The 47,539-nt window shown below is 65.4% G+C and carries 37 protein-coding genes and 1 riboswitch (1 of these 38 cut by a window edge); of the genes, 19 read left to right on the top strand and 18 right to left on the bottom strand.

The genetic code is table 11. The features are described from left to right. The coding region (locus DD559_RS20055) for an ATP-grasp domain-containing protein (RefSeq protein WP_240610114.1) at window positions 1-588 on the bottom strand (588 nt) is incomplete at its 3' end. Window positions 589-960: 372 nt separating this feature from the next. On the opposite strand from DD559_RS20055, the gene DD559_RS04040 reads away from it, so the two are divergent. The 5 genes from DD559_RS04040 to DD559_RS04020 all read left to right on the top strand — a co-directional run bounded on the left by DD559_RS04040 (window position 961) and on the right by DD559_RS04020 (window position 4,698). Next, on the top strand, window positions 961-1,470 hold the full coding sequence (locus tag DD559_RS04040) for a flavin reductase family protein (protein WP_116468053.1): 510 nt from the start codon (window positions 961-963) through the stop codon (window positions 1,468-1,470). Window positions 1,471-1,694: 224 nt separating this feature from the next. Further along, window positions 1,695-2,681 (top strand): thiamine pyrophosphate-dependent dehydrogenase E1 component subunit alpha, encoded by a 987-nt coding sequence (locus tag DD559_RS04035; RefSeq protein ID WP_116470704.1) that lies wholly within the window; start codon window positions 1,695-1,697, stop codon window positions 2,679-2,681. Then, window positions 2,678-3,679, top strand: a complete 1,002-nt coding sequence (locus DD559_RS04030; protein ID WP_116468052.1) for an alpha-ketoacid dehydrogenase subunit beta — start codon at window positions 2,678-2,680, stop codon at window positions 3,677-3,679. The genes DD559_RS04035 and DD559_RS04030 overlap by 4 nt, the downstream gene beginning before the upstream one ends. A 12-nt stretch (window positions 3,680-3,691) precedes the next feature. Then, on the top strand, window positions 3,692-3,922 hold the full coding sequence (locus DD559_RS04025; protein WP_116468051.1) for a biotin/lipoyl-containing protein: 231 nt from the start codon (window positions 3,692-3,694) through the stop codon (window positions 3,920-3,922). A gap of 86 nt (window positions 3,923-4,008) precedes the next feature. Further along, window positions 4,009-4,698 (top strand): SDR family NAD(P)-dependent oxidoreductase, encoded by a 690-nt coding sequence (locus tag DD559_RS04020; RefSeq protein ID WP_116468050.1) that lies wholly within the window; start codon window positions 4,009-4,011, stop codon window positions 4,696-4,698. 180 nt (window positions 4,699-4,878) lie between these two features. On the opposite strand, the gene DD559_RS04015 is transcribed toward DD559_RS04020, so the two are convergent. From DD559_RS04015 to DD559_RS03980, 8 genes are all read right to left on the bottom strand, one after another. Beyond that, entirely contained in the window at window positions 4,879-5,298 is a 420-nt protein-coding gene (locus DD559_RS04015) for a carboxymuconolactone decarboxylase family protein (RefSeq protein WP_116468049.1), read from the bottom strand. Window positions 5,299-5,478: 180 nt separating this feature from the next. Continuing rightward, window positions 5,479-7,779, bottom strand: coding sequence for a TonB-dependent receptor (locus tag DD559_RS04010; RefSeq protein WP_206364440.1), 2,301 nt, complete (start codon window positions 7,777-7,779; stop codon window positions 5,479-5,481). 329 nt (window positions 7,780-8,108) lie between these two features. Continuing rightward, entirely contained in the window at window positions 8,109-8,957 is an 849-nt protein-coding gene (locus tag DD559_RS04005; protein ID WP_116468047.1) for an IclR family transcriptional regulator, read from the bottom strand. 326 nt (window positions 8,958-9,283) lie between these two features. Further along, on the bottom strand, window positions 9,284-10,219 hold the full coding sequence (locus DD559_RS04000; protein WP_116468046.1) for an alpha/beta hydrolase: 936 nt from the start codon (window positions 10,217-10,219) through the stop codon (window positions 9,284-9,286). 58 nt (window positions 10,220-10,277) lie between these two features. Beyond that, a complete protein-coding gene (locus tag DD559_RS03995) occupies window positions 10,278-10,829 on the bottom strand; it encodes a VOC family protein (protein WP_116468045.1) in 552 nt (183 codons plus the stop codon). A gap of 86 nt (window positions 10,830-10,915) precedes the next feature. After that, on the bottom strand, window positions 10,916-11,686 hold the full coding sequence (locus DD559_RS03990; RefSeq protein WP_116468044.1) for an SDR family NAD(P)-dependent oxidoreductase: 771 nt from the start codon (window positions 11,684-11,686) through the stop codon (window positions 10,916-10,918). A 44-nt stretch (window positions 11,687-11,730) separates the two neighbouring features. Then, the gene (locus DD559_RS03985; RefSeq protein ID WP_116468043.1) at window positions 11,731-12,606 is read right to left on the bottom strand and encodes a fumarylacetoacetate hydrolase family protein; all 876 of its coding nucleotides are present in this window, start codon (window positions 12,604-12,606) and stop codon (window positions 11,731-11,733) included. A gap of 40 nt (window positions 12,607-12,646) precedes the next feature. Then, on the bottom strand, window positions 12,647-13,897 hold the full coding sequence (locus DD559_RS03980) for a thiolase family protein (RefSeq protein WP_240610113.1): 1,251 nt from the start codon (window positions 13,895-13,897) through the stop codon (window positions 12,647-12,649). Between the two features lie 436 nt (window positions 13,898-14,333). Between DD559_RS03980 and DD559_RS03975 the strand changes: the two genes are divergently transcribed. The 4 genes from DD559_RS03975 to DD559_RS03960 all read left to right on the top strand — a co-directional run bounded on the left by DD559_RS03975 (window position 14,334) and on the right by DD559_RS03960 (window position 20,419). Beyond that, on the top strand, window positions 14,334-15,599 hold the full coding sequence (locus tag DD559_RS03975; protein WP_116468042.1) for a cytochrome P450: 1,266 nt from the start codon (window positions 14,334-14,336) through the stop codon (window positions 15,597-15,599). 46 nt (window positions 15,600-15,645) lie between these two features. After that, complete coding sequence (locus DD559_RS03970) at window positions 15,646-15,981, top strand: 2Fe-2S iron-sulfur cluster-binding protein (RefSeq protein WP_116468041.1); 336 nt, start codon at window positions 15,646-15,648, stop codon at window positions 15,979-15,981. A gap of 394 nt (window positions 15,982-16,375) precedes the next feature. Further along, on the top strand, window positions 16,376-16,855 hold the full coding sequence (locus DD559_RS03965) for an IS5 family transposase (protein ID WP_116468040.1): 480 nt from the start codon (window positions 16,376-16,378) through the stop codon (window positions 16,853-16,855). An 885-nt stretch (window positions 16,856-17,740) separates the two neighbouring features. Then, window positions 17,741-20,419, top strand: a complete 2,679-nt coding sequence (locus DD559_RS03960; protein ID WP_165830966.1) for a glycoside hydrolase family 2 TIM barrel-domain containing protein — start codon at window positions 17,741-17,743, stop codon at window positions 20,417-20,419. 23 nt (window positions 20,420-20,442) lie between these two features. On the opposite strand, the gene DD559_RS03955 is transcribed toward DD559_RS03960, so the two are convergent. The 7 genes from DD559_RS03955 to DD559_RS03925 form a co-directional block, all read right to left on the bottom strand. Further along, complete coding sequence (locus DD559_RS03955; protein ID WP_116468038.1) at window positions 20,443-21,405, bottom strand: fumarylacetoacetate hydrolase family protein; 963 nt, start codon at window positions 21,403-21,405, stop codon at window positions 20,443-20,445. Window positions 21,406-21,430: 25 nt separating this feature from the next. Further along, the gene (locus DD559_RS03950; protein WP_116468037.1) at window positions 21,431-22,321 is read right to left on the bottom strand and encodes an NAD-dependent epimerase/dehydratase family protein; all 891 of its coding nucleotides are present in this window, start codon (window positions 22,319-22,321) and stop codon (window positions 21,431-21,433) included. A gap of 2 nt (window positions 22,322-22,323) precedes the next feature. After that, complete coding sequence (locus tag DD559_RS03945; RefSeq protein WP_116468036.1) at window positions 22,324-22,887, bottom strand: cupin domain-containing protein; 564 nt, start codon at window positions 22,885-22,887, stop codon at window positions 22,324-22,326. A 184-nt stretch (window positions 22,888-23,071) separates the two neighbouring features. Continuing rightward, entirely contained in the window at window positions 23,072-24,229 is a 1,158-nt protein-coding gene (locus DD559_RS03940; RefSeq protein ID WP_116468035.1) for an alpha/beta hydrolase family protein, read from the bottom strand. A 4-nt stretch (window positions 24,230-24,233) separates the two neighbouring features. Then, window positions 24,234-25,136 (bottom strand): VOC family protein, encoded by a 903-nt coding sequence (locus DD559_RS03935; protein ID WP_116468034.1) that lies wholly within the window; start codon window positions 25,134-25,136, stop codon window positions 24,234-24,236. Between the two features lie 18 nt (window positions 25,137-25,154). After that, the gene (locus DD559_RS03930) at window positions 25,155-26,270 is read right to left on the bottom strand and encodes an FAD-dependent oxidoreductase (RefSeq protein WP_116468033.1); all 1,116 of its coding nucleotides are present in this window, start codon (window positions 26,268-26,270) and stop codon (window positions 25,155-25,157) included. A gap of 10 nt (window positions 26,271-26,280) precedes the next feature. Continuing rightward, window positions 26,281-28,662 carry a TonB-dependent receptor gene (locus DD559_RS03925; protein ID WP_240610112.1) on the bottom strand — a complete coding sequence of 794 codons (2,382 nt, stop codon included), beginning with the start codon at window positions 28,660-28,662 and terminating at the stop codon, window positions 26,281-26,283. Window positions 28,663-28,817: 155 nt separating this feature from the next. Here DD559_RS03925 and DD559_RS03920 point away from each other — a divergent pair, with 155 nt between their 5' ends. The 5 genes from DD559_RS03920 to DD559_RS03900 all read left to right on the top strand — a co-directional run bounded on the left by DD559_RS03920 (window position 28,818) and on the right by DD559_RS03900 (window position 35,572). Then, complete coding sequence (locus DD559_RS03920) at window positions 28,818-29,726, top strand: LysR family transcriptional regulator (RefSeq protein ID WP_116468032.1); 909 nt, start codon at window positions 28,818-28,820, stop codon at window positions 29,724-29,726. A 64-nt stretch (window positions 29,727-29,790) separates the two neighbouring features. After that, window positions 29,791-30,198 (top strand): DUF2946 family protein, encoded by a 408-nt coding sequence (locus DD559_RS03915; RefSeq protein ID WP_116468031.1) that lies wholly within the window; start codon window positions 29,791-29,793, stop codon window positions 30,196-30,198. 65 nt (window positions 30,199-30,263) lie between these two features. After that, window positions 30,264-32,621, top strand: a complete 2,358-nt coding sequence (locus DD559_RS03910; protein WP_116470701.1) for a TonB-dependent receptor family protein — start codon at window positions 30,264-30,266, stop codon at window positions 32,619-32,621. A gap of 13 nt (window positions 32,622-32,634) precedes the next feature. After that, on the top strand, window positions 32,635-34,026 hold the full coding sequence (locus DD559_RS03905; protein ID WP_116468030.1) for a PepSY-associated TM helix domain-containing protein: 1,392 nt from the start codon (window positions 32,635-32,637) through the stop codon (window positions 34,024-34,026). Window positions 34,027-34,086: 60 nt separating this feature from the next. Then, window positions 34,087-34,163: riboswitch (Fluoride riboswitch) on the top strand. Window positions 34,164-34,186: 23 nt separating this feature from the next. Then, window positions 34,187-35,572, top strand: coding sequence for a voltage-gated chloride channel family protein (locus DD559_RS03900; protein WP_116468029.1), 1,386 nt, complete (start codon window positions 34,187-34,189; stop codon window positions 35,570-35,572). Window positions 35,573-35,917: 345 nt separating this feature from the next. Here the strand turns inward: DD559_RS03900 and DD559_RS03895 are convergent, their stop codons facing one another. Continuing rightward, on the bottom strand, window positions 35,918-37,954 hold the full coding sequence (locus DD559_RS03895) for a S46 family peptidase (protein ID WP_116468028.1): 2,037 nt from the start codon (window positions 37,952-37,954) through the stop codon (window positions 35,918-35,920). A 166-nt stretch (window positions 37,955-38,120) separates the two neighbouring features. Between DD559_RS03895 and DD559_RS19560 the strand changes: the two genes are divergently transcribed. From DD559_RS19560 to DD559_RS03885, 3 genes are read left to right on the top strand one after another with little or no spacing between them, the layout of a single operon-like run. Continuing rightward, complete coding sequence (locus tag DD559_RS19560) at window positions 38,121-38,321, top strand: hypothetical protein (protein WP_133243770.1); 201 nt, start codon at window positions 38,121-38,123, stop codon at window positions 38,319-38,321. Continuing rightward, a complete protein-coding gene (locus DD559_RS03890; protein ID WP_240610111.1) occupies window positions 38,318-38,950 on the top strand; it encodes a DUF1826 domain-containing protein in 633 nt (210 codons plus the stop codon). Before DD559_RS19560 ends, DD559_RS03890 begins: the two co-directional genes overlap by 4 nt. Beyond that, the gene (locus tag DD559_RS03885; RefSeq protein ID WP_116468027.1) at window positions 38,938-40,086 is read left to right on the top strand and encodes a CobW family GTP-binding protein; all 1,149 of its coding nucleotides are present in this window, start codon (window positions 38,938-38,940) and stop codon (window positions 40,084-40,086) included. Before DD559_RS03890 ends, DD559_RS03885 begins: the two co-directional genes overlap by 13 nt. A gap of 39 nt (window positions 40,087-40,125) precedes the next feature. Here the strand turns inward: DD559_RS03885 and DD559_RS03880 are convergent, their stop codons facing one another. After that, window positions 40,126-41,139, bottom strand: a complete 1,014-nt coding sequence (locus DD559_RS03880; RefSeq protein WP_368389678.1) for a polysaccharide biosynthesis/export family protein — start codon at window positions 41,137-41,139, stop codon at window positions 40,126-40,128. A 288-nt stretch (window positions 41,140-41,427) separates the two neighbouring features. Between DD559_RS03880 and DD559_RS03875 the strand changes: the two genes are divergently transcribed. Further along, complete coding sequence (locus DD559_RS03875) at window positions 41,428-43,050, top strand: glycosyltransferase family 2 protein (protein ID WP_240610110.1); 1,623 nt, start codon at window positions 41,428-41,430, stop codon at window positions 43,048-43,050. Between the two features lie 92 nt (window positions 43,051-43,142). Beyond that, window positions 43,143-47,539, top strand: partial view of an autotransporter outer membrane beta-barrel domain-containing protein gene (locus tag DD559_RS03870; RefSeq protein WP_133243769.1) — the 5' portion only. Its footprint extends 1,348 nt past the window's final position; the window shows 4,397 of its 5,745 coding nt (coding positions 1-4,397); it begins with the start codon at window positions 43,143-43,145; its stop codon lies off the right edge, out of view.

Here is a 47,539-nt window from a genome sequence, read left to right as displayed (position 1 = left end):
ATCATACACCTTGCCGGCGAGGCTCTGCGCCTGCTTGGCGAGATCGCCCTCCAGGCCCAGCGCATTGGCGACAGCGCGGCCATGGTGCGGCATGAAGCCGGTCGCGGGATCGACGTCGAAGGTGTGGATCTTCTCAGGCGTGTCGTGCGCGACGGTTTCGATGTCCATGCCGCCTTCGGTCGAGACGACGAACGCAACCCGACCGGTGGCGCGATCGACCAGCAGTGCGAGGTAGAATTCCTTGGCGATGTCGACGCCGTCGGTGACGTACAGGCGGTTGACCTGCTTGCCGGCAGCGCCGGTCTGGATCGTCACCAGCGTGTTGCCGAGCATCTCGGTCGCGGCGTGGCGGACCTCGTCCTCGGTCTTGGCGAGGCGGACGCCGCCCTTGGCTTCGGCCGGCAGTTCCTTGAACTTGCCCTTGCCGCGGCCGCCGGCATGAATCTGCGCCTTCACGACATAGAGCGGTCCAGGCAGCTTCTTCGAGGCTTCGACGGCCTCCTCGACGCTAAGAGCAGCAAAGCCGGCCGGCACGGGCACGCCGAACTTCGCGAGCAGTTCCTTGGCCTGATATTCGTGGATGTTCATCGGCGATCTCGCTGTCGTCCTGCGGGACTGTTGGGGTTGGACGAGCGCCCGCGCCGGGCGCTCCGTGGGGCGCGTCGTCGCTGCGTCGAGGGAATGGCTCTCTCTATCGGGGCGGTGCCGGCGCAGCCAAGAGCATCGCCCGCGAAATCACGTACCTGACGAAATCCTGCACTGCAGCATTCGTCCCCAGCCATATCAGGGACATGATTGCAGCGGAGCCCGCGTCGCCCAGCCGATTGTCGCCCGCGTCGCGATCAATACAAAGAAGCGAACGATTCAAAGCAGGGAAGGCGACGGCAGGTTCATGCCGGGGGCGCCGATGCGCTCCTGGTGCGCAAGAACGGCCCTGCTTCGCAAGAGGCGCAAGCAGGCATGGAAACCCCCTTCATCACCGACGAACCCTTGCTCGACGAAGCGTTCAAGCAGGCGATGCGTCGCCTGGCCACCACCGTGACGATCATCACCACCCGCGGCGCGGACTCGCTTCCGCTCGGCATGACCGCGACGGCGGTCACGTCGCTTTCCGCCGCGCCGCCGTCGCTGCTGGCCTGCGTCAACCGCAGCACGAGCATCCACGCGCATCTCGCGACGGGCACCGACTTCTGCGTCAACCTCCTGTCCGAGCAGCACCACGAACTTTCCTCCGCGTTCGGCGGCAAGGTGGCACCGGCCGAGCGCTTCGGACTGGGGGGCTGGGACTTGCAGCATCTCCCCTATCTGAAGGACGCGCAGGTCAATTTCGCCTGCACCGTGGACGGCTTGTTCGAATATGGCACCCACACGATCGTGATCGGACGCATTCACGGCATCCGCATGCCTGGCCGGTTCGCGCCTCTGCTATATGGCGACGGCCGCTTCCTTTCCACGGGATCGCAAGGCTGACGCTTCCGCGGTACCGGAACGGCCCTCGCGACGCGCCTGTTCACGAGGGCGCCCGCTTCCGAAGCGACGGCCGAGGGGCGGCCCGATATCAGCTATCGGATGCCTGCCGCCCGAAGGGCAATAAGCCGGTGTCTGTGCTTGCGGCCCGCCCCACGATCTTGCGATGGGATCATCCATACCCCCGAGCGGTGAACGGTCGGCAATTTCTTACGGAGTCGATGCAGATGGAGAGCAACTACGCACCGGACGGCCCAACGCAGTTGGCCATATACGAGCGGGTTGCGCTGCTGAAGGCCAACGACGAACGCAGCCGCAAGGTGATCATGAGCGGCCGGCTGGTGATGCCCTATTACAGCTATCGCGGCCAGGAAGTGATCCCGGCCGCCATGGCCGCCGCGCTCACCGACGACGATTATTGGGTCACCATCTATCGCGGCATTCACGACATGCTGGCCAAGGGCATGCCGCTGAACGACCTGTGGGCGGAGATCGCCGGCCGGGTGGATGGCACGTGCAAGGGCAAGGGCGGCCCGATGCACCTGACCTATCCGGCCAAGGGCATCATGGTCACTACCGGCATCGTCGGTTCGTCGATGCCGATCGCCAACGGCATCGCCTGGGGATCGCAGCTTTCGGGCAACGACCGGGTCACGGTGGCGACCTTCGGCGACGGCGCATCGAACATCGGTGCGTTCCACGAGAGCCTCAACCTCGCCTCGGTGTGGAAGCTGCCGGTCATCTTCCTGTGCCAGAACAATCTGTACGGCGAGCATACCACCTATGAAAAGGCGACGGCGGCCAAGCGCATCGTCGATCGCGCCGCCGCCTATGACATGCCCGGCGTGCGGGTGAACGGGAACGACCCGATCGAAATGTTCGCCGCGGCACGCGAGGCCGTCGCCCGCGCCCGCGCCGGCGAAGGACCGACCCTGATCGAAGCGATGACCTTCCGCTTCCACGGCCATGTCTTCGGCGATGCCGATGCCTATATGGACAAGGCGCAGAAGCAGGCGGCGATGGATGCCGATCCGGTGCCGATCTTTCGCGCGCGCCTGATCGCGGAAGGAATCGCGACCGAAGCGCAGCTCGCCGAAATCGAAGCGGCGATCGAGGCGCGGATCGACGCGGCGGTGGAATTCGCCCTCGCCTCGCCGTTCCCCGAACTGAGCGAACTCACCAAAGACGTATTCGCCGAAGGAGTGGTGGCATGACCGGAACCGCAACCAAGGCAAAGCCCGTGACGATCCTGCAGGCGATCAACAGCGCCATCGCCGATGCCATGGCGGCCGACGACAAGGTGGTGGTGCTGGGCGAAGACGTTGCCGATCCCGAGGATGGCGGCGTCGTCGGCGTGACCAAGGGGCTTTCGAGCCGCTTCGGCGAGCATCGGGTGCGTTCGACGCCGATCGCCGAACAGGCGATCATCGGCGCGGCGATCGGTGCCAGCCTGGTCGGCTACAAGCCGGTGGCCGAGATCATGCTGATGAACTTCACCACCGTCGCCATGGACATGATCGTCAATCACGCGGCCAAGCTGCGCTTCATGTCCGGCGGGCAGACGCATGTGCCCATCGTGATCCGCACGATGACCGGCACCGGCTTCGGCTCGGGTGGCCAGCATTGCGACTATCTGGAAGCGTGGTTCGCGCATACCGCGGGCATCAAGGTCGTCGCGCCGTCGAACCCGGCCGATGCCTATGGGCTGATGCGGGCCGCGATCGACGATCCGGATCCGGTGCTCTATATCGAAAACCTTCCCGCCTATTGGGCGCAGGGCGAAGCGCCGGCACCCGGGCATGTCGTGCCGCTCGGCAAGGCGAAGGTGGTGAAGCAGGGAACGGACGTCACCATCGTCAGCTATTCGCGCGTCCTCACCGAGGCACTGGCCGCCGTGGAGCAGATGGAAGCCGCCGGCGTCTCGGCGGAGATCATCGACCTGCGCACCATCTCCCCCTGGGACAAGGAAGCGGTGTTCGCCTCCGTCGCCAAGACCGGCCGCTGCCTGATTACTCATGAGGCGGTGACCGAATTCGGCGTGGGCGCTGAAATCGCCGCCAGCCTGCAATCGGCATTCTTCGGCAAGCTCAAGGCACCCGTCGCGCGGCTCGGCGCCCCCTATGCGCCGGTGCCGTTCTCCAAGCCGCTGGAAAGCGCCTATGCGCCGACCGCCGGCCGCATCGCCGAAGCGGCGATTTCTCTAGCGAAGTAGGAAGCATCTTCGATGGCAACTGAAGTCCTTCTGCCCAAACTCGGCTTTTCGATGAACGAAGGTACCCTGGCCGAATGGATGGTCGCCGATGGCGGCCAGGTCGTCGAGGGCCAGCCGCTGTTCGCGCTGGAGAGCGACAAATCGACCAACGAGGTCGAAAGCCCGGCGAGCGGGACGCTCAAGATCATCGCCGCGGCCGGCGAAGTGTACGAAGTGGGCACCGTGCTCGGCATCATCGAGTAAGGCCGGAGGATCGCGTGCCGCCGGGCCGTATCGGCCGGGCGAGCCCCGTCGCCGCGCTCCAGAGGTTATTTGCAGGGAGCAGAGACATGCCAGGCCGAAGCATCATCGTCACCGGAGGGTTCGGCGCGCTGGGGCGCTGCGTGGCGCGCAGTTTCGCCGAGGCGGGTAACAAGGTCGCGCGGATCGATTTCACCGCTGCAGCGCCGGAACCGCTTGCCCGGGCACTGGACCTCGGGGGCGTGGACCTCACCGATACCGACGCCTGCGCCCGTGCCGTCGCTTCCGTCGTCCAAGCCCATGGCGGGATCGACGTCCTGGTCAACATCGCCGGCGGCTTCACCTGGGAAAGGTTGCAGGATGGCAGCGTCGACAGCTGGGAACGCATGTTCGCGATGAACCTCCGGACGACGGCGACGATGATCAAGGCCGCATTGCCGTGGCTATCGGCCAGCAACGCCGGCCGCATCCTCAACATCGGCGCGGGCGCTGCGCTCCACGCCGCCGCCGGCATGGGCGCCTATGCCGCGTCCAAGGCGGGCGTCCATCGTCTGACCGAAAGCCTGGCGGCAGAACTGAACGGCGGCAACGTCACCGTGAATGCAGTCCTGCCCAGCATCATCGATACGCCGGCAAACCGGGCGGACATGCCGGACGCGGATACCAGCCAATGGGTCCACCCACAGGCCATTGCCGACGCGATCCTGTTCCTGGCATCCGACGCGGCCCGGGCGATCAGCGGCGGGCTGATCCCGGTAACCCGCGGGACGCCGGCCTGATCCGAAGGCCGCGGGCGCCAGCGATCCGTGCTGTGGCCGCACGAAGATCGCCGTGCCGTGGTCGTGCGCCACGAACACGCGCGTGCTGATCTGCGCCAGTTCGGGAAGTTGCTCCAGCGGCACCGCCAGGTACTCCGCGCGACGCGCTGGCGCCGGATGGCCCGCGCAGGGACGCCAGGCCTATAGCAGGCCGCGCTCCTCAGCGGTGCGGACCTGCCCATCGAGACCGCGTTCGCGCAGCACCTCGACCACGGCCGACGTCGCACTCGCCACCGCCGGAAACCCGACATAGGGAATGGCCTGAATCAGCGCTTCCTCGATCTCGCGCGCCGAAAGCCCGTTGGTGAGGCCGATCCGGATGTGATTCTTCAGTTCGAGCGTCTGCCGTTGCGCGATCAGCACCCCGATGACGACCAAGCTGCGCTGCTTGCGTTCCATTCCCTCGCGGGCCCAGACGCTGCCGAACGCAAAGTCGGTGGCGAGTTTCGCAATGCTTGCGCCGAAGCCGGTGCCCTGCAGGCCCTGACGAAGCTCTGCAGCCTTGTCCTCTCCCATGATCTCGGCGAAGACGCGCAGTCCACGTTCGGTAACATCCTGCATCCGACACTCCGTCCTTTGGCTAGGCCCTGTATCACCCACTCGGGAATGCTTGCGCCTGATGGATGACGACCCGCTAGATGGCCCGGCCGACGCCACGCGGCGGGCAGGTGCGGCGTGGCAGGGGAGCAGATCGCCGCGAGCGGCGCCATGCCCTTGTCCGTGCCACGCCACCGCCTTCGATCAGAATTCGACCGTCGCGGACGCGCCGAAGGTTCGCGGCGCACCGAAAATAGCGCTCGAGAAACCGAATGCCTGCAACTGCGCATTGCGGAAGCTGATATACTCCTTGTCGAAAATATTTCGGACCCACAATTGGCCGCTGACCCGCGAGCCCAGAACGTGCTTCCAGTTGAGCGATGCGTTGGCCAGGAAGTAGCCGTCGATGATATTGTACTTCTTGCCGAATGCGGCGTCATACGGCGAGAAGACGTTGGTCTGGCTGATCGAACTCGTATAATAGCCGGAAACCGTGGTCGAGATGACGCCCGACGCCGGATCGATCGGCCATTCGTAGGTCGCCGCAGCATTGACCTGATGCTTGGGCGTCTGCGCGGGCGTGGCGCCGCTCAGGTCCACTGCGGGCACCAGCGTGGCCCCCGTCAGCCCGTCGCCATTTCCGCCGACAGCGGGGAAGCGGAAATCCTTGAACTTCGCATGGATGTAATTGTAGCTGCCATCCAGCGTGAGATGCGGGATCGGCGAGTATCGCACCTCCAGGTCCAAGCCATAAACCTCAAGCTTCGCCGCATTGAAGACGCCGTACGCGGAAGAGCCGTCATCGTAATTTGCGTTGTACTTGATCTGCTTGTCCTTCGTACGGCCATAATAGACCGCGACATTGGTGCGGATGGGGCGGTCGCCGAGCCGCCAATCGGCCTTCAGGCCACCCTCGAACATCGTCGTGGTTTCGGGCTGGTAGAAGGGCACCTCCCGGATCGTGAAGTTCGTTCCTCCGGCAAGATATCCGTGGCTCGCCTTGACGTAGGCCAGGACATCGCGGCTGAACTTGTTGGTGAGGACGATGTTCCAGCTGGGTGCCTTGAAATCTCTTGCCCGCTTGGCGAAGCAATTGCCAAGATCCTTGTCCGCATATCCAGCCAGCGCCAGAGGCGCGCACGGAATCGAGGCCGTACGGAGGAAAATGGGGCCTACCTGGGGCAGGATACCGTTCGCCTGCGCTGCGGAAACGCGCGACGACACATGGTCCCAATTGTATCGGATGCCGCCGGAGATGCCGAGCTTGCTGGTGATGTCGAACTCACCATTGGCATAAGCCGCCTTTGACGTGAACTTGTGCCGTTCAAAATTCAAGACGCTGGTATCCAGCGGCGCCTTGAAAAACGCCAGGTACAAGCTCTGCGCGACGATGGCGTTGATGCCCTGCGTCCTGTCCTGCTGCGAGACGTATCCCCCCACGCTCAGGCGCAAGCGCTTGTCCAAACCGGTGTAGCGCAAGGTGAAGTCATTGTTCCATTGGTCGGTCTTCGTGTTGTTGTAGACGTTCACCAGATAGAGCGACGTTCCGCTGTCCTCTTCCGCCGTGGTATTATTGTCGTGCCGGAAACCGAGCACGTTCCGAAGGGTGAGGTTGTCCGAAAGGTCGATGCTCACCTTGTGCTGGATGCCGTAGAGATCGGACTTCCCGAACGAGGGCGCCTGGATGCCCGACGGATTCGGTCCCATATAGACCGTCTTACGATCGCCGGTCTTTTCGCCCAGCAGGCCCGGATTGATCCCAAGCGCGTTGGGGCCGAAGGCGATGGGGATGAAGGCGGGCTGGGTTTCGTCGCGGTTGTAATAGTCGAGGATCAGCACATTCTCGACCGGGCCGCTGCTCATCAGCATCGTCCCACGAAGCGAGTAGTGGTTCTCGTTGGAGAGACGATCCGGAACCGCGCCGCCCCCAGCAGGATTGTTCACATAACCGTCACGCTTCACATAATTTCCGGCGAAGCGGAACGACAACACGTCGTTCACGGGAATGTTCACCATTCCCTCTACTTCGCGGCGGTTATAGTTACCATATCCCGCCTTCAGATACCCTTCGAAGTTCTTCGTCGGCAGATTCGTGCGGACCGTGATCGTACCGCCGGTGGTGTTGGTCCCGAACTGCGTGCCTTGCGGCCCCTTGAGCACTTCGACGGTGGAGACGTCGTAGAAGGCGTTCACCATGCCGACCGTCGAGATCAGCGGTACATCGTTGAAATACAGGGCGACGCCGCCATCGATCCCGGTCTCGGTCGACGTACCGCGAATCGCGAAGATGGGAGAGCCGCCGGTGGCGTTTGCGGAAATCGTGAGGCCCGGGGTTACCGTCTGAAGATCCTGGACATTCAGGACCACTTTCCGCGTGAGATCCTTGCTGTCGAGCGCATTGACGGTGATGGGAAGCGACTGAGACGTTTCGGCAACTTTCCGGGCCGTGACCACGATGTCGCCGAGTTGATCGCTCGAAGAACCGGCGGGAGCAGTCTGTGCCATTGCGGGCGTCGCTACGGACGCGGCCGCAATCGTGGCAAGCGATACAACAGCCAGCTTGCGCGCATTCAATCTCATTCGGGCCTCTCCCCACGTATTTTCCACCGGAACTACCGGTCGGGTCGAACGACCGTAGTGCAGTCCGGGGCGCCCTTTCGACCTTCTAATTGTCGCGGAGGGGAGCAATCAGAGATGGAATTATCGACCATCATACATGGAATATGGGGCCCGCGGACGCGCCGAAAGGGCACGCAACTACCCGGTCGAACCGCGTTCGGCCGCAACGGCGACCCGAGCGCCGATCGGGCATCGGGTCGCTTGTCGTAACGGTATCAGTTCGTGTCCGGCTGCAGGGCGCCTTCGGCCGCCGGACCGATCAGATGCGATCCGATTTCCTCGTGCAGGGCGAGAACGAACTCGTCCTTGTTGTCGCGAAGGATTTCCGTCGGTGCCGCGATCCCGATCGAAAGCCGTTCTTCGCTCTTTTCGAGCTGCGGCAGCCGCATCGCGATCACGCCTGCGCCCGCGGTGACGGTGTCGTGCTGGAATGCATAGCCATTGTCCCGCACCGCCTGCACGCGGTCGAGCAGCGTGGCGACCGGCACCTTCACGTCGACTTCCTGCGGCTCTGCATTGTAGCGCACGCCAATGCGCTTGATTTCGCTGTCCGGGAGATCGGCGATCAGCGTGAGGCCGGTCGCCGAGCAGGCCAGCGGCCGGCGCGAACCCTTCACGACATACAGCCGCACGGGGCTCGTAGCCTGGACGACATGGATATATTGCGACCAGACATGGTTGCGGACAGCGAGCACGACCGCCTGGCCGGTGCGCACGTTCAGCCGGTGCATGAGGCGGATCAGCGGACCGTCGCTGAGCAGCGGCCCGTTCACCCAGCTGCCGAGCAGGGCAACCCGCGTGGTCGGCGCAAAGGCACGGGTCGGGGCGTTATAAGAGAGATAGCCCATGACGACGAGGCTGCGCAGCAGCACCGAGGTGCTCGATTGCGGCATCTCCAGCAGTTCCGACACTTCGGACACCAGCGCTTCGCGCTTGAGCACATCGAACAGTTCGAGAATGCGGAGCACGCGACCGGCGGATTTCACGATCTGATCGGTATCGTCGCGTTCGTGGCCGGCCACCCAGCGTTCACCCAGGGCCTGGCCAAGTCTGGCAAGTTCCATGCGTCCTCTCCTTATTGATTTGCGTCAAACCTAACAGGTGTTCGGTTTTTCTGCAACGGCAGTAGGCGGGACAAAAATGCGCTGGAAACGTGGCCGGGACATTCTCCACCGCCATCGAATCTCGTCGCCGACGAAGAAGACAGAACATTGATTTTGTTATAAATTGCCACGCCCTGCGGCAGCGCGCGTCCTGATGGTCGCGTTCACGCGCACCACCGCCGCGCCGGATCGTACTGCTTTGGCACAAGCCGTTCCGCACATCCCGCGGTGCGAGTCGAACGGCTGCGGACGGGAAATGCGGAACGCGCCGCCGACGCGTTCCTGTGCTAGGCTGTCTGCCCGAAATGCTGCGCAGCAAAGTCTGCGGTTGTCCGAAGCGCCTCGATGCTGCTCGGATGCTGGACGGCGATGGATTGGAAGGCGTGGATCACCCCTGCGATCCGTTTCGCCACGACCTTGTTGCCCGCCGCCGAGAGTGTCGCGGCATAGGCTTCGCCCTCGTCCCGCAGCGGATCATGTTCGGCCGTCAGCACCAAGGCCGGGGGAAGACCGCGCAAATCCTGTGCACGCAACGGGCTCAGATACGGATCATTGCGATCCGCCTCGCGCGCATATTGCTGCCAGAACCACATCATCAGCGCGCGGGTCAGCAACTTGCCTTCCCCGTTTTCGACGTAGGAGGGACGGTCGAAATCGTGATCGCACACCGGGCAGGTCAGTATCTGGCAGCACAACGCCGGCCCCGCGCGATCGCGCGCCATCAGCGCCACCGCAGCGGCAAGGTTGGCACCCGCGCTGTCGCCGGCAATCCCTACCCGCACCGGATCGAAGCCCAGCGCCGCGGCATTCGCTGCCGCCCATGCGAGGACGGCGTAGCAATCCTCCAGCGGGCGGGGATAAGGATGTTCCGGCGCAAGCCGATAGTCGATGGAGAGGATGGCGCACTCCGCGCGGTGCGCGATGAAGTGGCAGCGATATTCATCCCCGTCCAGCGATCCGCGAACCCAACCGCCGCCATGGATGTTCAGGAGAACCGGATGCGGGCGCGGCGTCGCGGGCCGGTAGATTCGCACCGGAACCGGAAAGCCATCCTCGGCCGGCACCCTGCGCACCTCGACCGCAACGGCGTGCGGCAAAGGCGGTATCAAGACGGGGGAGCCGCGCATTTCCCGCGCAATCTCCAAAGGCGGCCGCGCGAAGTCGATCGGCGGCAACGCGTTGATAACGTCGAGAATGGCCTGGAAATCGCGATCGATCGTCATGCCCCGTCGTCCCTACCCCGTCCGCCGGCCCCAATTCGATGTGGCCGGCGAACCCGCTTCACCCCTGCGCCGTGCCGTGCACCTTTTCGGCAAGCCCGCGCGCCCAGTCCTCGGCCGAAACATAGGTGGGGTTGTTGCGGACCATGGCTTCGGTCCTGGCGTAGATCTCGGCCTCCGGCGCATCCAGATCGAGCGTCTCGGCGCAAGGCTGCGCTACATACCAGGGCGACCCGGCATAAAGCTCGATACGATTGCCTTCGGGATCGTAGCAATAGATGCTCCACGCATTGCCGTGGTTCATCGTTCGGTCCACCCGAACCCCTTCGCGCTTCAGAATGTCGTTGAAGGTCTGCAAATCCTTCAGCGAGTCCAGCCGAAAGGAGAGTTGGTTGATGAGGCCCGTGCCCATTTCCTCCTTGCGTCCTTCGATCAGCACGATCTGATGATGTTCGGTTTCGCTGCGGCTGAGGAACACGATCCGGCCGCGGTCGGACACGCCGGTATCGGTGACGGCCATGCCGAGCACCCGGCTGTAAAAACCTGCCATCGTGTCGATATCGCGCACATATAATCCGACATGGCGGAACTGTGCATTGGGTGGTGTGGTCATGCTGCCATTCTCCTTACCCTTGAGTACGTGTTGAACGGAGCCGACTGGTGCGGGCGCGCCGGCCGGATCGGCGGGCAGCGCGCGTATCAGGAGGCTCGAACCAGTCCGCCGTCCACGTAGAAGGTCTGCGCGGTGATGAGATCCGCATCCGAACTCGCTAGGAACGACAGGACGCCCGCCATGTCCTCCGGCGTCGGCGCCCGCGGAATTGCCTGGCGTTCGGCGAGGATACCGTAGAGCTGTTCGGACGTCAGACCGCGGAAATTGGGCTCGCGCGCAAGCGTGCCTTCGGTCCGGGTGAACCCCGGTGCGATGGCGTTTACGGTAATGCCCTCCGCCCCCAGTTCGCTCGCCAGCGCTCGGGTGAACCCGATCACGCCGCCCTTGCTGGCGATGTAATGGGTCAGTCCCGGCGCGACCTGGCCGAAGCTGTTCGAGGCCATGTTGATCACCCGCCCCCAGCGACGCTCGCGCATTGCCGGCACGAAGCGCTTCGACACCAGAAAGACCGAGTCGAGATTGACGGCCATCATGCGCCGCCAGCCTGCGAGGTCGAGATCCTCGAAGCGGCAGCTCGGGAAGATGCCCGCATTGTTGACCAGGATGTCGCAGCGGCCAAAGGCGCGCTCAACGTCTTCCCCCAAGCCGGCCACTTCATTGGGATCGCTGATATCGCGGTTGAACACGACGGCACGACCGCCGACCGTGCGGATTTCGTCCAGCGTCTGGGTCGCGGGGTTGATGTCGACAACGGCGACGTCCGCCCCCTCCGACGCCAGGCGCACGGCAAAGGCACGGCCGATGCCATGCGCGCCACCCGTTACGACCGCGACCTTGCCTGCATGGCGCTTTTCCATCGATCTATCCTGCTGTTGAAGGGTTGGGCTGCACGACGCGACGATCACAGGATCGCGAAGTCGTTTGCTTCCTTGACGACCGTGTTCCGCAAGGTGCCGATGCCGGAGATTTCGACTTCGACCGTGTCGCCGTCCTTCATCCACAGCGGGGGCGTGTGGAAGGCACCGACGCCGCCGGTCGTGCCCGTGATGATCACGTCCCCGGGCACCAGCGTGATGAAGGAAGAGCAATAGGATACCAGCGCCGGCACGTCGAAGATCAGGTCGTCGAGCGTCGCCGACTGGACTTCCTGGCCGTTCAGGCGCGTCTTGAGCGACTGGTCGGCGATGTTCGGCAGTTCATCGGTGGTCGTCAGCCACGGGCCGAACGCCCCGGTGTTCGGGAAATTCTTGCCCGGCCCGAACTGCTGCGAATGCCGCTGCCAGTCGCGAACGCTGCCGTCGTTGTAGCACGAATAGCCCGCCACATAGTCGAGTGCCGTTTCCACGGGAACGTACCGGCACCGCTTGCCGATGACGACCGCGAGCTCGCCTTCGTAATCGAACTTTTCCGATACCTTCGGGCAGATCATCGGGTTGTGCGCGCCGACCTGGCTTTCGGCGAACCGCATGAAGATCATCGGCTTGGGCGGCATCTCGCGGCCGGTTTCCTTGACGTGGCTGGCGAAATTGACGCCGACACAGAGGATCTTATCTGGCTTCGGAATCACCGGCAGCAATTTGGCGTCGGCGAAGCGCAGCGACGGCGCGTTGCCGGCGCTGGACTTGGCGTAGGCGAGCCCCTCTGAATCCGCCAGCAGGTCGCGGAGCGACGCGTACCGGGTACCGAGATCGATGATGCCCTCGGGCGCGTCGGAAGCACCGGTGACGATGCCGATGCGCTCGCTTCCATTCTGGCCGATATAGCTGGTCAATTTCATGGCTTCGACTTTCTTGTCCGGTTTGAAGGTCTTGAGGCGATCATTTCCCGCCCAGGATCGTGACGGTGGTTGCCGCTTCCTCATGTCCCAGGAAGCCGCCGCCATTTTCGGCGATACCCCAGCGGGCATTTTCGACCTGCCTGGCGCCCGCCTCCCCGCGCAGCTGCGTCACCAGTTCGTGCAGCTGGAGGATGCCGGTCGCGCCCACCGGGTGCCCCTTGGAGAGCAAGCCGCCCGACGGGTTGACCGGGATGCGCCCGCCAAGGGCCGTGGCGCCCGATTCTGTGAACGCCCCGCCTTCGCCGCGGGCGCAGAACCCCAGATTCTCGATCTGCAGGATTTCGGCGAAGGCGGTCGCGTCGTGCACCTCCGCCAGCGACATTGCCTCGGGCCCCACCCCGGCCTGGGCATAGGCACGCAGCGCCGCGCGCCGGCCGACATGGTTGTCCAGATCGTCGGGATGGCGATCGGACGAGGATACCAGGGCACAGGCGCCGACGGGCACCGCACGGGCCGCATCGAAGCGCTTCAACGCACTACCCGTGCACAGCATCATGGCGGCTGCACCGTCGCTGATCGGCGCACACATCGCACGGGTGAACGGCCACGATACCGGCTTGTCCGCCAGCACCTCGTCCGTCGTCATGTCGAAGCGGTATTGCGCATCCGGGTTCATCGTCGAGTGGCGATGATTTTTCGATGCGACCGCCGCGATCTGGCGCTGGGTCGTGCCGAAGCGCGCCATGTGATAGCGGGCGAACGCCGCATAGATGTCCATGAAGACCGAGCGTTCGGACGCCGGCTCGACACCCTCCGGGATCGGCATGTCCTTGGCGAGCGACAGCAGCGCCTCAATCTGACTGTCGAATTGCAGCGTATCGGTGCTGCCCCTGAAGGCGCGAAACATACCCTCCCGGTTCTCCGGGAAGAACATCTTTTCCGCGCCGATCACCAGCGCGACTTCGCCCAGTCCCGCACGCAGGAATGCCACCGCGTTGTAGAATGCCGTGCTGCCGCTGGCGCACGCATTCTCGACATTGGTGATCGGGATTCCGGTGATGCCGTTCGGGCGAAGCGCCACCTCGCCGCGAATACCGTTCTGCCCCTCCAGCAGCGCCTGGCGCGTGTTGCTGAACCATGCCGCCTCGATCGAAGCGGCATTTTCCAGACCCGCGTCCGCCAAGGCCTTGGCGAGCGCCATGCCCGTCATTTCGCGCACGGGGCGGTCGGGGAACTTGCCGAGCGACGTCATGCCGGAACCGACGATGTACACGTCCAGATTCGACCGCACGACTGCCTCTCCCTGCTTGCTGTTGTGGCGCAGCGAATGTCCTTCGCCGCTGACCTCACGGGGCTACACACAGGCCGCGGCGGTGGGCAAGAACTGTCACCGCATGGGCACGCTCGTAACGCCGCTAATCAGGATTGTGATGCCGCCGGGTTCGACATGGGCTCCGATCGAGATGCGCCGACCGCCACGGCGCCGAGGTGCGTCCAAGGATATCATATCGCTGATACACCCCGCGATGCACGCGCAATGAAACGTAGCAACCTACTGTATTATATTTCTTTTATTTTCGGACGGACGGAACGAGCAGCGCCTCGATTCCGCCCGATGCGGCCCTTCGTCTTCGCCCAGGGTCGTTGCCTTCGCCTGCGATAGCGGCGAGGAATCGAGGCAACGGGACAAGGGTATTCCGCCGACACGGCGGAAGGTGGAGTCGTAGATGCAAACTGAAATTGATGCGCACAATATTCCGGTCGGTTGCCCGATGCACGATGCCGGCGCGCGCTTCCGTCCGTTCGTGCACGAAGGCATGTACGACCTGTTCGCCGAACTACGCGCGACCGTGCCGATCTTCTATTCGCCCGAGATCGACTATTGGGTGGTGACCCGGCGCGAAGATGTGATCGCCGTGCTGCGCGACCATGAGCGCTTCTCCGCCGTCAACGCGACGCAGCCGGTGACCCCCTGGCCGCCGGAAATGCTGCAGTTCCTCGTCGATCAGGGCTTCACCAACGAAAGCGTCCAGGTGGCGTGCGATCCGCCGCGGCACACGCGCGTCCGAAGCCATGTCCAGGGCTTCCTCAACCCGAAACGGCTTCAGTCCTACGAAGCCCAGGTTCGGGATCTCGTCCGCGGATATGTAGCGGCGATGCAGGGTAAAGAGAGCGTCGATCTCGTCGACGCGCTCACCTACGAACTGCCCGCGCGGACCGCGTTTCTCCTGCTCGGGGTGAAGGATGTGGATCCGCGCCGCGTGAAGGCCTGGACCGAATTGCGCGTCAAGCTGATGCACGGCCATCCGTCCCGCGAAGAGCAAATGGCGGCAGCGGACGAACTGCTCGATTTCTGGAGATTCTCCTGCGATCTGTTCGAACAGCGCAAACGCGCCCCGCAGGACGATTACCCCAGCTTCCTGCTCGCATCCCGTGGCGGCGACGACTCCAAGCTGACCGAGAACGAGATCAAGAGCCTCACCTTCGCGCTGCTCCTTGCCGCGCACGAAACGACGTCGAACGCGTCGGCGAACCTTCTTCTCGAACTGCTCCGCCGCCCGACCGACTGGCAGGCGCTGGTCGACGATCCGACGTTGATACCCAACGCGGTGGAAGAAGGGCTGCGCTACGTATCGTCGGTCGTCGCGTGGCGACGCCAGGCGAAAGAAAGCGTCGAGGTCGGCGGGACCGCGCTGCCGGCCGGCACCAAGTTCCTGCTCTCGCTCGCGTCCGCCGGGCGCGACGAAGCGACCTTCGAAAATGGCGAGACATTCGACATCCGGCGCAAGAACGCACGCGCGCATGTCGCGTTCGGCAACGGCATCCATTTCTGCATGGGCGCGCCGATCGCGCGCATGCAGATGCGCATGATGCTCGAAGAACTCACTGCGGCGTTCCCGGCGATGACGCTGATGCGCGAGCAGCCGATCGACATCGCCGGCGTGCTCACCTTCCGGGGGCCGACACGCCTTCCCGTACGGCTCAACGGCTGACCTGTCGGCCGCCCTTCCCAACACAGAAAAGCAGTGGAACACGCGCATGGACACGCAGAAGATCACATTTTCGTTCGTATCGCCGGACGGTGATCGACAGGACGTCACGGCGTCGCCGGGCGAGACGGTGATGCAGGTTGCCTATCAGCACGGTATCGAAGGCATCGCCGCGGAATGTGGTGGCTCCATGTCGTGCGGAACCTGTCACGTCGTTCTCGACGCCGCTGCTTTCGAGCGCCTCGACGCGCCGACGGAGGGCGAAATCGAAATGCTGGACCTTGTTTCGAGCGCCCGCCAGCCGACGAGCCGGCTGAGCTGCCAGGTCAAGGTTTCCGAAGGCCTGGCGGGCGCATCGGTACACATCCCCGAATCGCAATTTTGAACCGGACGTTCCTGGCGGCGCCGCCCCAACCATCACATCCGAGATGGTTGGGGCGGCCGACTCCACACGCCCTGGGCAACATGCAAAATGCCTCTCGCAGCAATGCCGGGGCGCACGATGTGCCTCCATCGGAATGATGCGCGAATGTCGAAGAGATCAAACGATCCGGGACAGGAGAGGAAAAAAACGATGCAACACGACACGACAAGGGCGCGTGGGTTCACGGCCGCCGATGTCTGCTTGGCCCTTGCAGGGATAACGCCATTGCTTTGCCTGGCGCTTGCGTTCTGGCTTTGCGGCGTTCTCTTTTAAGGACGGACGACGCCCACCGACCATAGTTGGGCAGAGCTCCGTATTGCTGGCGGTTTGAGAGACTGACCCAAAATTATCCGCTGTGATATCATTGGTTTGCGATGCCGCGTGCGAATCTCGATGGTCCATTTCCCTTGGCCGATCGCGCGGCGGCTTCAGCACCAAGCTCCACGCTCGGTGCGACACCAAAGGCAGGCCTCTCGGCTTCGTCCTGACGCCAGGCCAGAGCAACGACGTCCCAGGCTTCGGCCCGCTGTTTCGCATGATCGGCGACAAGATCGAGGCGCTGCTGGCCGATAAGGGCTATGACGCCGACGCCCTTCGCGAGGAACTGGCAAATGCCGAGGTCGAGGCCGTCATTCCGGCTAAAAGCAACCGGCGCGAACCCATCCCGCATGACCGAGAAAAGTATCGCTCGCGCAACCTCGTCGAGCGCCTGTTCAACAAGCTCAAGAATTGGCGCCGCATCGCCGCCCGCTACGACAAAACCAAGGAGTCCTATCTCGGCTTCGTCAACATCGTCTCAGTCCTGCAGTGGACACCCTTTGTCCACGAAACCTAGTGTGACTCCCGGCGTGCGTTCGTTGGAACTCCCGCTTTGAAACCAAGCCCTTGCGGAGCGATCAAGTCTCCCCCTTCTGCCCCCCGATGGGCGGAAACCATGGATTTGTCAAAGACTTGGCGGATCGCGTACGCCGTTGGGCCATATGCGAAAGAAGGGCCGCGTCCTGCCGCGCAGGCTTCATGAGATCCGAAGGCGACAGCCTTTGTGAATCGTCGGCGATCCCATCCAGCGTCGCACCATGCGTCCCCGCCCGAGCACAGCTCCAGCGACAAACAGAGAACATCGCGGCTCCACCAAATCCATAAAAGAAATTTATCAACTGCGATAAGCCTTTTTGAGTTTGCCGGTACGATCTCGCCGTGCGATTGGTATGACCAATAATAGGGCGGGGGAGGTTATGCGCAGGCTTCTGTGGGCTACCAAAGCTAGCCTGTGCGCGTACATTATTCCGTACACGCGCAGTCGAGCGCGCCAAGACCGGAACGCCCAACCAATACCGACGCGGTCCCCGGCGGACAGCACGCCATGGCGCCGCCGCTCGATCCTTCAGCAGACAGAGGAGATCATCGTCAGCGCCTCTCGCATCGATCGCAGCGGCGTTCGACGAGGATCATGCGGCGGTCCCCTGGGTAGAGACCGACATGGTTCGCGCCTTCAAGCCCGGCGAGGGCCGCCCGCTCGGCTCCTTCGACGTGCACGGGATGCTGGAGGCGCTGCGCAAGCGCGATCCGTTCACCACGTACCTGGAGAAGAAATAGGGCAGCCTTCTGCCATCTGCAGGACACTGATCTACGAAAGCTGCGCGAAGCGACCGGCAGGTCGTGGCAGAAGACTGGCCGCCGGGCATGCCGGAACGGCCAAAGCCTTGGGAGAGAGATGAATATGTTGAAGCGTTCGGCCGTCGCATCCGCCCTGCTGTGTTCCGCCGCCCTTCTGGCCCAGCAGGCCGTGGCGCAGCCACAGGCACCCACCGCCCGGCAGGCACCGAGCACCGAGCCGCGGGCGGTGTTGGACCTTTCCAAGGGGTGGCGCTTCCACTTCGGCGATGCCGGCGATGCGCCGGCGGCACCGGATTTCGAGGATTCCGCGTGGCAGCCGGTGGCAGTGCCGCATACTTGGAACAAGGTCGGCACCTATGCGGTTCAGCGCGCCGCCGATTCGGATATGCGCCAGGGCAAGGGCTGGTATCGCTGCAGCTTCGCGGTTCCGGCAGCGCTGAACGGGCGGCGCCTGTTCCTCGAATTCGACGGTGTCTCCAAGATCGCCGACATCTGGGTCAACGGCCGCCATGTCGGCAGCCATGCCGGCGCGTTCGGCCGCTTCCGCATCGACGTGACGGGCGCCGTCCGGCCGGGCGACAACAGCCTCGCCGTCCGCGCCGACAACAGCGCCTCGGCCCCCGGAAGCAGCACCGAACATGTGATCCCGCTGGGCGGCGATTTCTTCGTGCAGGGCGGCATCTATCGCGGCGTTCGGCTGCTCGCGGTCGACGCAGCGCATATCGATCTCGCCGATCATGGCGGGCCGGGCGTGTATCTGCGCACGTCGCGCGTTTCGGCGGAACGCGCCGAGGTCGCGGCGAAGACGCTGCTGCGCAACCTCGGCACCCGGCGCCGCACGCTGACTTTGGTCACCACCGTCCAGGATGCCGGCGGCACGCCCGTCGCGACCGATCGCGCGCCCGTCGCGCTCGCCCCGGGCCAGGCATCGACGGTGGAGCGCGCCCTCACCGTCGCGACCCCGCATCTCTGGCAGGGTCGCGCGGATCCCTATCTCTACCGCGTCGTCAGCGAACTGCGCGACGGTTCGCGCGTGATCGACCGGCAGGTCCAGCCGCTCGGCATCCGCAGCTTCGCCTTCGATGCCGAACGCGGCTTCCTGCTCAACGGCAAGGTCACGCCACTCCACGGCGTATCGCGGCACCAGGATGTGCAGGGCAAGGGCTGGGCGCTGACGCCCGAGGACCATGCCAGCGACATGGCCTTCGCGGTCGAGATCGGCGCGAACACCATCCGCCACGCCCATTACCAGCACGCGCAGGAATGGAGCGACGAAGCCGATCGTGCCGGCATGGTCGTCTGGGCGGAACTGCCCTTCGTCCATGAAGCCAATGTCGAGCCCAGCGAAGCCCCGGCCGCCGCAACGATCGCCAATGCCGAAGAACAGCTGCGCGAACTGATCCGGCAGAACTACAACCATCCCTCGATCATGCTTTGGTCGGTCGGCAACGAGGCCGATATCGGCGCGGCGATCGACGCGATGCGCAAGGGCGACGGCAAGCCCGCCCAGTCGCGCGCGATGCTCGAAAAGCTCGATCGGCTGGCGCGCGCCGAAGATACCAGCCGCCCCACCGTCTATGCCGATTGCTGCGAAGATACGCCCTCGATCCTCTCGATGCAGGGGGCACCCAGCCTCAACGGCATCACGCAGGTGATGGGGCTCAATCGCTATTATGGCTGGTATTATGGCGACCTAGGCGGCGTCGGCCCAGCACTCGACGCGCTCCACGCCAAACACCCGACGCTGCCGATAGGCCTCAGCGAATGGGGTGCTGGCGGCGCCATGACCCAGCACAGCGACAATCCCCGCGGCGGCCCGGTCGCCGCCTATGGCCGCCCGCAGCCGGAGGAGTATCAGAGCCTCGCCATCGAGGAAAACTGGAAGCAGATTCGCACCCGCCCCTATCTCGCGGCGAGTTGGCTGTGGAACCTGTTCGATTTCGCCACCACGATGCGCAACGAAGGCGATGCGACCGACGTCAACACCAAGGGGCTCGTCTCCTACGATCGCAAGACGCGCAAGGACGCCTTCTACTTCTTGAAAGCCAGTTGGTCGGATGCGCCGACGCTGCACCTCAACGGCCGCCGCTATGTCGACCGCGCCTATACGGTGACCGACGTGCGCGGCTATTCGAACGCCGATCGCGTCTCGCTGTCGCTGAACGGCAAGCCGGTGGGCGAGGTCACCTGCCCGGATCGCATCTGCGTCTGGCCGGGCGTGGCCCTGACGCCAGGGGCCAACCACCTCGTCGCAACCGCGACGATCGGCGGCAAGCAGATCAGCGACGCGCTTGACTGGAACGCGCCCGACCCGCGCAAGGGCGTGTTCATCGATAGCGGCGCGCTGGTCGGCAGCACGATGGGCGGCGATAGCTACGGCTCGGACGCGTTCTTCCGCGGCGGCACGGGCAAGGTGATATCGGCAGGCCGCAATCCGATGGCGGTACCGCCCAAGGTGGAAGGCACCGACATGCCGGCGCTGTTCGGCAGCTACCGCGAGGGCAGGTTCGGCTACGACATCCCCCTGCCCGACGGCAGCTGGACCATCACCATCGCCAGCCTGGAACCCGATGCGACGAAGGGCGCGGCACGCAGCTTCACAGTGCTGGCGAACGGCCAGCGCGTGATCGAAAGCTTCGCGCCGATGCAGGCGGCAGGCGGCGCGAACAAGGCGGTGACGCGCAGCTTCGCGGTGAAGAGCAGTGGCGGCCGCCTCGTGCTCGATTTCGAGCCCGTCGGCGGCGACGCGGTGGTGGCGGGGATCGCGATCCGGCCGAACTGAGGCCGGGGGAGGACGCTGGCGCCTCAGCGCGCCAGCGTCACCTGCTGGTCGATCCTGCCGAAATGGGCGGCCTCCTCACCCACCTGCATCCGCACCCGATCGCCCGCGCTCAGGAAGGGCGTGCGGAATTCGCCATGGGCGATCCGCTCGATCGCGCGACGCTCGGAAATGCAGGTCGATCCGACCACGTCGTACCCTGGATTGGAAACGGTGCCCGATCCGATGATCGTCCCCGCCGCCAGGCTGCGGGTCCGCGCGGCATGGGCGATCAGTTCGTGGAAGCCATAGGCCATGGCGTCGCCATTGGGGTTGCCGAACCAGGCGCCGTTCACTTCCACGGTCAGCGGCAGGCATACCCGACCGTTCCGCCACGCATCGCCGAGTTCGTCGGGCGTCACCGCAAAGGGCGCGAGGCTGCACGCCGGCTTCGCCTGAACCCAGCCGAACCCGGTCTTCATCTCCAGCGGCGCGATCGTGCGCAGCGACCAATCGTTGATCAGCACGATCAGCCGGACATGCGCCAGCGCGTCGTCGGCCGAGCAGCCCATCGGCACCAGGCCCGTGACGACGCCGAACTCGCCCTCGAAGTCGATACCGTCGTCGGCGGAGGGGAACGGCACCTCCCCGCCCGGTGCAAGGAACTGGTGGCTCATGCCCTGATACATCAGCGGCTTGTCAGTCTCGATCGGGGCATGGTTGAAGGCCTGCTGCATCAGCTCGCCATGCGTCGGGAATGCCGATCCATCGAGCCACTGCCAAGTACGCGGCAGCGGCGCACACAGCGTCGCGCCATCGATCGCGTTTCCTTCCCCCGCCGCCAAACGCTCGGCAAGCGCGCCGAGCGCCGGAAGGGCGGCGTCCCAGCGCTCCAGCGCGCCGAGCAGATGCGGCCAGTCCGGACCGGCAGAGAGACCGCGCATGCCGTCGGCGGAAACAACGAGCAGTTCGCCGTCGGCCGTGCTGTTGTCGCGGGTCGCAAATCGCATGGTAGTTCCTTCTCGTCGTAAGAGATCAGCCGGTCGCCAGGGCGGCGGAAACCAGCCGGGAGATGTCGGGATCGGCGCGCAGGCCCAGCGCATCCGCGCGCTGCGTCATCAGCCGGGGATAGCTGCCGAAGACGCGGCGCAGTATCGCATCCTCGTCATGAGTGATGCAGGCCTGCGGAAAACGGGTTGTGAGCGTCGCGACGAGATCGCCCATCGCGACCCGCAGTGCCGGCAAGGTAATCGCCTCGCCCCAGGTCCAGTCGCCCAGCAGCGCGGCAACGCAATTGGCGGCACAGGCCGTGACGGAGCAGAGCCAGCTCGTCGCCTCGGGTGCGACCGGCACCACATAAGGGACACCAGCGCAGGCGGCATGGAACACATCGCTCAGAAAAGCCGAGCCGAAGCCACCACCGCCCGCAGGCCGGGCGACGATGCCGGGAAGCCGGAGGACCGCGCCCTGGATGGCGCCCCGTCGCACCGCATCGGCGAAGGCGATCTCCACCATCCGCTTGTGCGTACCATAGACGCTGTCCGGCGTCGGCACCGTATCGTCTTCGACCGGGCCGGCCGGCGCGGCGCCGAACACCGCGATCGAGCCGGCAAGGACCAGCCGACGTCCCTGCATCGCCTCGATCAGCTTCAGCGGCACGTCCAGGTTGATGGCCCGCGACTCCACCGGGCTGCCCTCCGCCGCCGCTCCCGGCAACGCCGCCAGATGGAGCAGCGCGTCGCAATCCCGGGTGGCATCGGCCAGGACAGCCGGATCGCGCAGGTCGCCGATCAGCCGTCGCTCCGGTCCCGCCTCGGAGAAGGTCCGGTCCACCAGCAGCAGCTCGACGGCCGCGTGGGTATCACGCAGCCGCCGGACGACCGCCCGGCCGACAAAGCCGTCTCCGCCGGTGATCGTCAGCCGCATCGTCAGCGCTTCAGGCTCTCGTCAAAGGCACCGTCGATCAGGATGAAGACAATGCGGCAGTTGCGGTCGGAGCGGTTCGCCCAGCCATGATTGGTGCCGCGCTGGATGACGATATCGCCGGGGCGAACCGTGGTCTCGCCCTCGTCCATGATCAACACCAGTTCGCCTTCGAGGACGATGCCATAGTCGATCGTCTCGGTGCGGTGCATCAGCGCGTGGCGCGCGCCCTCGCCATGGGCAGAGGCATCGCCCGCGCCGATCTCGGCGAAATGCGCGCGCGCCTCCTCCGGGGTCATGTTGCGGATGCCGTCGCCTTCCGGTGGGATGTCGAGCACGCGGATACGGGTGCCGTTCTTCGGCGGTGCAAGCACGATGCCCTGCTCGGCCGGTTCGCCCGATGCCGCATCGATCGGCGCAGGGGTTGCCCGCGTATTCCACACTTCGTGGAAAAGCGGGCCGATCTCGCCGCCGACGCGCTGCACACGCGGCACGGCGCCGTCTTCCTGAATGATGGCGCGTCCCTGGGCATCATGGCCGGTGACGATGCGGCGAACGATAGCGTTCATGATCAGGCTCCTCGAAGCAAGCGCGTGCGGCCGGAAAGCAGCCGCCACCGCGGGTTATGGGAAAGAACAGCGCCAAGCACGGCACCAAACAGGCCGAGAAAGGACAGGATGCCGAGGATCGCATGGATCCCTCCACCGATCATGCCTGCCGGTGCCACGACGGGCCTGATCCCGGTCGCACATGTCATGCGGTTCGCCCACCCAACGTATCGGCGAACCAGTCGGCGATATAGTCGCGGCCGTACGCCATATTGTCCGCGCCGACATGCTCGACCCCGCCCTCGCGCGCGGTGAAGATCTTCAGTTCACGCTTCGGGCTGTTGACCAGCTGGTCGTAGCAGTCATGGGCGTACTGCACGCTGATCTGGCGATCCTGTGCCCCGTGCGTGACGAGGAACGGCACCTTCACCCCGTCCATATGGCCGTTGAGGTTCATCGCCTCGGCCTTGGCGAAGAAATCGTCCATGTCCCTGGCGCCGAAGGCCCACATGACGTGCGCCCAATAATGCGGCACCGGGTTCTCGCCCTCGCGCTTGAGACGCTTCTGCTGGACCTCGGCCCAATTATGGTTGGCGCCCCAGCAGGCGCCCGAGGCGAAGCGGGGCTCATAGGCGACCGCGCGGGGGGCGAAGTGACCGCCGAGCGAAATACCGGTCATGCCGATGCGCTTGGGATCGACGTCCGGCTGCTGCTCGAGCCAGTCGACCGCCTTCGAGGCCCAATGCTCCGAATGCGGATCGACCGGCAGGCCCTGCAACCGCAGCGCCTCGCCCGAGCCGGGCTGGTCGACGCAGAGCGTGGAGACGCCGCGCCGCGCCAGCGCCTCGGGCAGCCGCGACCAGTAGAGCAGCTCCTTGCAGCTATCGAGGCCGTTGCAATAGACCACGACCGGCTTGGGGCCCTCGCCCGGCGCGCGGGTGTAGAGCGCCGGCATGGTGCCGCTGGCGAGGGGTATCTCCACCCGCTCGCGGTTGATCTTGCCGAGAACCGTCGACTTGTCGAACGTCGCACGCGCCTTGGCATAGGTTTCCTTGCGGCCGGGATGGCCATGGCCCTGCATCCGCTCGCCGGTGAACAGATAGAGCGCCGCACGTTCCAGCTTGTTCGAAGCGGAAAGCGCCCGGCCGCCTGCCTCATCCTCGCCGGCGAGGTCGATCAGCTTGTCCGCCATCGCGACCCACTGCGCCATAAACTGCGGGGTGCCGGCGTCCGCGCCGCTCGCCGCCGCGTCCTTGATCGGCTGGCACATGTCGACCAGCTCGCCGATCTGGCCGCCGCTCTCCATCGCGATCGCGACCGAGAGGTTCCAGATATAGTTCGGGAAATATTCGAACAACGCCACCGGATCAGGCCTCCACTGCCACGAACAGGCCCGGATTGGGCGCGGGATGCGGCAGCGTCTGCGGGCCGCCGGTGCCGATGCCCCACTGGTCCATGACCAGCGGCGCCGGCGTGTAGACCTGGTGCTGATGTGCCTCGAAATCGACTTCTTCCAGCTCGGACGTATATTCGGTCACAAAGCCGCTGGGCGTGACGAAATAGCTGAAGGTGTTGTTGCCGGCGGTGTGCCGCCCCGGCCCCCAGCCGATGTTGATGCCGTTGAGCTTCAGCCGGTGCGCGCCGCGCATCATGCCGTCGATCCCCTCCATGTCATAGGCGACATGGTTGAGGCAGGCAGGCCCCGGCAGCAACGCGATCCGGTGATGCGCCGAGTTGCAGCGCAGGAAGCACATGAAGTCGCCCAGCCAGTCGGACACCTTGAAGCCGAGCACCTCGGTGAAGAACCGTACCGCCGCCTGATGGTCTGGCGAGTGCAGCACGATATGGCTGATCTTCACCGGCACGCCGTCCCAGCGGGCGATGTCGCGGTGCTGGCCGCGCGCGACGTCGCTGGAGATTTCGAACAACAGGCCGTCGGGCGAGAAGAAACGGAAGCCATAGCCGCCGCCGGGCGTCGTCAGTTCGGCGGGCTCGCGAACGATCTTGCAGCCGGCGGCCTCGGCCTTGGCGCGGATCGCGTCGACATCGGCGCGGCTGTCCGCCGCCAGCGCGATCACGTCGATGCGGTTCTCGTCCGCAGAGCGCAGGCGGACGACATGATGCTCGTCATGCCCCTGTGCCTTGAACCACGCCATGCCATCGTCGCTGGGCACAGATTCGAGGCCCCAGATTTCCTCGTAATATTTCTTCTCGGCGTCAAAGTCGGTGACGGCATAGCCGACATAGCGGATCTCGGTAACACGGGTCATGATCGTCTTTCCTGGGGATCAGATGGGTTTTGCGGTGACGGCGAACATCTCGGCGGTCGCCTTTGCGTTATCGATCTGCGGCCCCTTGCCGAGCTGGCCGTGGCAGATCGCCAGGCTCTGGCGGACGATATAGGCACAGCGATCGAAGCGACGGGCGCGATAGGCAGCGAAGGCCTGCTCCACGCTGTCGCCAAGCGCGAGTTCCTCGGCGAGGACGATGCTGTCCTCGATCGCCATGCCGGCACCCTGGCCGAGATGCGGCGTGGTGGCGTGCACCGCGTCGCCGAGCAGCACAACGCGGCCGCGATGCCAGGGCCCCTCCACCAGCATCCCCTCCAGCGGGCGATAGACGACGCCATCATCGTCGGTGATCTGCTCGGCCAGGGCACGGATCGCCGGCGCGCAAGCGGCAAGCTTGCCCCGCATCGCCGCGGCCAGCCCTTCGCGTGGGTAGCGCGGATTGCCCGGCTCCGGCGTGGTGACATACATGTACATCAAGGCCTCGCTGATCGGCACGAAGCCGACGCCGGTCGGGCCATTATACACCTGCAGCGCATCGAGCGCAGGGAAGCGCGGGAAATTGTAGCGCCACACCGCCTGCCCGGTGAACGCCGGCCGCTCGGCATCCGGGAACAGCGTCGTCCGCGTCTGCGAATAGACGCCGTCGGCGCCGATCACGAGATCGTAGATACCGCTGCTGCCGTCCGAAAAGGTCACCGCCACTTGCTCGCCATCGTCGACGATCGTCTCGGCGGTGATGCCCAGTCGCACCTCGGCGCCGAGCGCGATGGTCCGGTCGCCGATCACCTTGTGCAGCGCCGGACGGCCGATGCCGACATTGGCCGGATAGCCTTCGAGCAGCCGGGGCGCGGGCACCCGCGCGACCTTCACCCCGTCCGGCCGGAATATCTCCACCGCGTCGAAGCCGACGCCGGCATCCAGATAGGCATCGAGCAGATCGAGCGTCTTCATCGCCCGCAGCACATTGGCCTGCTGGATGATCCCCACGCCATAGACCGACCAGTCGGGGTCGCGCTCGATCACTTCGACCGAAAAGCCTTTCTGCCGAAGGGCGATGGCGGCGGTGAGGCCGCCGATACCGCCGCCGATGACGAGGATCTTGAGAGACTGCATCCGTACTTCCTCAGAATTTCGACGAGACGCGCACGCCGTAGGTGCGCGGCGGGGAATAGACCGCGAGGGCGGCAGAGCCGGCCCCGTAGATCTGGGCACTGGCCTGGTAGCGCTCATCCTCGATGTTGCGGACGAAGGCGGCGATCGACCAGCGATCGTCGGCAGCGGCGAAGGCCAGCTGCGCGTTGCTCACCCAGGTCGAACCAACCAGCTGGTTGGGCATGTATTCGAAACCGACGACGCGACTGGAGCGATACTGGGTGTCGGCCGACAGCACGACCTTATAGTCCCCCAGCGGCACGGTCTGCTGCCCGCCCAGGTTCATCGTCCATTTCGGCGACTGATAGGCGCTGCGGCCCGAACAATCGATATCGTACAACCCCGCCGTGGCGCTGGGGCGATAGGGGCAGCCGGTGTTCGGCGGCGTTGCGCCGATCGGCTCACGATAGACGAAATTGTCGTACTTCGCATCGAGATACTGGACGTTGACGCTGAGCAACGTGTTCGGCGTGGCAAGGAACTGCGCCTCCACCTCGATGCCCTTGTTGGTCGATTTGCCGACATTTTCCGTGAACTGGCCCTGGTTGCCATTCCGATCGATGCCGGTGTGGTTCACCTGCTGGTTGCGATACTTCCACAGGAACGCCTCAAGGTTCAGCTGCAGGCGGTTGTCGAAGAACCGGTTCTTCATGCCGATCGTGTAGGCGTCGATGAATTCGGGCTGGAACGTCTCGTACCCGGCCGAAAGCGCGAAGCCGCCGGAACGATAGCCGGTCTCGTAATTGGCGTAGAGCAGCGAATGCGGACCGACATCGAACTCGGCGCCAAGGTGATAGGTGAACCGGTCGTTGGAAAGCGTGGTGTTCACCGGCGTTACGGCGTGGATCAGCAGCGCGCCGGTAGTACCGATCGGCCTGGCCTGGTTGTCCGGCACGGTTGGGAACGGTGCGGACAGGTCCTGATAGCGGCCGGTGGACGGCAGCAGCGGCGCCGTCGGGCAGCTCGGCCGCCCCTGCGCCACGACGGTGCAGCGGACGAGGAACACATCCGCGCGACCGTTGAAGTCCTTGTCGTCCTTCGTATAGCGCAGGCCGCCGATCAACCGCAGCCGATCGGTGAAATTGGTCGTAATCCGCCCGAAGCCGGCATAGGACTTCGTGTCGGAGGTGAATTGCTGATACGCGTTCAGCGCCTGCTGGGCAAAGAGATAGGTCGCCGCGATGGACTCGTCGAAATAATAGGCGCCAAGCATGTAGTCGAAAATGCCGACGCGATCGCCCGAGAAACGCACTTCCAGGCTCTTCTGTTCATCCGTTTCGGCGACGTTGCCATAGAAGGCGGGCACGGCGAAGCGGTTGTCTAGCTTCGAATAGCGCCAGGCGGGGATGACGGTGAGCGTGCCGGCGCCGGTGCGAAGGCTGATTTCGGCATTGGCCCCGTAATAGTCGTTGTCGAGATAGGGCTGCACGTCCAGCGGGACCAGCGTGCGACCGGCGAGCCCGCTGAACAGCGTCTGGCGATAGGCCTGCGCTTCCGGCGAGAACAGCCCGCTATCCTTGCTGAGCCCGGACGGTACGAACAGGTTGCTCGTGCCGTTGAACGCGATCCGGCCGGCATAGGTGGAGCCAGGCCCCTTGCCGCCGCTGTGCGAGAAATCGCCGCCCACGCGGACGGTAAGGTCCGGGGTCAGCTCGCTGAGGAACTGGACGCGCAACGCCTGCGTCTTCTCGTCGCTGGTGCCATCGGTCTGGTAGCCTTCACGCTGGACGATATTGCCGGCGACGCGCATCGCGCCATGCTCGCCCATTGCGATGTTCACCGCGCCCTGGACGTTCAGCGCACCATAATTGCCATAGCTCGCGGTGATGAAGCCGCTGTTCTCGCCCAGCCTGGGCCGGGTCGGCAGCACGTTGATCGCGCCGGCCGTGGCGTTGCGGCCGTAGAGCGTGCCCTGCGGCCCCTTCAGCACTTCCACGCGCTCGAGATCGTAGAAAACACCCGAGGTGGAGGTCGCGCGGCCGAGATACACCCCGTCGTAATTGAAGGCGACGGCGGGATCGCTATACCCGTTGACGGTGAAATTGCCGACGCCGCGCAGGAAGAACACCGTGTTCGCACCCCCCTGCGGCTGCGCGGCGAGCGACGGCACCGAATTGCCGAGCTCGTTCGAGCTGGTCAGCCCGCGGCTCACCAACTGCTCGCCGGTGACGACGGCAACCGGAATGCCGGCGCGCTGCAGGTTTTCGGCCTTGCGCTGCGCGGTGACGATGATTTCCTGAAGCCCCTGCTGATCGGCGGCCGGCGGCGCGGCGCTCTCGGCGGGCGCGTTTTGCTCCCTCACCTCGCTGCGATCCTGCGAAAGTGCCGGGTTGATCATGCCCCCGATGCTCATCGCCAGTATCGAACTGGTCCGCCTCCATGCCCGTCTCACATCCACTCTCCTGTCGACGCGGATCTCTTCGTATCCGCTCCGGGCGATGATGAGCGGGTTTTGACATTAATCAAAATTGCTATATTTTATGTATTATCATTCACAGGATTGATGTCATGCGTCTCGATCGGTTTGATCTGAACTTGCTCGTCGCCTTTCACACGCTGATGGAGGAGCGCAGCGTCACCCGCGCTGCCGAACGCCTGCGCCTGACCCAGCCTGCAATGAGCGCCGCGCTGCGGCGGCTCCGCGAATCGTTCAACGATCCGCTGCTGGTGGCCAACGGCAAGCAGATGGTGCCGAGCCCACACGCGCAGGAACTGGCGCCCCGCGTCGCCGAAATCGTGGCGACCGCCCAGGCGCTGATCTCTGGATCCACCCTGTTCGATCCGCAGACTTCCCGCCGCAGCTTTCGCATCGCCGCCTCGGACTATGTCACTTCGATCGCGGTGCAGCCGCTGCTTGCGGAAATGGCGGTGCAGGCCCCCGGCATCCGCTGTTCGGTGGTCGCCCCCCATACGGGGATCACCGAACAGATGGAGCGCGGCGAAGTCGACTGCATCATCTCGCCAGAACAGTTCCAGGCGCAGGGGCACCCCACCGAATTGTTGTTCGAGGAAGAGCATGTGCTGCTCGGCTGGTCCGAAAACCCGCTGTTCGCCAAGCCGATCACCGAAGCCGAATACCAGGCGGCAGGCCATGTCGTCGTCGAATTGTCCAACACCCCCGCCTTTATCGATCAGGTTGTGCGGGCGCGCGGCGATACGCGCCGCATCGAAGTGACGGTGACGTCGTTCACGCTGGTGCCCTGGCTGCTTCCGGGAACGCAGCGCATCGCGCTCGTCCATGCGCGGCTCGCCCGCCTGTTCATGGGCAAGCTGCCGCTGGCGATGGCGCCGCCGCCTTTCCCGCTGCCGAAGATGCGCGAGATGATCCAGTTCAACCGCACCCGCGCGACGGATCGTGGCCTGCTATGGCTTCGCGAAGGGCTGCGCCGACATGCCGGAGAGACGATCGGCTGCTAGCTGCTCGCCATCGGCGAGTCGGAAGCAATCGACAAATGAATGGGCGGCGTTTAGCGGGGAATTCGTGACCGCCCTGCGCCGCCTTCTGTTCACCCATCGCCTGCTGTGCGGCTGGCTGATCGCGACTGCGCTGCTGATGAAGCTGCTGCTGCCGGCCGGGTTCATGCCGGTGACATCTGGCCACACCCTCGTCCTGGGTTTCTGCTCCGGCTATGGCCCGGCGACCCTTGCGGTGACGATCCCGGCCAGCGATGATCGCACCAGCCCCGACGAGCACCGGCAGAAGGGCGAGATGCCGTGCGCCTTTGCCGGCCTTTCGATGCCGGGACTAGCCGCGGTCGATCCGCTGCTGCTGCTGCTGCTGGCGATCGCCTTCCTGCTCGAACGGGCCATCCGTACCGCTGCGGCGATTCCGGCGATCGCCCGCGTCTATCTTCGACCACCGCTTAGAGGGCCGCCGCGCTTCGCCTGATTCCGTCGTCGTCGTTGATGGGTGTGCGCCCTGTGGCCGCACGCCCCCCGGATCAGGGAAGTTTCATGTCCAAGCTATTCGTTTCGGCGGCTATTTCGGCCGTCCTCTCCGCATCTGCCGTTCATGCGCAGACCGCAAGCGCGGATCGCCGCGCAGAATTGCTGCGCCAACGCGCCGCCATCGATGCCGAGTTGGCAACGCTCGATCACGCGGCAGTCGCGGCGCCACCGCCGGCCGCGGTGCCGGCGAGCGCCAGTGCCGCGCCGACCGACGAGATTTTCGTCACCAGCAAGGCCCTGTCGCTCACCACGCGCATCAGCGGGCAGACCGTCACCACCGTCGATGCCGCGGCGTTCCGCAACACCCCGGCAACGACCATCGCCGATATCGTGCGGCTTTCGCCCGGCATCGCCGTGACGCAGGGCAACGGCCCGCGCGACGTGAGCGTATCGGTGCGCGGCTCCAATGCGCGCAATTCGTTCGGCGCGCGCAACCTGCAGGTGTTCGAGGATGATTTCCCCGTCACCCAGCCCGACGGCCTGGCGCGCTTCGACCTGACCGATCCCCATGCCTATGGCGCGGTGGACGTGGTGCGCGGGCCCTCCTCGGCGCGCTACGGCAATTACGCGCTGGGGGGCGCGGTCAATTTCCGCACCCGCGCCGGCCGCGACATCCAGGGAATCGAGGCGGGGTTCGATATCGGCGGGGACGGGTTCGCCAATCTCTATGCCACGGTGGGCGACGGCAATGCGGTGCACGATGTCGCGGTGTTCGGCAGCTATGTGCGCGGCGACGGCGCCACCGGCCATACCGGCTACGAAACCGGCACGCTCAATGCGCTCGCCCGCTTCGAACTTGGCCCGCGCGACCGGGTAGCGGTGAAGCTGATCTACAACGAAGGCGATTTCCGCCTTTCCACCCGGCTTTCCTACAACCAGTATCTCGCCAACCCCTATCAGCAGGGCTGCAAGGCGGCGGCGACCGCGGCGCCGGGCTGCGGCACGATTTCGGTACTGGTCAACGGCGTCAACGGCGCCCGTATCGCCCAGACGGCGGACGAAGGCGACCTTGCCCGCAACGATCGGCGCACGATCGTCGGCACGCGCTACGAGCATGATCTGGGGCCGAACACGACCTGGCGCACCCAGGCGACCTTCGATGCCCGCGTCGTCAACCAGCCAACCAGCGCGACGCCGTTCAAGGGCACGCTCAACAGCTACAATCTGACGTCCGACATCACCAGCCACGGCACCATCGGCGGCATGGCGGCGACCAGCTTCGTGGGCCTGTTCTACAACTATCTCGACAACCAGAGCTTCAGCTTCAACAAGACGCCGGCGGGCCGCAACGGCTTCGGCGCGCTCACCCAGACGGTGTTTGGCGATGTGCGGAACATGGGGCTGCGCGCCCGCGAGGAACTACAGCTCACCACAAGGTTGCAGGCGATCGCCGGCATCGGTGCGGAGCGTTCGATCCTGAACGTCCGCCAGACCGCCTATAGCTACCCCCTGGGCGCCACCCCGCTCCTCGCCTTCATTCCCGCCGAGCGGCATTTCACCAATGTTGCGCCCGAAGCCGCATTGTTCTGGCAGGCGGTGGACGCGGTGCGGCTGCATGCGCGAGTGGGGACGGGCTATGGCATCCCGCAGGCCGGCAACCTGTTCGTCACCGCGGCCGGCGTGGCGGGAAACAACAGGAGCCTGAAGGCACAGCGCAACACCGGCATCGACATCGGCGCCCAGGTGACGCTGGGGCGGAATTTCACGGCGGAACTCACCGGCTATCAGGAGTGGTTCACCAACGAACTGGTCAGCCAGTCGGCCGGGGTGAACCTGCTCGCCTATACCACGAACGTGCCGCGATCGGTGCATCGCGGCATCGAGCTGGGATTTGGCTGGCGACCGTTGCCGGGCGTGCTGCCAGGGGCGAAGCTCGATGCCAGCTACAGCTATAACGACCAATATTATACCGACTTCCAGGAACGGCTTACCGCCGGCAGCATCTCGCGGCTGCTCGATCGCCGCGGCAAGGCGATTCCGGGCGTGATCCCCCATTTCGTCAACATTCGGGCGGGCTATGACCAGCCGGCGGGGCCGCTCGCGGGCGTCGGCGGCTTTGCGGAGCTCACCTATCGCGACCGCTTCTTCGTCGACAACAGCAACCTGCTGGCGATGCCGTCGGCAACGCTCGTGAACGTAAACCTGCACTATGATCCGCCCCGCGGGACCCGGCGGCTGCGCTTCTATGCCTCGGTGCAGAATCTGTTCGACGTCATCACGGTCGGCTCCGCCTCGGTGATCGCGAACAGCCTGAATGCGGCGACGGGGGCGGAGAACCCGGCCTCGGTGCTCGCCAACACCACCGGCTCGGTCTACGCCGGGCAGCCTCGCACGGTCTATGCCGGCGTCAAGGCGCGGTTCTGAGGGAGAGCGAATCATGCAGCAATCCCGTGCCCCCCGCTGGCCGAGCACCGCGGCCGTCTGGCGCTGGCATTTCTATGCCGGCCTGTTCTGCATTCCCTTCGTACTGTGGTTGGCGATCACCGGCTCGATCTATCTGTTTCGCCCCCAGGTGGAGGCACTGATCGATGCGCCCTATGCGAACCTGGCCATCACCGGCCCCCGCGCCTCGGCGGCGGCGCAGGCCGCCGCGGCGGTACGGGCCGTGCCCGGATCGGTACTGCACCGCTACCAGCTGCCGGTCACCGATCGGCAGGCGGTGCAGGTCATCGTCGGCAACGGAAAGGACGAGACCCGTGTCTATATCCACCCGCAGACGCTGGCGGTGCTGAAGACGGTCGACGAGGATCAAAGACTGATGCGGGTGATCTTCCGCCTGCACGGCGAGCTACTGGCAGGCACGCCCGGCTCCTACCTCGTCGAGCTGGCGGCCTCGTGGACGATCGTGATGCTCCTCTCCGGCCTGTTCCTCTGGTGGCCGCGCGACGGGCGTATCGCCGGGGTGCTCTATCCGCGGCTGGGTGCGGGCGGCCGCCGCTTCTGGCGCGATCTGCACGCGGTGACGGGCTTCTGGGTCTCGGCCTTCGCGCTGTTCCTGCTCGTGTCGGGCTTGCCTTGGGCGAAGAGCTGGGGCGGCTATCTGAAGGCAGTACGCGGCGTGGTCGAAGGTCATCCGGTCAAGCAGGACTGGACCACCGGCCATGCCGAGGAACTCCGCCAGCGCGCCGCTGCCGATGCCGGTACCCGCGCGATGATGGGCGCGCATACCGAGCATCACGGCATGGCGATGGCGCACCCGGCCGTCTCGCTGGTGCCGCTCGACCGGTTGATTGCAACCTTGGGGCCGCTGCGGCTGGCGACGCCGGTCCTGGTCGCGCCGCCGACCGGACCGGGCCAGCCCTGGACCGCCAAGTCCGATGCCGCCAATCGGCCGCTGCGCACCGATCTGACCCTGGACGGCGATAGCGGCGCGATCCTCTCGCGCAAGGATTTCGCCCAGCGCCGGCTGGTCGATCGGCTGGTCGGGTATGGCGTGGCAGTGCATGAGGGGCAGGCGTTCGGCTGGCTCAACCAGTTGCTGAACCTGCTGACCGCGATCGGCCTGATTCTGCTGGCGGTGAGCAGCATTGTCCTGTGGTGGCGGCGGCGTCCGCAGGGGATATTGGGGGCGCCGCGTGCGGCGGCACCCGCGCCGTTCGCAGTGGCGTTCTTCGCGCTGGTGGCGGCGCTCGGCCTGTTCCTGCCGCTGATGGGGATCAGCCTGCTGCTCGTGCTGGCAGTGGAACGGCTGGTGCTGGTGCATCTGCCGGGTGCGCGCCGATGGCTCGGACTGCGGCCGGCAGTCACCCCGCGCGCCACAGGCCGCTAGCGGATCGTGCATTTGCTAGATCGGGGCAGCGGTTGACGGCGCGCGGCTCTTTCGCATAGAGCGGCGTACGGCGATGGATTTCCGCCGGGCCATGTGGCCGAACCGCCCTTGCAAGGGCCGATGATTCCTACCAGGCGCCGCAAGGCAGCGAGGAGGAATCGTGCGCGTTACTTTCGATAGCCGGACCGATCCGTTCAACCGGAGGGCGTTCTTCCGCGACCGCCGCGATCAGGTCCAGTCGGTGCTGCGCTGGACACTGATCCTGGTGCCGACGGCCGCGCTGATCGGTACGCTGTGTGCCGCGTTCTTGGGGAGTCTCGACGCCGCGACACGGGCGCGGTTTGATCATCCGTGGCTCCTGTACCTGCTGCCCCTGGGTGGCGCGGCGATCGCGCTGCTCTACCATCGCCTCGGGCGGTCGGTCGAAGCAGGCAACAATCTGATCGTCGAACAGATCCACGAACCGGGCGGCGGCGGCGTGCCGTTGCGGATGGCGCCGCTGGTGTTCCTCGGCACGATCGCGACGCATCTGTTCGGCGGCTCGGCGGGCCGCGAGGGGACCGCGGTGCAACTCGGCGGCAGCATCGCCAGCGCCGTAGCCGGCCTGTTCCGGCTGGACGCTGCCGGCGTGCGCATCCTGCTGATGGCAGGCGTGGCGGCCGGGTTCGGCGCGGTGTTCGGCACGCCGCTCGCAGGTGCGGTGTTCGCGCTCGAAGTGCTGGCGGTGGGCCGGATCGAAACCACGCACCTCCTGCCCTGCCTGCTCGCCGCACTGGTCGGCGACTGGACCTGCCATGCCTGGGGCATCCACCACACGCCATATCACATTGTCACCCCGGCCGCTGGGGGCGGCGCGCTGCTGGTCGCGCCGCTGCTGCTCGCCAAGGCAGCGCTGGCCGGCGTGCTGTTCGGGCTGGCGGGGCTGGCCTTTGCCGAGGCGAATCATGTGCTGGGCGGCTTTCTCAAGGCGCGCCTTCCCTATGGCCCGGCGCGCGCCGCGCTGGGCGGTGTGCTGGTGATCGCACTGGTCTGGATCGTCGGCACGCGCGGCTATCTCGGGCTCGGGGTCTGGTCCGCCATTCCAGGCGACCCGACGATCGCAGGATTCTTCACCGGGCCGGTCGATCCTTGGAGCTGGGCGCTCAAGATGCTGTTCACCGTCGTCACGCTCAGCGCCGGCTTCAAGGGTGGCGAGGTGACCCCGCTGTTCTTCATCGGCGCCGCGCTCGGCAACGCGCTGGGCGGGCTGCTCGGCGCGCCGATCGACCTGTTCGCCGGGCTCGGCTTCGTCGCCGTGTTCGCAGGCGCGGCCAACACGCCGCTGGCCTGCACGATCATGGGCATCGAACTGTTCGGGGCAACCCATGCCGTGCCGATCACTGTCGCGTGCTTCGTCGCGTACCTCTGTTCGGGCCATAACGGCATTTATCTGTCGCAGTATATTGCCGTCCCCAAGCGGGCGTCGCGCCTCTCCGCCGGTGCCGCGACGCTGCGCGAGGCACGGGCCGCGCGCAGAACACGATCGGCAGGATCGATATCGGCATGACGGCGCTGCACAAGGCGATGGGGACGGCGCGCCGGTGCTACCGATCGTCAGCGGCACGGGCATATTGCTCGACCTGCCGGATCGGGTGCGGCCGGTGTTCGGGCAGATGTCGCCGCGGCTAGCGGCCGGATCCTCCCCGTCCGCGACGGGCCGGCCGATCAGGGCGGCACTGCTCGACTGGCTGCACCCGCTCCATGGCGACGAACCGCGTCGGCGGCATGGTTGCGTCTGCGCAAGCGGGCGCGCCAGCCAGAAGCGGTTTATTGCTTGGACAAAGCGGCACGGTGGGCGCGGCGGCGGCTCTTCCGTCGAAACGGGGAGGGAGCAGCCCCTCCCCGTCTTGGCTCATCCACCGAGTTCGTCGGCGAGTGCGGTCGCGCCATAGACCGTGCGCAGCGCCTCGCTCACCGCCGCAGCCGATACCGAGATCGCCCGGTTGGTGGCGGGGTCATAGCCGTAATTGCCCCCCAGGCTGTGGATGTTGCCGTCGAACACCGCGCCGATCACCTCGGCCTTGGCATTGATCAGCGGCGATCCCGAATTGCCGCCGATGATGTCGTTGGTGGTACTGATGTTGAAGATGGTGTTCGGATTCAGCCGGTCCTTTGCCGCAACCCAGCGGGGGTCGAGCTTGAACGGCGCCTGGCCGGTCGCGCGGGCGTACAGGCCGGCGAAGGTGGTGAAGGGCGCCACCTCGGTCCCGCGCTCGCTCCAGCCGGCGATCTTGCCAAAGGAAAGCCGCAGCGTGAACGTCGCGTCGGGATAGAGGCTGTCGCCGAACGCGGCGAAGCGCGCCTGGGCGATCTGCTCGCTCGCCGCCACCGTCGGGCCGGTTACCGTGTCGATCCAGGCGGCCTGAAGCCGGCGTGCCTCGGGATCGATGCGGCGCGCGAACACGATCAGCGGATCGTCCGACGCATCGATCGCTGCCGCGCCGCCGTCCCAAAGCTGCTTGCGATAGGCCGGATCGCCAAGCCGCGAGCGGGAGAGCGCCGTGCCCAGCGCCTCCGGGCTGTCCTTGCCGAGCAACAACCGGGTGCCTGCACCGTCGCTGCCGAGATATTCGCGGGCCTTTGAAAGCCAGAAGGTGAGCGTCAGCTGCTCCAGCTCGGGCGAAACCGGCGTCGCGTCGAGGATCTGCTTTTCGAGCAGCGGCAGCTGCGAATCGGCGAATCCGGGCAGGCGCTGTGCCGATGGCTTGGCCCGTTCCACCGCCGCCCGCACCAGCGCGCGGGCATAACCGAACAGCGACGATCCCATCGGACCACCGGCGACATAGCTGTAATCGAGGTACAGCGTTTCGGCCTTGGCCTGCGCCCCTGCGATTTGCTTCCAGGGCCCATCGCCGATGCCGGCCTTGGTGCGCAGCGCGGCTTCCTGCGCGCGTTTGTCGGCCAGGAAGCTGGCATCGTTCAGCGCGAAAAGCCGCCCGAAATAGACCTTGTAGCTGTTCTCGATGCCAAACAGCAGATCCTGGGCGAGACGGCGATGCTCGTCGGATTCGGTGCCGAACTGGATCAGCCGCCCGCGCAGCTCGGACATGCGGAGCAACGTCAGCGGCAGCGTGCGATCGCGCTGGCGCTCCAGCTGGGCGACGGTCAGCTGTCGATCGGTACCGCCGGGGTTCCCGGCAACGAAAACCGCCTCCCCCGCCTTGGGCGCGGCGGGATTCCACCGCAGGTGCTGTGGGGTCACCGCCGGCTTGCCGTCTTCGTAGAGCCGCACGAACGCCGCATCGAGCGCATAGCGGGGGAAGTTGAAATTGTCCGGGTCGCCGCCGAAGAACGCGGTCGGTACGCCCGGCGAGAAGACCAGCCGGACATCGGCATATTTGCGGTAGCGGTAGAGCTTGTACTGCCCGCCATGATAGAGGTCGACCACCTGGCAGCGCAGCGTCGCCGGGGACCGGGCACAGCCCTGCAACTCGATCGCACCGATCGCCGCGGTGCGCGCCTGGATCAGCGCGGCGCCAGCCAGCCCGTCACCCGCCTTGCGCACCTGCGCGGTAACGTCGGTGATGCCTTCTAGAATCTCACCCTGCATACTCGGGCATTTGCGTTCGTCCTCCGGCCCGGCGGTGACGACCCCCTGGATGTAGAGATCATTGCCCTTGGACGAGAGATCCTGCGCACATTCGGCGACGCAGTGATTGTTGGTCAGCACCAGCCCATGCACGCCGACCACCGAAGCGGAGCAGCCCCCGGACAGGCGCACCGCCGCGCCGCGCACCTTGTCCAGCCATGCCTGGTCGATGGTGACCCCATAGGCGGCCTTCACCTTGGCAGCAGGGAAATTGTCGAACGTCCACATCCCTTCATCGGCCTGTGCCGGCATGGCCAGCAACGAGGAGGCAGCGAGGGCGACAAGCGGAGACAGGCGCATGGAGGGTCCAGTATCGTTGATCAGGCGGCGATCCTTAGCCAGCGTCAATGAATGTTACAACATATCCTTAGTCCTCTCGCAGGAAGGAATGGGCAGGTTCGTGGGCCAGCCTCACGGCGATGGGCCAACCCCGGGGCTGTGCCAACGACATCGGCCAAGTGACCGCTTGAGCTTTATTGCGCGCGCAACTAAAAATGATACGTTGTATCGTTACTTTCTGGAGTACCGGGTGATTTCCTTCGACGCTGCCGGACCCGGCACCACGACCGGCTTCCTCACCGCCGCGCCATCGGGTTTCACCATCGCGCGCGGCGCATGGATATGCGCCACCTGCGACTGCCCCCAGCCGGCCATGGCAGCAGAATGATCGCGTTGACACAGGAACGCACCGCCGCAGCCGGCATGGCCGTGCAACGCTGCTCGCCCTCTGTGCTGGACTCCATAGCCCGGCCGGACGTGCATCTGGCGATCTGGCGCCGGCCACTGCCGCAAGGCCTTGCCTGGCTATCGCAGCTCGATTGGTCGAAGATCGACGACCTGGATTTCGAAACCACGCTCGATGCCGTGGCGGATGCGGTCGTCGAAGGGCTCGCCGAGGCCGGCTACCCGGCAGGTGCCCGGGGAGATGCGCTGGCGGACGAAATCGTGCAGCATGCCCGACGCTTCGCCGCGATCCACAAGCTGGACGCCGTGAGCATCCGGCTAGAGGTGATCGAGACGGACGCCTGCCGGAAGTTTCACGCGGATTATGTGGCGGCGCGGCTGCTTACGACGCTGGTGGGAACCGGCACCCAGTGGATCCACGGCGTCGAGGCCGCCGATACGCCCATCCGGCAGATGGGAACCGGCGATGTCGGCATCTTCAAAGGGCGGCTGGCGGCGGAGTCGCTTTCGATCCTGCATCGCTCGCCGCCGATCGGGGAGGCAGGCGAAACCCGGCTGCTGCTGGCGATCGATCCCGCCCCAGCACCGGGAGCGTACGCATGCGCGCACTGACCGCGGGCCCGCAGGCGCGAATTCCGGTCAGCGTGCTCACCGGTTTTCTAGGCAGCGGCAAGACCACGCTCCTCAACCATCTGGTGCGGAGGCCGGAGCTGCGCCGCGCGCTGGTGATCATCAACGAGTTCGGCGCGGTCAGCCTCGACCATGATCTGATCGCGCGATCGAACGAGGACATGGTGGTGGAGATGATGGGCGGCTGCCTCTGCTGCACGATTCGGGGCGATCTGCGCGCGACCTTGCGCGACGCCCCCTGGCGTTTCGCGCGGGAAGGCCGTTGCTGGTTCGATCGCGTTGTGATCGAAACCACCGGCCTCGCCGATCCCGCGCCGATCCTGCACACGCTGATGGCCGATCCGCAGCTGCAGACTCTCTACCGCCTCGACGGCGTGGTCACCACGGTCGATGCTGTCAATGGCATGGCGACGATGGACACCCAGGAGGAAGCGGTGCGCCAGGCGGCCGTGGCCGATCGCATCGTGCTGACCAAGACGGATCTGCTATCCAGCGATGGGCAACGGGCGATCGAGGCGCGGCTGCGGGCGATCAACCCGGCCGCACCGGTCCTGCCGGTGCTGCAGGGAGCGGCCGATCCCGAACGCCTGTTCGATGCCGGCCTTTACAACCCCGAGACCAAGAGCAACGACGTACGCCGCTGGCTGAATGCAGAGGCCTATGACGGGGGCCATGGGCATGACCATGCCGATCACGGGCACCATGCGCATCACCACGACATCAATCGCCACGACGATCGCATCCGAGCAACCTGCCTGACCTTCGACACGCCGCTCCGCGCCGAAGCGTTCGAACGCTGGATCGACATTCTCACCAGCCTGAAAGGCGCGGATATCCTGCGGGTGAAGGGCATCGTGCACCTGCGCGACCATACCAAGCCGGTGGTCGTCCACGGCGTGCAGCACCTGTTCCATCCACCCGTCGAACTGGAGGATTGGCCTTCCGACGACCGGCGGACACGGCTGGTGTTCATCACCCGTGACATCACTGCCGATCAGCTCCGAGGCACCTTGTCGCTGATGACGATCGGCCTCGACCGCTTCGGCCTGCAGGGACTGGTAGAAACACTCCCGGCGCCGGGGATTCCTGGCGGTACGATGGGCGGCGGCTGGGCCTGATCGGCGCCACCGTCCAGCGTGGGCGCTCCCCTTTTTCGATCAGTTCTTCAAGGTCTGGGCCGCAGCCGTCACCGTTACCAGCGGCGTGAACAACTGGCTGATCAGCTGGAACATCCGGGCCGGCTGATTGGCCGCGGCGTTACCGAAATACAGCACGTCGCCATCGCGCATGGTGAATTTCTGGGCCAGGAAGTACGAGCCGGCGGTCATCATGTTGAGATGATAGATGACGGGTGCTTCTTCGCCCTTCCCGTCGCGCGCATACCGGAACAGGAAAAGCGCGGCCGGGTCGCCATAGTTCACGTCCACACCGCCCGCGGTGGCGATCGCTTCGGCAAGCGTCACGCTCGAACGGGGAAAGGGCAGTTGCTGCACCCGTCCCGATGCACCGAGCACCGAGAAGGATCGCGGCGCACTGACCAGCATGAACCGATCGCCCGGTGCAGCCCGCACATCCAGCGCGGGGTTATCGATCAGATCCTCCAGCCGGTAGTCCACGGTATTGCCGCCGCGGGTCACCCGCAGGGCCAGGTCGCGCGCATTGCCGCGATAGCCGCCCGCCAGCGCGACGACATCGGTGAGCGTCTCGCGGTTGGTTTGCAGCAGCATCCGGCCCGGCCGCGCGACCTCCCCGCCGACGATCACCGTATTGGTGAGCGGCTGGGCGATCGTCACCAGAACCTGCGGGTTCTGCGACAGGCGGCGCAGCGCCCGCTGGATCATCAGTTGCACATCGGTAACCGTGCGCCCCTGCACATGAAGCGTTCCGGCATAGGGAATGCTGATGTCGCCGGCATCGTTGACGCGGCTGGGTGGCAGCTTCTGCACCTGCGCGCCCGGCGTGCCCGCCAGCAAGGCCTGCCCCGGCATCGCCGCGGCACCCGAGCCGCCGGCGAACAGGGTCACGCCGGCTTCGTAGATGTTGATATCCAGAACGTCGCCGGGGCCGATCAGATCGGTCGGGGCAATCGTCGCCTCGGCCAGTTCGGCCGATTGGCGCGGGTTCGACGCGGCGGGGATATCGGCCGCGGAGCGGACTTCGACTACCGTCATCGGCAGCCCCTCCGGCGGCGTTGCCACCGATTTTTCGAGCTGGGTTCTTGTAGGCCCGCTCTTCGGAAGCGTGGCACAACCTGCCAGACTCGAAAGCAGTAGGAAACCAACGGCACTCTTGATCTGCATTTCGATACCAAACTCTGCTGCCCGACGCCCCGCGCGGCGCCTTAGCACCGACGAACGAAATGCCACAAGCGCCGGCACCGCCGATCGCCCGCTTATGGGTAACGGCACGCAGCAGCGCAATCCGGTTGCCTGCGAAAGGCAAGCTGCTATCGCCACAAGGTGACGTATCGATCGAAAGAGCGGTTTCTCGGGCGCAAGCTGGCGCTCGCAACTGCCACCCTGCGGGTGCATCTGGATGCGTTCCGTATCGCGCCCGCCGCCTATGCGGCAGCAACCTGGTGGCGGATCAGGGGCAAACGCGTCCGCTCCAAGGCGCGCTTTTCGATGCTGCTCAGCCGCTCGCCAAATGCCTATCGCCTGTGGCTGCTACGCCGCCGTGCGCTTCCGCCTCCTGTGCCGTCGGCATCGGAAAAGGTTGCGATCGTAGCGCTGGTCGACGCGCGGGGGGAGGCAGACGCGCTGCGCCGGACAGTGGGCAGTCTCCGTGCGGAAGGAATCCCCTATTACGTGGTGGGAGACGCGCGACATCCAACGGTCGCGCATGCCTTGCGAGAGATCGCCTGGGAAGCGCAGCCCTGGTTGCTGCCGATCATGGCCGGCGATCGGCTCGCCGACGGCGCTGTCGCGGCCTATCGTGCGGCGATTCCCGCCTGTGCGGCCGGCGTCCTGTATGCAGACGACGATCTTGTGACCCGCGCGGGGAAACGTCGCAGCCCGCATTTCAAGCCACAGTGGAACGCGGAGCTTTTTGAACATTTCGACTTTCTGACCGGTGCCTGTGTCCTTCGGCTGGATCCGGCGGCGGTCGACCGCTTGTGCCTCGACGGCGACTGGGCGGCCGGCCTGGTTCGGGCGGCTCTGGCCGGCGGCGGGGCGTCCCACCTGCCCCGGATCCTGCACCACCGACACGCCCGGCCGGCACCGTGCCGACCGGCGCCAATCGTCGGCAGCGTCCGCGAAATGCCGCCCGTTTCGGTCGTGATCCCCACACGCAACCGACACGATCTGCTGAAGACCTGCCTGGAAGGCCTGTCGCGGACGGCGTATCCCGACATCGACGTCATCCTCGTCGACAATGACAGCGACGATCCCGACACGCACGCCTTTCTGGCCGCAATCGCGTGCGACGGGGTACGCGTGCTCCACCATCCCGGGCCGTTCAACTATTCGGCCATCAATAACCGCGCCGTGCGGGAAACGCGCGGAACGATGCTGTGCCTGCTGAACAACGATATCGAGATTCTCGCACCGAACTGGCTTCAGCATCTTGTCGTTCAAGCGCTGCGCGACGAGGTGGGCGCGGTCGGCGCGCAGCTTCACTATCCCGATGGCCGCATCCAGCACGCGGGTGTCGTACTGGGTATTTGCGGTGGTGCTGCCCATGCGCATCGGCTGGTGCGGCCGGAAGGGGAAGGCTATTTTCATCGCCACGCCCTGCCGCAATTCGTTTCTGCGGTAACCGCGGCTGCGATGGTCGTGCAGCGGGACCGCTTCCTTGCGGTCGGCGGCTTCGACGAGCAGGAATTTCCCGTCGCGTTCAACGATGTCGATCTGTGCATGCGGCTGAACCGGCGCGGCTGGCAATCGCTGTACGAACCCCGCGCGCAGCTTCTCCACCATGAATCGGTGTCGCGCGGATTCGATCGGGATCCGGCCGGCGCTGCGCGGCTGGCGCGGGAAATGTCGGCTCTTCAGCGACGCTGGGGGACACTGACCTATCTCGACCCGTTCCATCATCCCGAACTAAGCCGCTACAGCGAAACCTTTGTCGTCGGACTGTAAGGCACCGATCGGCGCCAGTGCGCTGGACAAGATGCAGTCGCTGTTTCAAGAGAAAGCCGACCAGCTGATTGACCTACTGGGGGGGGGATTTCGTGATTAAGACTTTTGCGGCGGGGCGTAGCCGCCGCTTGTCGTACGTGCTCGGCACGAGCGTGCTGGCATTGGGCGTCGCGACTTCGTCTGCACATGCGCAGTGCACGCCCGACCCAACCGTCGCCAGCGAGACGACGACGTGTAGCGGCAACGACACCGATGGCTTGGTGGTGACCACCAACGGCAGCACGGTGGTGGTAGCGGATAGCGCGACGACCGGCCAGCTCCGCGTGAACATCCCGGCGGTGCCGGATAGCTACCAACGACGCCTGGCAACTATCAACGTGATCGGTCACGTCAATGGCGGTTCGCAGAGCGGTATCGTCGTCCAGCCGGGACCAGCCTCCGCCAACACCTATGACTTTTACGGTACCTTGGCGACCATCAGTGTGGCGGCCGGCGCGCAGATATCCGGGGTGAACGGCGTGGTCGCCGACGGAACGGGCAACAGCTACAGTCCGGCGCTCGCCTCGATCGACAATGCCGGCAGCATCACCGGCACCAGCGGCATCGCGTTGCTGGCGATCCGCCCGGATCGTGGCGGGTTCCTGTCGATCACCAACGCTGCGAGCGGAACGATCGGCGCGATCAGTGGCGGTGTCGGCACGCTGGTCAATGCCGGCACGATCGACGGCGACAGCCGGTCCGCCATCGATCAGACGACCACCTATAACAGCCGCCTCGGTTTCGGAGACTGGACCAACAGCGGCACGATCCGCGCCAACACGTCCGCCGCGACGATCAACCAGCTGTCGCAGCTGCAAGCGGTCACCAACAGCGGCACAATCACCAACGCCGGCAGCGGCGCCGCCATCCAGGGCGACCACATCCAACTCACCAACCTGGCAGACGGGCGCATCTCGACCGCAGGCCGTGTCGCCATAGGGACAGAGACGGCGCTGACGCTGGTCAATACCGGCACGATCGTGGGCGACGTCACGTCAAGCCAGGGATATGGAAGCTATTTCAGCAGCTCGGTCGATTCTACCGCGGGGCAGATCATCGGCAACGTTGCCTTCGGCAGCGGCAACGACACGATCTATGCGCGCTACGACGGCACCGCCACGCTCGTTACCGGCGTCACCGGGACGATCGACGGCGGCATGGGCACCAACAGCGTGGTTCTGGCCCCAACCAGCGACGTCCGCGTCACCAGCGCGGTCACCCTGCCAAGCAGCTTCCAGCGGCTGCGGCTCGCCCCGGGTGCCGGCGCCACGCTGACGCTCGGCGACGGCTTCGTGGCGCCGGGCGTCCTCGAAATCACCGGAGCGGGTACGATCGTCAACGAAACCGCCCTGCGGATCAATGATCAGGCCTTTGTCCAACCCTATACGCTGAGCAGCGGCACGCTGGTCAACAAGGGCACCATCCAGGCGACGGTTCCCACCTTCTACTATGCGCTCGACCTCAATAGGTCGAACCTCACCAATAGCGGCCGCATCGAATCGAGCGGCAACGGCATCAATACCGCCGGCACGATTTCCAACAGCGGGACGATCGTGGCGCGCGACACCGCCGTCCGGCTGTTCGGCGAGGGCTTCGACAACAGCGGCACGATCCGTTCCACTGCCGGGGTCGGCGCCGTGCTCGACGGAAACACCTATTACACCGCCACCAACAGCGGCCGGATCGAAGGCGCGACCTATGGCGTCGACATCGGCTATGTGCTCAACAACAGCGGCACGATCGCTGCAACCGGCGCCGGCACCGCCGTTGGGCTCAGCTATTACGGCGTGCTCAACAACCTCGCGGGCGGGGTCATCAACGGCGGCGCTTATGCCGTCACCGGCAAGGATCCCTATGGCTCCACGACGGTCGACGCCGGTGGCGTGTTCAACGCCGGAACGATCAACGGCGACGTCACTTTCCTACCGACGAACGGCACCGTTCCCTACTACAGCACCAGCAACACCTATGTCGCGCTGCCCGGCGGCGTGCTGAACGGCAACCTCACGCTTGGCAGAGGCGACACGCTGGTGACCGATCTGGTCAATACCGGCCCGGGCAGCTTCGCCGGCATTACCGGCACCGTCACTGGAATAGACGCGCTGCTGCGCTACCGCGTGTCGGGCCAGCAGAGCGCAGTGATTGGTGCGGTAGGTCCCTTCGCCACCACCGGCTACGAACTCGTCGACAGCGCGACCCTCACGCTGACAGCCGCCACCGCGCAGAACAATACGCTCGTGCTAGCCGGCAGCGGTATCGTGGACCTGAACGCCAATGTCACGACGACCAATGCGACCACGCTGCGCGTGGTCAGGGCTGCGGCTATCACCAGCCTGCAGCCCAGCAGCGGTACCAACGGCCTGACATTGATCAATCGCGGCACCCTTACCAGCACGATCACCGATTATTTTGGCGGCGGCTACGGCGTGGTGTCGATGTACGGCAAGAACACGCTGGACAATGAAGGCACCATCCGCGCGCTCTATACCGCCACCAACGGCGGCTCGAGCTACAACGCAGCCGTGGTCGGCGGCGATGCGCTGATCAACAACGGCCGCATTGAACTCGACGGCAGTTACGGCACCAGCGGAGTTCGGTCGGTCACCAACAACGGCACGATCGTGCAGACCGGCACGCGCGACTCCTACGCGATCTTCGATGCGGGCCTGGTCATCAACAACGGCACGATCCAGACGACTGGCCCGGCGATCACCGGCAATTATGGCGGAATCGTCATCAACGCCGGTACGATCGCCTCCAGTGGCGGCACCTTCGGGCAGGGCGCCATTAATCTTTATGCCGGTCGGGTGAACAATGCCGGCGCCATCCAGGGCAATGTCGTCCTGGGTAGTCAGTCGATCTATTTCTCGAACGGCGGCACGCTCACCGGCAATCTCGATCTCGGCTATGGATCGATCTTCCTGCAGTCGGGGGAGACGACGGGCGTCAGCGGGAAGATCACGGCAAGCGACAGCGCCTATGGTCGCGCATTGGCGGCGAGCGGTTCGGTAGCGATCGGGCCCGCCCCGACGAGCGGCTTTACCAGCGCTGCGGTGGCGGCGCTCGGCAGCGACACCATCCTGACGTTGACCGGCGTCGATACCGCCTTCGCCGACGTTGCCGTCATGGGGAACGGCAGCGTGATCAGCCGTGCGGCAATCGCGGGATCGGTTTCTCTGACCGGCGGGAGCACGCTGTTCGGCGATGACAATACGGGCCCGGTCGCCAGCTTCACCAATGCCGGAACCATCGGGGGTACGGTCTACGGCTTGGTTGCGGCGATGGCGAACACTGGCACCATTGGCGGTTCAGCCCTGACCGGTCCAGCCGTGACCGTGTACAACGATGCTGCGCTATCCTTCGTCAACAGCGGCCGCATCGCGATGGGCTATCGCGGCACTCCCATCGTTGTGCTGGGTGCTGTCGATGCGCTTGCCGCGTCGAACAGCGGCACGATCGAGGGCGGCTTGTTCGCCTATACCCGCTTCGCCAAAACGACTGCCACCGGCACGGTGACGATCGCCAACAGCGGCGCGATTCGTAACGACGCCATCGACGTCGCCGCAACGGGGCTGGTCGTGAACGTGGACGGTAACCGGGGTGCATCCGGCACCGTATCGCTGAACAATAGCGGTACCGTCGTCGCAACGGGAAGCAGCGCCACCGGAGTCAATCTCAGCATGGACCCGGACGATCAGGTGATAACGTTCACCGTGCAGAACAGCGGCAGCATCGCCGCAACAGGTACGTCGACGGCTCAGAACGCTATGGCCGCGTTGGGCATCAACTTGGCGGGGAAAGACGCCAAGACCACCGGCACCATCACCAACCAGAGCAGCGGATCGATCACCGCCACCGGCACCAACGCCGTCGCAGTCCTGGCAAGCGACACGGTTCTCACCCTGAACAATGCCGGCCGCATCGCCGCCAGCGGCACGGGCGCGGCGGCGATCGTCGCCAATGGCAGCAGCACGATCACGCTCACCAACACCGGCACCATCACCGGCGCGACGTTACTCAGCGACGGTGCCGATCTGGTCGAAAATGGTGGCAGCATGGGGGCGCTGTCGCTGGGGGCGGGCAACGACCGCGTGGTGCTGCGGGATGGAGCAATCAATCCGCGGATCGACGGCGGTGCTGGCGACGACCGGCTGGAGATCGCCGGCACCGCCAGCGGCGCGGCGATTGCGCTGGGCGACGTCGCGAATGTCGAAGCGCTGCGAATGAGCGGCGGCTTCGCAACGCTTTCCGGCACCGCCGCCTTTGCCGACGTGCAGTTGAACGGTGGCCGCCTGGTGGGCCTGGCGGGTTCGACCATTGCGGCGAACACGATCACGGTTGCCACCGGGGCAACGTTCGGCTCGGCCGGAACGGTGAACGGCAATGTCGCCGTCGCGGGCACGCTCAGCCCGGGCGCCTCGCCGGGAACGATGACGGTGAACGGCAATGT

The sequence above is a fragment of the Sphingomonas pokkalii genome (assembly GCF_003096275.1).
GTDB lineage: Bacteria > Pseudomonadota > Alphaproteobacteria > Sphingomonadales > Sphingomonadaceae > Sphingomonas > Sphingomonas pokkalii.
This window is presented reverse-complemented; position numbering and strand designations above follow the sequence as displayed.

Coding starts and splice junctions, on each gene's coding strand:
- DD559_RS04005 (WP_116468047.1), bottom strand. CDS start 8,957: ATGGAACTTGCCAGACTTGGCCAGGCCCTGGGTGAACGCTGGGTGGCC.
- DD559_RS04000 (WP_116468046.1), bottom strand. CDS start 10,219: ATGACGATCGATCGCGATTTCCAGGCCATTCTCGACGTTATCAACGCG.
- DD559_RS03890 (WP_240610111.1), top strand. CDS start 38,318: ATGATCGCGTTGACACAGGAACGCACCGCCGCAGCCGGCATGGCCGTG.
- DD559_RS03970 (WP_116468041.1), top strand. CDS start 15,646: ATGGACACGCAGAAGATCACATTTTCGTTCGTATCGCCGGACGGTGAT.
- DD559_RS04030 (WP_116468052.1), top strand. CDS start 2,678: ATGACCGGAACCGCAACCAAGGCAAAGCCCGTGACGATCCTGCAGGCG.
- DD559_RS04040 (WP_116468053.1), top strand. CDS start 961: ATGGAAACCCCCTTCATCACCGACGAACCCTTGCTCGACGAAGCGTTC.
- DD559_RS03945 (WP_116468036.1), bottom strand. CDS start 22,887: ATGAACGCTATCGTTCGCCGCATCGTCACCGGCCATGATGCCCAGGGA.
- DD559_RS03880 (WP_368389678.1), bottom strand. CDS start 41,139: ATGACGGTAGTCGAAGTCCGCTCCGCGGCCGATATCCCCGCCGCGTCG.
- DD559_RS04025 (WP_116468051.1), top strand. CDS start 3,692: ATGGCAACTGAAGTCCTTCTGCCCAAACTCGGCTTTTCGATGAACGAA.
- DD559_RS03895 (WP_116468028.1), bottom strand. CDS start 37,954: ATGCGCCTGTCTCCGCTTGTCGCCCTCGCTGCCTCCTCGTTGCTGGCC.
- DD559_RS03925 (WP_240610112.1), bottom strand. CDS start 28,662: ATGAGCATCGGGGGCATGATCAACCCGGCACTTTCGCAGGATCGCAGC.
- DD559_RS03995 (WP_116468045.1), bottom strand. CDS start 10,829: ATGACCACACCACCCAATGCACAGTTCCGCCATGTCGGATTATATGTG.
- DD559_RS03930 (WP_116468033.1), bottom strand. CDS start 26,270: ATGCAGTCTCTCAAGATCCTCGTCATCGGCGGCGGTATCGGCGGCCTC.
- DD559_RS03960 (WP_165830966.1), top strand. CDS start 17,741: ATGTTGAAGCGTTCGGCCGTCGCATCCGCCCTGCTGTGTTCCGCCGCC.
- DD559_RS03935 (WP_116468034.1), bottom strand. CDS start 25,136: ATGACCCGTGTTACCGAGATCCGCTATGTCGGCTATGCCGTCACCGAC.
- DD559_RS04015 (WP_116468049.1), bottom strand. CDS start 5,298: ATGCAGGATGTTACCGAACGTGGACTGCGCGTCTTCGCCGAGATCATG.
- DD559_RS03920 (WP_116468032.1), top strand. CDS start 28,818: ATGCGTCTCGATCGGTTTGATCTGAACTTGCTCGTCGCCTTTCACACG.
- DD559_RS03905 (WP_116468030.1), top strand. CDS start 32,635: ATGCAGCAATCCCGTGCCCCCCGCTGGCCGAGCACCGCGGCCGTCTGG.
- DD559_RS03985 (WP_116468043.1), bottom strand. CDS start 12,606: ATGAAATTGACCAGCTATATCGGCCAGAATGGAAGCGAGCGCATCGGC.
- DD559_RS03885 (WP_116468027.1), top strand. CDS start 38,938: ATGCGCGCACTGACCGCGGGCCCGCAGGCGCGAATTCCGGTCAGCGTG.
- DD559_RS03990 (WP_116468044.1), bottom strand. CDS start 11,686: ATGGAAAAGCGCCATGCAGGCAAGGTCGCGGTCGTAACGGGTGGCGCG.
- DD559_RS04035 (WP_116470704.1), top strand. CDS start 1,695: ATGGAGAGCAACTACGCACCGGACGGCCCAACGCAGTTGGCCATATAC.
- DD559_RS04010 (WP_206364440.1), bottom strand. CDS start 7,779: ATGGCACAGACTGCTCCCGCCGGTTCTTCGAGCGATCAACTCGGCGAC.
- DD559_RS03975 (WP_116468042.1), top strand. CDS start 14,334: ATGCAAACTGAAATTGATGCGCACAATATTCCGGTCGGTTGCCCGATG.
- DD559_RS03950 (WP_116468037.1), bottom strand. CDS start 22,321: ATGCGGCTGACGATCACCGGCGGAGACGGCTTTGTCGGCCGGGCGGTC.
- DD559_RS03910 (WP_116470701.1), top strand. CDS start 30,264: ATGTCCAAGCTATTCGTTTCGGCGGCTATTTCGGCCGTCCTCTCCGCA.
- DD559_RS04020 (WP_116468050.1), top strand. CDS start 4,009: ATGCCAGGCCGAAGCATCATCGTCACCGGAGGGTTCGGCGCGCTGGGG.
- DD559_RS03955 (WP_116468038.1), bottom strand. CDS start 21,405: ATGCGATTTGCGACCCGCGACAACAGCACGGCCGACGGCGAACTGCTC.